The organism is Robertkochia marina (genome assembly GCF_004799345.1).
GTDB lineage: Bacteria > Bacteroidota > Bacteroidia > Flavobacteriales > Flavobacteriaceae > Robertkochia > Robertkochia marina.
Genome location: NZ_SSMC01000002.1, coordinates 173,015 through 230,685 on the forward strand (window position 1 = coordinate 173,015; position 57,671 = coordinate 230,685).

Below are 57,671 nucleotides of genomic sequence, written 5' to 3' on the forward strand. Positions count from 1 at the left end.
TCCACCGGGCCGATCTATATCGGTAAAGATGCTCTGGTGATGGAAGGGAGTATGATTCGTGGCGGTTTTGCCCTGGGAGAGAACGGAGTAGTTAAAATGGGAGCCAAGATCTACGGAGCTACGACCATAGGGCCCTACGCCAAGGTTGGAGGAGAGATCAGTAATGTGGTCATCTTTGGTTATTCGAACAAAGGTCACGACGGCTATCTGGGGAATTCGGTGATCGGTGAGTGGTGTAATATAGGAGCAGACAGTAATAATTCTAACCTCAAAAATAATTACGCACCTGTGCGTCTTTGGGATTATGAATCTGAAAGATTTGCGCATACCGGGTTACAGTTCTGCGGACTCATGATGGGCGATCACAGTAAATGTGGTATTAATACCATGTTTAATACAGGTACTGTGATAGGAGTTAGTGCAAATATTTTTGGAAGTGGGTTTCCGAGGAATTTTGTGCCGAGCTTTTCATGGGGAGGTTCAGCCGGATTTACTACATTTAAAACTGAAAAAGCATTTGAAATGGCCGAGGCCATGATGCAGAGAAAACAAAAAAGCCTGACCGAGAACGAAAAGGAAGTGCTTCAACATGTATTTGAGCAGTCTGCAAGATGGCGTAAATCTTAAATAGTTAAATGACGCTTAGCGATTTTTGCCATCTGTATTTTCTTACAATTTTATCCCTTGTTTTAAGCGTAATGTCGAAAACTGAGTAGGGGAGCAGTACCAAGTCAGGCGACTTTGTATCTTTAAAAGATATGTATCATTTATTAACCTGATGCCTGCCTTATTTCGTTCGTTTAACGGGTTTGCCGCATTCTTTATGTTGGTGCTCTTCTTCGATATTCTTTTGAGTAATATGGAGGGCATGATGTATTACAGTTTGATCACTAAGGTGCTCTTACTGGTAGGTTTACTGGCGTTTTTTTCTGTGAACAGTACCTCCATGCGCCGCCTTGAACGAAACTTTGTATTCCTGGCCATTATCAGCTTTAGCCTCGGAGAGGTTTTTATGATGCTTACCAACGATCTGAATGTTATTGTAGCAGGATTCTTATTACTGCTTGCGGCAAAATTGTTCTACAGTTGTGCTTTTGTGTATAAGGTAACCCTTGATGTTGATCGTTTACTGCCCTACCTGGTCTTTGTGACCTTGTACTCGCTTACCATTATCTATTTTCTCTACGAGGTTCCGGAGCACATTCCTGCCTATATTTTCCTGGTGATCACGCTGATCATGGTGAAACTGGCATATTTACGCTATGAAAAGGCCGGGTTTACCAGTTTTATGATGGTGCTTACCGGAGCGGCATTAGTGCTGGCTTCAGAGACGATCCTTGTATTTGACAGGTCTTTCAGTAGTTCCCGACTGAACGGGTTTATGGTGATCTTTCTCTATGGCTTGTCTCAGTACTTTATGGTAAATGGCATGGTCCTGAAATCGGAAGCAGCCAAAGGCGTAAAACGGCTAAGGCGCGAAGGAGTGAAGAAGGACCGAACGATCGTGAAAGGTCCGGTGGACCTTTCATAGTGAGCCTGCCTGCCCCTGGCCAGGAAGGCAGGGGGCCAGTTGGTGTGCTGGCATAAGGGCATTTTTAGCGAATTTACCTGGCGGCAGGCAGGGGTACCAGGAGCCCTCCTAACCCGCACTTAAGAAACCTTGCCATATATCCTTCGGCAAGTCCTTGTTTCGTAGCTGATTAGCAACGCATTCTACGAGAAATCAATTTCATCAGGAAATAATAAGTTGGTATATTTGTACGCTTTTTTAAAAAGCCCGGATTACTGTTCAAAGCAGGCCTTGAGCCTGCAAGACCATATCGCGGTTAGCCCCCTTATCAATTGAGGTTACATTTTATGGAACAAAGAAAAAAAGTAGCATTTTATACCCTGGGTTGTAAACTGAATTTTTCAGAGACTTCAACCATTGCCCGTTCTTTTGAGTCGGAAGGTTTTGATCGTGTTGATTTTACAGAATCGGCAGACATCTATGTGATCAATACCTGTTCGGTAACCGAAAATGCGGATAAACGATTCAAGTCTATCGTAAAACAGGCCCGAAAGGTCAATGAAGATGCCTTTATAGCAGCTGTTGGTTGTTATGCCCAGCTTAAGCCTGAAGAGCTGGCTGCTGTGGAAGGGGTAGACCTGGTATTGGGGGCTACTGAGAAATTTAAGATCACCGACTACCTGAACGATCTTTCCAAAAACGATTTTGGAGAAGTGCACAGTTGCGAGATCCAGGAAGCCGATTTTTACGTGGGCAGTTATTCTATCGGCGACCGAACCCGTGCCTTTTTAAAAGTGCAGGACGGTTGCGATTATAAATGTACGTATTGCACCATTCCGTTAGCGAGAGGAATATCAAGAAGTGATACCCTTGAGAATGTTTTAAAGAATGCAGCCGAGATCGCTGCCCAGGATATTAAGGAGATCGTGTTGACCGGGGTAAATATCGGAGATTACGGGAAAGGTGAATTCGGCAATAAAAAACATGAGCATACTTTTTATGAACTGGTAGAGGCGCTGGATACTGTTGAAGGTATAGAACGTTTAAGAATTTCCTCTATTGAACCTAATTTATTAAAGAACGAAACTATTGACTTCGTAGCTCAAAGTAAAGCTTTTGTGCCTCACTTTCATATACCCTTGCAAAGTGGCAGCAACGAGATCCTTGGTTTGATGAGAAGGCGATACCGAAGAGAATTGTATACCGATAGAGTAACCAGGATCAAAGAGGTGATGCCGCATGCCTGTATTGGGGTGGATGTGATCGTGGGCTTTCCGGGTGAGACGGATGAGCATTTTCTGGAAACCTATCATTTTCTGAATGAACTTGATATTTCATACCTCCATGTTTTTACGTATTCTGAGCGCGATAATACCCTGGCCGCTGATATGGAAGGGGTCGTGTCTAAAAAGGTGAGGGCAAAACGCAGTAAAATGCTGAGAGGCTTATCGGCTAAAAAGCGACGGGCTTTTTATGAAAGCCAGTTAAATACCGAAAGGGTCGTACTTTTTGAAGGGGAGAATAAGGAAGGCTATATTCACGGATTTACAGAAAATTATGTAAAGGTGAAAGCTCCCTGGGATCCTTCCCTGGTGAATACCCTGCATCGTGTAAAACTCACTTCGATAGATGAAGACGGAATGGTTCGTTTTGAGTTTATGGATGAAAAAATGATGACAGCATAAAAATAAAACCTCGCCATTGGCGAGGTTTTATTTTTAGATCCTGATACCTACCGGTAGCAGATCTTTAAACTCTTTGTGTTTTCGAAGGAATCTCGCGATGTGCGGACTTGTTGGAACAACACTGAGATTTTTTCCTTCAATGTGTTTTAATACAGCCGTAATGAAACGGTCTTTGAAGGAGGGGTCTTCAACCTCCTCAGGAATAAACAGTTTGGTTAAAAAGATCTTTCTTTCCTGAGAAGAGTATTCAATTTTTGCCAACTTCCCGTCTACCTTGGTTTCGAATTGACGTAAAAAATCATTGTCATTAATAACTACTTCATCCATTACATTTTGGTTTAACGCACTTTTATTTTGTTTTGTACTCTCGATAGTGGAAGGCATAAAAAGATGGTAATTTATAGTTGAGAGGAATATCCCTTATTTCTCAGGTTAAAACTTTATGATGAAGTTTTATCTTCTGTGAAATTTTTGTAATATCAAAGTTACGAAAAAATAAGCTAAATACTTTTAATTCAATGGCTGAAACCGCTTCAGGATCAACTTTGATCCCGGTGTATATGATGCCGGGAATGGCAGCGAGTCCCTCTATATTTGAAAATATCCGTCTGCCGGAGGATCGTTTTGAGGTGATATGGCTTCATTGGAAAATACCGGAGCAGGATGAGACCCTGGAGCATTATGCAAAGCGAATGTGCACCCTCATTGCCCATGATAACCCGGTTCTGATAGGGGTTTCCTTTGGAGGGATCCTGGTTCAGGAAATGTCTAAGATCATTCCGGTGAGAAAACTTGTGGTGATCTCCAGCGTAAAATGCAGGGATGAGTTACCCTACCGCATGCGTGTGGCCAGTAAGACCTCTCTGCATAAGCTCTTGCCTACGCAATTGGTAAATAACGTGGAGGTGTTGGCTAAGTATGCCTTTGGAGAGCCGGTGGTAAAGAGATTGGAGTTGTATGAGCGCTATTTGTCTGTACGAGACAAATACTACCTGGATTGGTCTATCAATCAGGTCGTGAACTGGGATCAGCAGGCCCCTATTCCGGGAACTATTCATATTCATGGAAATAAGGATGTAGTGTTTCCTGCGTATCGCATCAAAGACTGCATCTGGATCAAAAATGGCACCCACGTTATGATCATAAACAGGTACCGCTGGTTTAACGAACATTTACCTGCTTTGCTCACCGAAGAGTGAAGCGATTTTGTATATTTAGCCAAACTTATGTAATGATGCCGAACATGAAGAACTATCTATTAGCTGGGGGAGTGGCTGTTTTGGCAGCCGTATTTATCAATGCTGTACAGGCCGATGGCGCCACTGCAACAACCCGCCCTGAAACGAAAGCTCATACCGATCCGTATGAGGTGAAAGCCATTGAAATTCCGAAACAGATCAATTTTGCCGGAGAAGAAGTGCCGTTAGAGGATCCTGATGTGCTGGAACGACTTGATCGTGAGCTGCTGGTAAATACCTACTGGCAATCCAACGCCTTGCTGCTCATTAAACGCGCCAATAAATATTTCCCGATCATTGAACCGATCCTTAAAGAACAGGGGGTGCCTGATGATTTCAAATACCTTGCAGTTATTGAAAGTGGATTGACCAATGCCGTGTCGCCAGCCGGTGCAAGAGGTTTTTGGCAGATCCTCAAGGGCACAGCCAAAGAATACGGTTTGGAGGTGAATGATAATGTAGATGAACGATATCACCTTGAAAAAGCTACCCTAGCAGCCTGTGAATACCTTAAAAAATCAAAAGAGCGCTTCGGTTCCTGGACGATGGCCGCGGCGGCTTACAACGCCGGACAATATGGAATGCACAAACAATTAGAGAGACAGCAGGTAGATAATTATTACGATGTGCTTTTAGGAGAGGAGACCGGACGTTATGTGTTCCGTATCCTGGCTCTTAAGGAGATCCTGTCTGAGCCGCTGAAGTATGGTTTTAAATACGATAAGGACGATCTGTATCAGCCTATTCCAACCAGAAAAGTAGCGGTTGATACTGCCGTGACGAACTTTGCAGATTTTGCCGAAACTTTTGAGATCAATTATAAGATCCTGAAGATCCATAATCCATGGTTAAGAGAGGCGCATCTGAATAATAGTTCCAGAAAGCAATACTATATTGAGATACCCGAGGAGGGGTTCTATCCTCCTGCTAAATAAATGTGGGACTTAATCACCGAACATCTTGGAAAGCTGCTCATAGGGATCAATTATCTGTTGGCCCTGGGAGCAGCTTTTACTATTGTATTGCGTAATGTAAACCCGAACCGAACCCTTTCGTATGTGCTTGCCTTACTGCTGGTGCCCTTCCTGGGCTTGCTCTTTTATGTGTTTTTCGGGCAGGAATACCGGCGTACACGTATCTTCAAAAAGAAGAATGTGCTTAACCAGGAGAATATTAAGAATTGGCAGCAATCTTTGGTGCTCGACCAAAAGCAGATCGATGAGCTTAAGGATAAAGATCTTAGAGATAAAGCGAAGCTCATTCGTCTTCTGCATGATACCGAGCACTCACCGCTAACGCTCAAGAATGAGGTGGAGATCCTCATCAACGGGGAGGAAAAATTTAAGCGTCTTTTTGAGGATGTAGGCAAGGCAAAACTAAGTGTACACCTGGAATATTATATTATTCGTGATGACGAGATCGGAACAGAACTGATCGACCTCTTATGTGAAAAGGCCGGGGAAGGGGTGGAGGTTAAGATCAATTATGACTATGTAGCGAGTAATTTTTCAAGTGTCACCCGAAAAAGGCTTCAGGAAGCCGGTATTATATTCTATCCGTTTATGCCGGTGTACTTTCCTAAGTTTGCCAGTAAGTTCAATCACCGAAACCACAGAAAGATCGCTGTTATTGACGGAGAGATCGGCTATGTGGGAGGTATCAATATAGGCGATGAATATCTGAATGCCCATGGAAAGCGATACTGGCGGGATACCCACCTGAGAGTCAGAGGGGAGTCTGTAGGAGTGTTGCAGTTTCACTTTTTGTTGAATTGGGACTTTGTCAGCGAAGAAGACCTGGTCATAAAAGATGAATGGTTTGTCGAGCCGGAGATCACCGGGAAGATCCCTGTCCAGATCGCCGTTTCCGGTCCGGATACCGATTGGGCTCATATCATGGAAGCCATGTTCGTGGCCATCACCTCTGCCGATGATTATCTTTACCTGACCACGCCTTACTTTATTCCTAATGACGAGATCTTAATGGCGCTCATCGCTGCAGCAAGAAGTGGTGTTGAGGTTAAGGTGCTCATTCCTGGTCATAGCGATTCCTGGGCAGCTAAATACGCCAGTTTTTCTTATATCGAAGAGATGCTGAGAGCAGGAATTGAAGTCTACCTTTATGACAAGGGTATCATTCACGCCAAAACCATGGTGGTAGATGGTATCTTCTCTACCGTTGGAACATCTAATGTTGACTATCGCAGCTTTAATATTAATTTCGAGATCAACGCCCTGATCTACGATGAGCATATTGCAGCGAAAATGGTAAACAGCTTCAATAACGACCTTCAGGAAAGTATTAAGCTCGATCCAGAGGAATGGTATCAGCGGCCCTTTAAGCAGAAGCTGAAAGAATCCTTCTGTCGTCTTTGGGCACCGTTGTTGTAGGTACAAGGGGAGGCTGGTAAGCAGGTAGTCTGGTAGACGGCTAAAATATTATCTATTAAACTGATTGCCAACCATTGATTATTGATCACCCATTACCTGTTAGCTCCCTGCAACGAGTCACTCGTACCTCGTAACAAAAAAAAAAGCCGGAGAATATCCGGCTCTTTGTTATACTGTGTTGGTTAAATATTCGAGATCAATAATGATATGGGATGCTAATCTTCAGGTAATTTATAGTGTAATACATGCTCCGTACCTCCGTACCTTTTTTAGATCCTCTTCATTTGCTGCTGCATCATCTTGATCTGGTCTTTAAGCATGTTTTGCTTATCCAGTTTTTTAGCTTCGTTCAGAAGGGTGGTTGCCTCACGTTTTCTTCTTTTTTGCATGGCAATACCGGCCAGGCTTAATTTAGCCATTGCCAGGTCGTGGTCCATACTTAAACCAAGCTTCAGGGCCTTTCTGAAGTATTTTTCGGCCTGGGTCAGGTTGGTCTGTGAAGACATGATGCCGTATAGATAGTTGTAGTACCCCTGTTGTTTCGTGGTTAAAGCAGTTTCAGGATTCTTGATCTTGCTCAGCCATTTTTCAGTTCCTGCAAAATCCTGTTTTCTCATACGCAAAAATGCCAGCAGGATCATCTCATTTCTGAAATACAGAAATACAAAAATAAGTGATAAAAGGACCAGGAAGATACCATTTCCGATCTCACCTTCTATAAATTGATAAACTGCAAAGGCAAATACCATAGCAGCCAGAATAATTTTTATATTTTTGTTGAACATTACAGGTGTTTTTAATTAGGGGGCAAAGGTAATAAAAACAATGAGAAATATTTTTCTAAGCTTGTTTGCCAATGTGAAAACTCTTTGTATATTTGCCCCGCGATTTTGTGAAGCGAAATCAGGCACCAAAAGTAAAGATTTACCAAGTAGATAAAGATATTTTAAAATGAAAAGAACGTTTCAACCCTCAAAGAGAAAAAGGAAGAATAAGCACGGTTTCAGAGAGCGAATGGCCACTGCTAACGGTAGAAAGGTGCTAGCTAGCAGAAGAGCTAAAGGAAGAAAGAAATTGTCAGTTTCCTCAGAATTAAGACATAAGAAATAATGTTTTTCATTATATAGAAATAGCAGGTGTTACTTTTTTTGGGTAACACCTTTTTTTTGCCCTTTTGTATCACTATTTTCCCTTCAACTTAAATAAGTAAAATGCCAAAAAGAAACGATTTAAAATGCATCTTAATTATTGGATCAGGTCCTATCGTGATCGGACAGGCCTGTGAATTTGATTATTCGGGGTCTCAGGCCTTACGTTCGTTAAGAGAAGATGGTATTGAAACCGTCTTGATCAACAGTAACCCGGCTACCATCATGACCGATCCATCCATGGCCGATCATGTATACCTAAAGCCGCTTAACACCAAATCGATCATTGAGATCCTTAAAAATCATCCCAATATCGATGCAGTTCTTCCAACCATGGGAGGGCAAACCGCACTGAACCTGGCCATCGAAGCTGATGAAAAGGGAATCTGGGAAGAATACGGAGTTGAGCTGATCGGGGTGGATATTGATGCGATCAACATTACGGAAGACCGCGAACAGTTCAGGGAATTGATGACCAAAATAGGGGTGCCAATGGCACCTCAGGCTACGGCAACTTCTTTCCTTAAAGGAAAAGAGATCGCCCAGGAATTTGGTTTCCCGCTGGTGATACGTGCTTCTTATACACTTGGAGGAGCAGGGGCTTCTATCGTTTACAAAAAAGAAGATTTTGATATGCACCTAAGTCGCGGTCTTGAGATCTCACCTATTCACGAGGTGATGATCGATAAGGCTATGATGGGGTGGAAAGAATATGAGCTGGAGCTTCTTAGGGATAAGAACGACAACGTTGTTATTATTTGTACCATAGAAAATATGGATCCGATGGGAATCCATACGGGTGACTCTATTACCGTGGCTCCTGCTATGACCTTGTCTGATCGTACCTTCCAGCGCATGCGGGATATGGCTATAAAGATGATGCGCAGCATCGGGGATTTTGCCGGAGGATGTAACGTGCAGTTTGCTGTAAGCCCCGATGACAAAGAAGATATTATTGCCATTGAGATCAATCCAAGGGTATCGCGTTCATCGGCTCTGGCCTCTAAGGCTACCGGGTATCCGATCGCAAAGATCGCCGCTAAACTGGCCATGGGATATACCCTTGACGAACTTGATAACCAGATCACCAAATCTACTTCGGCGCTTTTTGAACCGACCCTGGATTATGTGATTGTAAAAATACCGCGTTGGAACTTTGATAAATTCGAAGGGGCCGACAGAGAACTAGGTCTTGCCATGAAGAGTGTTGGTGAGGTGATGGGAATCGGTAGATCATTCCAGGAGGCCTTGCATAAAGCAACCCAGTCTCTTGAGATCAAAAGAAATGGTCTCGGTGCCGATGGAAAAGGTTATAAAGATTACGATGTAATTATTGATAAGCTCACCCATGCCAGCTGGGATCGTGTTTTTGTGATCTATGATGCGATTCAGATGGGTATTCCGCTGAGCAGAATTCATGAGATCACCAAGATCGATATGTGGTTCCTTAAGCAATACGAGGAGCTTTACTACCTGGAAAAGGAGATCTCAACCTTCAACATTGATACCATTCAGAAGGAACTGTTGCTGGAAGCCAAGCAAAAGGGATATGGCGACCGTCAGATCGCGCATATGCTCGGGTGCTGGGAGAGCGAGGTCTACAAAAAACGTGAGGCCATGGGTATTAACAGGGTGTATAAACTGGTAGATACCTGTGCGGCAGAATTCGAAGCAGTAACACCTTACTACTATTCTACGTTTGAAGATGTGGTAGAGACAGCCGACGGCACCAAATATGCTGATAACGAGAGTAAGGTTTCAGACAAGAAAAAGATCGTTGTTCTTGGTTCCGGACCGAACCGAATCGGACAGGGTATCGAATTTGATTACAGTTGTGTTCACGGAGTTCTTGCTGCAGCAGAGTGCGGGTATGAAACCATTATGATCAACTGTAACCCGGAGACGGTTTCTACTGATTTTGATACGGCTGATAAACTATATTTTGAACCTGTTTTCTGGGAGCACATCTACGATATTATTCGTCATGAAAATCCGGAAGGAGTAATTGTACAGCTGGGTGGTCAGACCGCGCTGAAGCTGGCAGAAAAGCTCGATAAATATGGGATCAATATTATCGGAACAAGTTTTGAATCACTCGACCTTGCAGAAGACAGAGGTAGCTTCTCAAAACTGCTGAAAGATAATAATATTCCTTATCCTGAATTCGGGGTAGCTGAAACGGCTGAAGAGGCTCTTAAGCTTTCTGACGAGCTCGACTTCCCGATCCTTGTGAGACCTTCGTACGTACTGGGAGGTCAGGGTATGAAGATCGTGATCAATAAGGAAGAGCTGGAAGAACATGTAGTAGATCTGCTTAGAAAGATACCTAACAACAAATTACTGCTGGATCATTACCTCGATGGAGCCATTGAGGCAGAGGCTGATGCCATCTGTGATGGAGAAGATGTTTACATTATCGGTATCATGGAGCATATTGAGCCTTGTGGAATTCACTCAGGAGACTCTAACGCAACCCTGCCCCCATTTAACCTGGGAGACCTGATCATCGAACAGATCAAAGATCACACTAAGAAGATCGCCCTGGAGCTTAATACGGTGGGTCTGATCAACATTCAGTTTGCCATCAAAGACGATATGGTTTATATCATTGAGGCAAATCCAAGGGCATCACGTACGGTTCCTTTTATTGCCAAGGCGTATAAAGAACCATATGTGAACTATGCGACCAAGGTCATGTTAGGTCATAATAAGATCAAAGACTTTACTTTTAATCCGCAGCTGGAAGGGTATGCCATTAAGCAACCGGTGTTCTCCTTCAATAAGTTCCCACAGGTAAATAAGAACCTGGGGCCGGAGATGAAGAGTACGGGAGAGAGTATTCTCTTTATAGACAGTCTTAAAGACGATGAGTTCTATGAACTGTATCACCGAAGAAAGATGTACCTGAGTAAATAATCTTACTTCTCAGGTAATATTATAATCAGGCGGGAGGGCAATTAGCTTTCCCGCCTTTTTTTATGGTATTACATCCAATTTAAATCACTGTATTACAGAATGTTGTGTCTTAATTGTTAACTTCAAAAGAAAAGTATGGTTCTAAAATTACTTCTATTTGTATGTCTCTTCTCATCAGGGTTCTTATATGCCCAACAGCCACCAAAAGGGGTTGACCACAAGGGTGATGAACCTGTGGCCATGTGGAAAACGGTCAAGCCTGAAAAGTTAGAGTCGAGTGAATTGATGTTGTTGCCTTCAAACAGGTATCTCAGGTTAAATCTTAAAGAAGATCTCGGGTTTACTAAGGTGATCATTCAGGACCTCAATGGGATCACCCTGATGGAGTTTCCCTTTGATCCCGGTCGCGATATGGATATTTCAGAGCTCAAACCCGGAAATTATTTTATAAAGGTCATTTCTGCCAATAAGGTTTTGCAGGGCAAATTCGGCAAACGCAGGCTGTAACGGCTTTTTCAATTTCAAGATTTCTGTAATCCAGATTTTTATGTACTGGTATGAGGATGAACTACTCCAAAGAAAAAGCTTTTCATGCATTGGCTTAAGTTCATTTTGCCTTGATGCAACGGCTAAGCCCTAATGAGCACCTCTAGAACAATAATAAATAGGAGAATAAAACGAACCGTAATACTTAACTTTATTTCCCGGCACGCCTTCTGGCTCCCCTGGCTGCCGTCAGGCAGGTTCGCTAAAAACAGCCACAGGCTGTTTTCTTAACGCTCGGCCCTGCTGCAAATATTCGTCCTTTCCAAAACCAGCATCCCAAATTGGATTAACTGAGTTATGTTCTAACTAAGAATTAAAAGCTGTCCTCAGGTTCTGGCAGGCCAGGATCCGCTCGATGAAGTTGCCGTAAAAAGCCAGGTGCTGTTTGAGGCACGCTGGAGGCGTGGTGAGCCTGCCTGCGGTAGGCAGGTTCAGCTGGCTTAGACAGGACTGAGCGTAAAGAAAAGGTCTTGCAGACCTTTTTAGCGAACCTGCCTGACGGCAGCCAGGGGAGCCAGCCGGCGCTTGGGCATTGTACCAATGATTCTGGTTTCACTGTAATGTTACTTTTTTACTCACACCCTTTCTATTGTTTTAGAGGTGTTCGTGAGCCCTGGAGGGGTTGGGCAATGCAAAAAAAAAGTAAAGGCTAATCATTCATGAGTGGTCAAATATAAAATCTGTCAGTGGAACTTATGAAAAGATAAGTCTATGAATTGCTTTCAGGTTCTTCCAATAGCTCTTCGTTGGCCCGTTTCAGCCATTTCTCATCGATCTGTTTACTGGCCTTGGCTCCTAGCGTCTTGAGTTTTTCTACCCGTGTAAGCAGGTTTCCTTTACCTGTTAACTTGGTCATGGAAGAAGAGTAGGTGTTTTGCACCGTTTGCAATTGCTTTCCAACCTTTTCCAGGTCATCCAGCAAATTTTTAAACTGATCGTAAAGTCGCCCTGCATGGGTGGCAATGGCGATGGCATTTTTATGCTGCTTGTCATTTTGCCACATACTGTCTATAGTACGTAAGGTGGCTAACAGGGTAGAAGGAGTTACAATAACAATGTTCTTTTCAAAGGCCGTATTGTACAACTGGTGGTCATGAGAACTTGCCAGGGCGAACGCGGGTTCTAAAGGAATGAATAACAGCACAAAATCCGGGCTTTCCATCTCGTAGATCTGATGGTAATTTTTGGCAGACAACTGGTCAACATGACGATTGATCGCATTGACGTGTTCTTTAAGTAAGACCTTTTGCTCGTTTTCGTCTTCAGAGTTTACATAACGCTCATAGGCTATAAGTGAGACTTTGGAGTCTATGATCATCTTTTTGTTATCCGGCAGATGTATGATCACATCAGGCATTACTCTCTTGCCTTCTTCTGTGGTAAAACTGTTTTGAACAAAGTACTCACTGTCTTTCTGAAGTCCCGATTTTTCAAGAACACGCTCCAGTACCAACTCTCCCCAATTTCCCTGCATCTTGGTATCTCCTTTAAGGGCACGGGTCAGGTTAGAGGCTTCCCGGGTAATACGTTCGTTCAGTTCCCGCAGGTTCTTAAGTTGTTCGGTTAAAGAGGTATGTCGCATCACGCTTTTCTCGTTGGTTTCTTCTACCTTTTTTTCAAAAAGCCTGATCTTTTCCTGCAGCGGATCTAACAGATTCTTTAGATTTTCCTGGTTCTGCGAGGTGAATTTTTTCGATTTTTCATCCAGGATCTTATTGGCGAGCACCTGGAACTCCTTATTTAATTTTTCCTGAAGGTTATTCAATTCTTCCTTTTGCTCGTCGTGCCTTCTTGCCAAATTATTCATGTCGGCTTCACTTCGACTGAGCTGTACGGCCAGGGCTTCTTTTTCCTGCCTAACCCTCTCTGTGATCTCCAGATGGGAACGAAGATCGGCTTTCACGCTTTCCAGCTGTCGTTGGTACTCATCGGCTTTGGCATCTGAAGCACTGAGTACGCTTTGCGTTTTTAATCGCTGCATATAATTACCCAGAAATACGCCAATGGCAAGAAATAAAATGCTGATAAGAATAAAAAGCAGGGTTTCGTTCATAACGGTAAAATTTGAAGCTTTAGATAAAAAGATAAATTGCCGGAGAGGCAACCTTGTTGCAGGGGTAAATATACTATATATTGTTTACATGATAGATTTAAGGTTCGCAGCCTGAGGGTGTGAATTCTTCTTTTTGTATCTTGAAAACTTAACCAAATCACCTCAAATGAAGATCACCCTGTTTTCTCTTTTTCTGTTCGTGCAATTCAGCCTATTCTCTCAAAGTATCTATACCGATCAAAAGTATGATCAGATCAACAGGCTTACGATGACCTATGCTGACACCCTAAAGACGGATATTTATTATGTACCTCATCGTAAGGAAAAACAAAAGGCACCTGTTATCCTGCTGGTTCATGGGGGAGGCTTTTATACGGGCAAGCGGGATGGCGACCTGGAAACCCGATTTGCTATGGAAATGGCAGGCAGGGGTTATGTGGTAGCTTCTATGGAATACCACCTTACACGAAAGGGTAAGAAAGAAGGATTTGGCTGTGATTGTCCTGCTCCCGATAAGATAGAAACCTTTAAAGAAGCTGTAACCAATATCGGGCAGGCTATGGAATACCTTACCAAATTTTCAAGAGAGTTTAATTTTGATCCGGATAAAATGGTGCTTGCAGGTAGTTCTGCAGGAGCAGAGGCGGTGTTACATGCAGCCTATGCAAAAGATCATCCATCTTTTAATGGAATTTTGGATAAAACCCAAAAAATAGCAGCAGTGATCTCTTTTTCGGGAGCCTTACTGGATGAGGTGTCATTAAATAACCCGGAAATACCTGCTTTTTTGGTACATGGAACCGATGACCAATTAGTGCCTTATGGTACTGCTCCCCATCATTTCTGTGCTGAAGACAGACCCGGTTATATTCGCCTGAAGGGATCAGGCCCTATAGCTGATGCACTTTCAGCCTCAGGAGAATCGATGGCTTTATACACGGTTGAAGGAGGTGGTCATGAATGGGCCAATAAGGGGTACGACTTGACCCCGGAGATCAGTGCGTTTTTGTATAAATTATTTCAACGTGGCGTGGCGGGTCAGTTAAGAGAGGTTATAGAGGCCAAGCCTTAGAGTTATTTCTTTATTCTGAAACTGCCTGAACGGCTGTCAAATTTGATCAGGTCTGACGGGAAGAGGGATTGGAAACTGCCTTGTTCGATGAGGGAGCAGGGATCTCCAAAACCGGCCTCACGAGGTTGTAACACTAATATCTTGTCGCATAGCTGAATGGCCAGGTCGATCTCATGCGAAGAAAAAAGGATGGTCTTTTTGGTATCGTGCGCAATTGTTCTTAACAGCTTAAAAATATATGCTTTGTGGTAGATGTCAAGGTGGCTTGTGGGTTCGTCCAAAAGAATCAAAGGAGTGTCCTGGGCCAGGGCTCTGCCTATCATTACCCTCTGTAACTGACCGTCACTCATAGCCCCGCAAGCCTTATTATGAAGCTCCTTAAGATCTAATTTTTCGAGTACACTCCGAACAACGCTTTTATCTGTTTCTGACAGCGAGCCTAACCAATTGGTATAGGGTTGACGCCCCAGTGCGATCAGTTCAGCGGCGGTCAGGTTTCCCGCAGGTATCTTTTCTGTTAATACGATACTGAGATTGGTAGCCAGGTCTTTGGCTGAATATGACTTTAACGAACGGTTGTTCAGGGTGATATCTCCACCCAGGGGTGGGTGAACCCCGGCCAAAGTTCTCAGCAATGTCGATTTACCTACTCCGTTGGGGCCTACAACAGCCGCAAGTTCTCCCGGAAAAAGATCGAAGTTTACTGAACCGGATACCTGTATATTCTCCCCGGAGGTATGATACCCCATCAGAAGATCTTTTACAGAAAGTACCGGGTAACCCTCAGTCATGGCTGTGTCTTGTTTGGTGTTTTGCAAATATATTAAAATAGCATGCTTTTCTTACGTACCAAGAGCCAAATGACAACCGGGGCACCTACCAGGGAGGTGATCGCATTTACGGGTAAAGAGAACTCATATCCCGGAAGTTGAGAGAGTGTATCGCATATTAACATGAGAATGGCTCCAAACAAGAGCACTGCCGGTAACAAAACGCGATGATCAGGGGTGCGGAATATTTGCCGGGTTAAATGGGGTACGGCCAGGCCAATAAAGGCAATGGGGCCGGCAAAGGCAGTAACGCTTCCGGCTAATATGCTGGTGATAAGTATCAGTACAAATCGCACCCGCTGTACATTCATACCAAGACTTTTGGCGTAATTTTCACCCAACAGCAAGGAATTAAGGGGTTTCATAAAAGCGATACTCAGAATAATTCCGAGAATGCTTAGCACGGCAAAGATCCTGATCTGCGACCAGCTGAGGTCTCCGAGACTTCCGAAAGACCAGAAAATATACTGCTGTAAACTTTCCATTCTGGCGAAATACGACATCACACTTACCGCAGCGGTAGTGATACTGCCAAACATAAGCCCGATGATCAATAACGCCATGGTATCCCGAACCCTGCTTGCTACCACCAAAATGCAGAGTAATACGATAAAACTGCCCAGGCTGGCAGCAATAGCCAGGCTAATTCCCGAGGTGAGCACAGAAACTGTGGCAAAGGCACTTCCTCCTAAAAGCAGTAAGGCAACTCCGAGGCTGGCTCCTGAGCTGATACCCAAAACGAAGGGACCCGCCAGGGGATTCCTGAAAAAGGTTTGCATGATCAGTCCGCTTAGAGAAAGGGCTGCCCCGGTTAAAATAGCAGTGATGGCTTTGGGCATGCGATAACTGCTAATGATGTATTGTTGTGTTTCGGTAGCCTGGTCAGAACCCAGCAGGGCAGATAACACAGTGTCAAAGGGAATATGGACGGAACCCAGACTAATGTTCATCAAAAGCGCTATGATGAACAGGAAACCTAAAAGTATAAATTGCCGTGTATATCGTTGCTTGCTATTCAAGGTCAAGGGGTTTGTAAAAAACGGGGTTGTGATCAGGCAGTAATTCGGGATGTAAGATATGGATCATATCTTTTAATACCAGGTCAGGCCTGTTGGGGCCTAATTCATAAAATAAAACACCGCCCTGGGGTCCGGTGGTTTTACTGATGGTGTAGACCTTCTTTTCCCGGAAAGGTTTGAATTGATTGTAATGTTCATTAGATGCTGTGAGCTGGGGGTAGGAGGTAAAAGCTGCAGTTCCCATCCATATATCAGCATTGGCAGCCTTTGAAAGTACAGACTCGAAGCTTAAGCTAAGGCTTCCAGTGCCTTCTGATTCTTTCCAAAGGTAATCGGCATTGGCATCTTCTATAAACTTTGCTCCCCAGCTGTCACCGGCGGGAAGGTACCAGACATCTCTGTACATGGCTCCACTCAATACCTTTGGGCGTTTTTGGGCCTTGGCAGCCAAAGCTTTGGCTTGATTATATTGTGCGGCAATTTCCTGAAATATACTATCAGCAATTTGTTCCTTTTGAAACATCACCCCGAAAAATCGTATCCACTCTGCCTTGCCAAGGGGATGCTGTTCAACCCAATCGCCATTGTAGAGTATCGGGATTCCCTTTCTCTTAAGCACATCATAACTTTCATTTTCGCCTGCAATACTAAACCCCACGATCACCTCAGGATCCAGGTCAAGTACAAGCTCTGTGTTGAGCGATTCGTTGACCCCCAGGTCTTGTATGCTGCCATCTGTCACCAGTTTTACAGCCTTCTTTGAGGAGATATAACGCGTATCCGGAAAGCCCCGAAGGCTTTTTAATGCTCCCAGCGCTTCGAGGGCAGGAATATGGGTGGTTGAGGTAGCGATTATCGAAGTAACCGGGGTTAGCACAATGGCATCATAGGCATCCCGGTTTAGGGAGGCAGAGGCTGCGGCTTCTCTGTCCAGAAAAGCATACTTATAGGGCTTTTGTGCCTCCGGCCAAGGCTGGGTAACGATCACTTCGGTAAGATCTTTAGAAACCCTGTTTACCTGAAACCCGGTGGCATACCCGTCGGAATTGGTGGAAGACACGGGTGCAGTATTGTCATTACAACCGGATAGTACCAAAAGGCTGCTGAAGATTAACAGGCAAAAGAAGGAAATTCCCGAAGGATACGATTTCATAGATAACGGATCAGTGTCCAGCAAAATTAAGATTATTTATTTTTTGAGTTGGCAGGGTGAACAGTTTGTTTATTTTTGCTTCAGATTTTGGTTTCAACGCTGTTTTCGCAGCCGAGAATTAAAAGGGAATCCGGTAGAGTCTGCCAGGACGAGTCCGGAGCTGTTCCCGCAACTGTATGCTAAACCCATCATAGGGTTCCGAAATTACTGCATTGCCACTGTTCACGAAACGGGAAGGCCAATTTCGGAAAAGCGAGCCAGGAGACCTGCCTTGATCTGTAATTAAATGTCAAACTTTCGGGATAAAAGTTTGCGTATGGGTAAACTCATACTTTTTTCCCTTTAAACCAATTTAATGAAAAAGCAAATCAAGCTATTGAGCCTGAGTCTTTTTGCAGTTACAGCTGTATGGAGCCAGGAGAACGAAAACCAAAACCGAAACAAGAAAGAGGTGGTTGACCTCGAAGAGGTAGTGGTAAGCGACAGCCGTTTCGAACTGAAACGTGAAAATTCAGGAAAAACAGTGATCAGTATCACCAAAGAAGACCTGGAAAAACAACAGGGAAATTCACTGGCCACCATCATTAACAATTACAGTGGTATCGAGATCAACGGGAGCCGCAGTAATGCAGGGCAAAATCTCAGTTATTTTATCAGGGGAGGTAACAACAGGCAGGTGTTGATCATGGTTGACGGCATTCAAATGAACGACCCTTCCCAGATCGCCGGAGATTACGATCTTCGTTTGATCGATGTCTCACAGGTAGAATCTGTTGAGATCATCAAGGGCGCAGCCAGTACTTTATACGGGAATGCTGCTGCAACCGCGGTCATCAGAATTTCAACGAAACAGGGGGCAAAAGAAAAGATCGGTGCTACCCTTGCCTCTACAGCAGGTACCAATCAATCTTCAACCGACCAAAATTATGGAGTTCGTGATTTTACCAATTCTGTTTTTGTAAATGGAACCCTGAGTGCCCTTGATTATGCGGTTTCATTCGGGCATACCTATACTGACGGACTCTCGGCCGTAGAGGGTAATGAGCGTGATCCTTTCAGAAGGTTCAATACAGGGGTGCGATTGGGATATAACATCTCAGATGCCTTCAAGGTGAAGGCCGGGGTTTCTTATGACGACCTGAGATCAGAATTTGATAATTCATTTCCGCTGGAAGATGCTGAATATGTTTCGGAAAGTGAACAGAAAAGGATCACCCTATCTCCTGAATATACGTATCAAAATGGAGGCGTGTATTTAAATGCTGCCTGGTACAGTATAGACCGGGCGGTTGAGAGTGCCTTTCCGGCAGTATATGAGGCCGAAAACTTCGTGATGGATATATATAATAAATATGTATTCAATGACAAGTTTTATACCATCGTTGGGTTGAATCATATTAGCAGCAAGGCTGATGTGGGTGCCGGTGGCTTGGAGAGTTTCAGTATTAATGATCCTTATGCCAATATGGTCTATATATCGGAATACGGATTTCAGCTTAATACAGGAGTACGATGGAATAATCACAGCAATTATGGTTCTAATCTTACTTATAGCATGAATCCCAGTTACGTGATCAAGTTCAAGGATGACTACCTTAAATTCATGGGATCTTACAGCAGCTCTTTTATTGCGCCAACCATTTCTCAGCTTTACGGACCCTTTGGTGCCAATCCTGAACTGGAGCCGGAAGAGAATGTAACTGTTGAAGGCGGGGCTGAGTACCGTACCCAAAATCTTAGGGTAAGTGGCTTGTACTTTAATCGTCTTGAAGAAAATTTCATTGATTATCGTACTGTTAATTTTGAGACCTTTGAAGGGGAGTACTATAACGTAACGGAAACATTCAGGGTAGAAGGGGTAGAGTTGGAGTTCAATGCCACCTTGAGTGAATCTTTGAGCCTTAATGGTAATTATACCTTTACCCAGAACAGAGACCGTGCTGCTCTAAGGATCCCAAAACATAAGGTGAATACGGCGATCAACTATGCTTTGGGAGGGTCAACAAATTTGGATTTGGCCTACCAGTATACCGGAAGCCGAGCCGATATTAATTTTTCCACCTTTGAAAATGAAACGCTGGATGCTTTCAATATCTTCAACCTGGGGTTGTCTCATGAGTTTTCAAAGACTTTCAGAGGTAGCCTTCGTTTTAATAACCTGTTGAACGAGTCGTATACCGAGATCATCGGCTACCCGACCCGAGGCAGGAATATAGCGGCATCTGTCAGGATCACCTTGTAATACCTTTTGAAGCAAATAAAAATAGGGCCGCACTTTGCGGCCCTATTTATTTTATAGTGGATCTTCCAGGTACATGTCATTCTTGAGCAACTCATGCCAATCGCTACCCAGCAGCTCTTTTCCTGCCAGAGTTGGCAAGGGCAGGAATTTAGGAGCAAGACTCGGGTCGATCTGTGATAAGGCCCTTGCCAAAAGCGGCTCGCTCACCTCTCCCAGAACGCCCAGGTTTCTCAGGTCTTCCCTCAATGGCACTTCAGGTACGAATCCGTCAATATAATCAGAGAACCCGATGGAATTTTCATTTCTCGCAATGATGGGCTGCATGGCCCAGGTATGATTCGGATTCAAAGCTTCATCATCGAAGCGAAAGGAAGGAGAGTCATAAAGGGTTACCGAGGCTTCATTCTTTCCTGTGGTCACATCTCCAACCTGGATAACATCAATGTATGGGTCAAGTCCGTTAATGATCAGCTCGCTGGCCGATGCCGTTCTCGCAGTGGTAATAACGTACACGCGGGTGAGCTCCAGGCTGTTGATGCCCTCTCCAGACAAGGTACTTCTGAACTTATAATCGGTATTAAAGCGCTGTTGTTTTTGATTGTATTTTAAACTTACAAAAAGGTCGTTATTGAATTGCCCGGTGATCATACTGGCCAGGTTGACCGATGAGTTTACAGAGCCTCCGGGATTATACCGCATATCGAGCACTAATTCGTCAATGCCCGCAGCCTTTAACTCTCCAAAGGCCTGGTTAAGCTTCTGGTCAAAAGTGGCTGTAAAGCGATTGTACATCAGGTAGCCTGCCTTGACCCCATTGCTTAGGTCAAAGGTCTTTACCAGAAATACGGGGTTCAGGGTTGCCGGCGATTTCGCCAGGTCAACACTCTGACCGTTCGGAACGATCATATCCTGGGTGTCGAATGCTGCCATATCAAGAGTGTATTGTCCCGATGACTCCCCAAACAGTAATTCGAAATAGTTAGCACGATTCAATCTTTGACCGTTTACCCCGGTAAAAAGGTCACCTCTTTTAATTCCCTTCAGGTCGGCATCCGATCCTTCGTATACATACCTCACATAACCATCTACCCGGTCACTGTCGGTATAACCGATCAGCCCAAATTCCATTCCATTGGAGTCAAAATTCCCGGCCCGGGCATTTTGCAGTTCTACATAGTCATCAGTAATATAGCTAAACCTGTCTTCGGGAGATAGCAAGGCATCGAATAGATCTGAGGGGTCGGAGTATTGAGACAGGAAGGTCTGGTAATCTTCCTGTGAGCCAAAACGATCATCCCGAAGATCGGCAACGTCTGCCTGCCAGAAATAATAAGTGTTGAGCCCCTTCCAGATAAAATCCTGGATCTCGGTTTCAGCATCCGGAACAAAAATATTATCATCCTGATCGGTACAGGCGGAAATAAAAACCAGCAGAAGGATCAAATAAAAGGGGAGTGCTTTTTTCATAAGGGGATGTTTACCTAATAAATATAACAAACGCTCCGTTAAGGAGCGTTTGTTGGTTTTTAGTTTTTCAATTTTAAGCTTTCGACATCGAGGTACATATTATCCCTGGTTGGGTATTGCATGGAAGAACTGGAAATAATATCGATCTCCATGCCTTCCACAGGAATTGCTCTCGCAGAAATCCCGGTGATCTCCTGTATGGCTCTGGCCAACAGGGGTTCACTTGGGTCTCCGAGAATACCAAGGTTGTCTACAACTTCAGGCTGCGGGATTTCAGGATCAAAACCTGCCGTATAATCTGAAAAGCCCACAGAGTTTTCGTTTCTTCCTGTCAGTGGCTGTATCGCCCAGGAAACCCTTGGATTGATATCATTTCGGGTGCTTTCAGAATAAATATAACTGTTGTCCGGATTGTCAACCAGGGTAATAGAAAATTCATTTTTACCTCTTGTTGTGCCTCCGATCTGAATAACGTCGATGTAAGGGTCCAGTCCGTTTATGATCAGTTCACTTGCAGAAGCAGAGCTTCGGGTAGTTAGAACATATACTCTTGAAAGATTCAAGGTATTTAATGGCACACTTCCGGCTTCTGTACTTACCATATCAGCAAAGTAATCTTCCAAAAAGGAGGCAGATAATTGACTTTGTATTTTGCTGTTCCAGCGTTGCTTTAAAAACAGTTCATTCGTATTGGTTCCATAGATCATACTGGAAAGGTACCTGGCAGAGTTTACGGATCCACCTGAATTATATCTCAGATCAAGAACCAGGTCGGTTACCCCCTGAGATTTAAACTCTCCGAATACGTCATTCAATTCAGTATCATAATTTCTGGTAAATCCGTTGTACATGAGGTACCCGATCTTGGAGCTTCCTTGCTCTATAACGGTATGAATAAAAATAGGATTTTCATTCAGTCCGGCTTCTTCGGTTAACGCTACCTCTTTTCCATTTAACGCCACATCAGTACTGCGCACTTCAACAGCCTGAACGCCTGAGGCATTCAGATCGGCCATCCCTAAAGTATAGTTGGCATTAGAACCGAATAATAATTCCTGGTAGTTATCCAGGTTGAGTTGCACTCCATCTACATGGGTGAAGATCTCACCTCTCGCAATATCGGCCCCAGCCGCATTGGAATTCGGGATGATATACCTAACATAACCGTAAACATCATTATTGTCTGCAAATCGGGCAAGTCCGTATTCCAATCCATTACTGGTAAAAACACCTTGCTGTGCATCTACCAGGGTGCTGTATTCAGGATTGTAAAAGGTAAAACGGTCTTCAGAGAAGCGAAGCGAATTTTCAATGAGGTCTTCAGGGTCGGCATAGCTGTTAAGGTAGGTGTAAAAATCACTCCGGATGTCATTAACACTATCGTCGAGTTGGGTAACATCGGCCTGCCAGAAATACCACAGATTCATGGCGTTCCAGGTAAAAAGATTAGCCTCACTATCCAGGGTTACGGTATCTTTGTCAAGCGGGTTTTCAGTGCTTACCCCATCATCGTTACTGCATCCGGTCATAACAAGAGCGAACATGAGAACCCCGAAATTTTTTAAGTATTTTTTCATAGTCTTTTTTTGGTATTTCTTGATTTAGTGCATAATTCGCAATAATACTTACATTTCACCAAATATAAAATTTATTGGATAATAAACGGAGGCGTCAGGCCTGCTTTGCTTTTGCAGGTCAGGAAAGTAGGTGGTTCAGCAGTGCATTATTGATGATTTAATAAGTTTGGAAGTGCTACAAACAGGAGTTCAAATGAATTATTTGAATCAGACTAATAAATAAAACGAATACCTGCGAATAAATGCATGAGCCTTAATCACAGCACAACCAAAAACACCGCGCATATTCTTGTTATTTCGTGGTCCCGGGTTTCAACTGTTGTTATACTGGTCATTTCCAGTGTTCTAGACCTTCTGCTCTACAAGGGAATTGACTGAAATATATCGACCAGCTGCTTAAATTCACGCTAAACATAAAGTTTATGCAGTTTGGCTATAAAATTCTGATATTCAGTTTTATGGCTCGTATTTTCGAGCTAACAACCTAAAAACGAATGATTTATGAAGATGATCACTACCCTTGCAATCCTATTCACGCTGATTGGATGCAGTAGCAATGACGACACGTTTAACGAACCGGAAATTATCTCAGGCCCGATTTGTGACACCATTTGGACAAGTCCCGATTGGAGTGTTAGACAACACTACCTTTACATCGATATCACCTTGGTTCCAGATAGTATTGATATCCGAGAAAAATTTCTAACGGAAGAATACAAGTACCACTCGACAAGACAGTTACTTCAAGTGGCCTATGGGGTGGAATGTGACGAGTTAACGCACGATAAATGGGAATATATGTTAAGCACTATTCCTAAAGGTTTATCAGGTTGCTTCAGAGTGGAAATAGGGACTTTAAATGATAAACTTTATTACGTTGATGCTCAACGTTTTTTAGCCATGTTCACCCCGTTTTCTTTATATCCGATCGCTGAAGAACTACCGCTATACCTTTTGCCGTGGTTTACCGAATATTTTGGCTGTGAGAGTGAAGACCATAACCACAATAAAACCCCCGTACTATGAAAAAGCTGCTCTTTATTCTGGCGCTGATCCTTTTAGGATGTAGCAAAGAAAAGGAAGACACTATGGAAGGAAGGTAGCGAAACCTAATTTAACCTTAGTTTTTCCCCATCTATATACATACGGTCTTTTAAAGGGTGCCCCATTTTAGAATTCGAGATGACCTCCATGTAGATCTGTTGTCCCTTTTCTAAGGCTGCTTTGGCAGAAACACCGGTGATCTCCTGCAGGGCCCTGGCCAGTAAGGGTTCGTCTAATTCTCCCAAAACTCCTAGATTGGTCACATCTTCAAACTGCTCTATTTCCGGTTCCAATCCCGTAGCATAATCAGAAAAACCGGCCGAATTCTCGCTGATGCCCGTAGTGGGTTGTAAGCCCCAGGAAACATCAGGGTTAATACCGTTCTCAGTATCGGGACTATATAAATAGGAGTTATCTGGATTATCCACCAGAACGATGGAAAACTCATTCTTTCCGGTGGTGGTAGCTCCTATCTGAATGACATCCATATACGGATCAAGGCCGTTAATGATAAGTTCGCTGGCAGAAGCGGTACTCAGGGTGGTTAACACAAAAACACGGTTGAGCTCCAGGCTGTTCAAAGGAAAATCGCCATCTGCGGTGGAAACGGTTTCCGCAAAATAATCCTCAAAAAACGAATCAGAGTATAGAGAATTTACTTTGTCGTTCCATCGCTGCCTGATAAAAAGTTGTTCCGTATTGGTGCCGTAGATCATGCTGGCCAGGTAACGGGCCGTATTCACAGAACCACCCGGGTTATACCTCAGGTCAAGGATTAGTTCGGTAACACCCTGTGCCCTGAAGTCGGCAAACACATTATTCAATTCATCATCAAAGGCCCTGGTAAAACTGTTGTACATAAGGTAACCAATGGTAATTCCGCCCGACTCTATGACCCGGGTTATAAAGATCGGGTCTTCCCTCAGGCCGTCGTCTTTAGTCAAGGTGACCTCCTTCCCGTTCAGGGCTACGTTTTCGCGAAGAATATCAGGTGCCGCTCCCCCCGGCCCGGTAATATCGGCCATGCCGAGAATGTAGGTGTTGTCGTTTTCAAAAAGTAGGCTTTCGAAATTATTAATGTTCATCTGAACCCCGTTTACATGGGTAAAGAGTTCTCCCCTGGAGATATCATTTTGAGCTGCACTTGAATTGGGGATGATGTAACGTACATACCCAAAAACATCATTACTGTTGGCAAACCTTGCCAGGCCAAATTCTAAACCGTGGTTGGTGGAAATTCCCTGCTGCCCGTCGGTAAGGTCTCTGTAATCTTCATTATATGCAGAGAATCGGTCTCCTGAGAATCTCAGGGAATTCTCAAAAAGATCGGCCGGATCGGCGAACCTGTTAAGATAGGTATGAAACTCGTCACGGTTATCGTCAAAGTTGTCGTTGAGCTCGGCAACATCTCCTTGCCAATAATACCAAAGATTTAAGGCGTTCCAGGTAAAAAGGTTGGCTTCACTTTCCAGTTCCACCCCGTTATCTGTTGGCGGCTCTTTCGTATTCACCCCATCATCACTACTGCAACCGGAAATCAAAATGATCAATCCTAAAAGCGTAAAATTTCTCAGCCAATGTTCCATAATATCCTAACTAAAGGTTACATTCCTCTCCAATTGTTTAAAGGTAGTACAATAGCAAGCATTATAAAAAAATAAAATTTCTTGTAACAAAACTAAAAGTACCTCGTCTCCCTTGTATAAAGCCGATGTAAAAGAGGTTTTCAACCAACCATCAAAAATGAAACAAAGTGAATTTTTAAATACTGTAATGCCATTTAAGGATAAGTTGTTCCGACTGGCAAAACGATTACTTGTTTCAACGGAAGAGGCGGAAGATGCCACCCAGGAGATCATCCTGAAGTTGTGGACGAATAACGAAAAAATAGCGTCTTATAAAAGTGTTGAAGCATTTGCGATGACCATGACCAAGAACTATTGTCTGGACAGGCTGAAGTCAAAGCAAGCCAACAACCTGAAACTGGTGCACAGTAATTATACAGACGAGAATACCTCCCTGCAGAGGCAGGTGGAAGTGAATGACAGTTTAAACTGGATGACTAAAATACTGAATACCCTGCCTGAACAACAACGCATGGTACTGCAGTTAAGAGATATAGAACAATACGAATACGATGAGATCGCTGAGATGCTTGACATGAAGCCCACCGCAATAAGGGTGGCACTATCAAGAGCACGTAAGGCAGTCAGAGAAGAATTAATAAAAAAACACAACTATGGAATCGGTTAAGAACATTGAAAAATTACTGGAAAGGTACCTGGAAGCAGAGACCACCATTGCCGAAGAAACCAGATTGCAGGAGTATTTTGCTCAAGAGCAGATCCCGGCGCACCTGGAAGAATACCGGCCAATGTTCCAGTATTTCCAAATTGCCAAACAAGAACGATATACCAAAGAAGTCCCATTAAAACCTGGAAGAAATAGATCTTATTTGCGATGGGTATCTGTAGCTGCGGTAGCGGTATTATTGGTTGGCGTTTATTTTAATCAGCAACCTCAGATCACTTCCGGCAACCAGTTTGCTGCTCTTGAAGAAGAGTATACCCAGGAAGAGATCCAGGAAGCGCAAATGGCCCTGGCCATGTTTTCAAAGAATTTCAGTAAGGGTACCCAAGGAATGACCTACCTGAAAGAATTTGAAAGAACAACCAATAAATTTTTAGTTAACGAGTAAAAATTAAGAACGATCATGAAAAAGTTAATTTTAGTTTTAGCCCTGGCAATCGCACCACTTACAGGTTTTGGGCAGACTGTTTTCGAAAAGTATGAGAACAGTAATGATGTGTCGTATGTGACCATGCAACCCAAAATGTTCCAACTCCTGGCAAAGATGAGCGTGAATGCCGAAGACCCCGATGCCAAAGAATTCTTTGAGCTTGTAAACAGTATCACCAGTTTTAGGGTGCTTACTACCGATAAGGAAAATATCTCTAACGATATCAGCAGTTGGGTAAACAGCCATCTTAAATCGTCATCTATGGAAGAGTTGATGAGAGTAAAAGACGGAGAAACCAATGTGAAGTTTTATGTTAAAGAAGGAAAAGATTCTGACCACGTAGAAGAATTGCTGATGTATGTAAGCGGTGTAGACAAGGCCGATATTGAAGTGAACGGGAAAAAGCTGGAAACAGTATTACTCTCACTTACAGGAGACATTGACCTGACCCAAATTTCTAAGCTTACCAATAAGATGGACCTTCCCGGAGGAGACCAGCTTGGTAAGGCAGAACAGAAGAAAAACAATAAATAAACCTTCTTGATCCGACACCACTTGGTGCCGGATCTTTTAAGTAAAAAACACTATGAAAACCATCAGAAATATCATGGGATTGTTGGCTGCCGGAGCGCTATTGATCGCCTGCAACAGCACCCCGTCATTGCAACAATACTATGTAGATAATGCAGGAGACCCTAACTTTATCAGTGTGGATATTCCTGCCAGTATTCTCAATGTATCAGAAATAGACCTTACCCCGGAACAAAAATCAGCCTACCACTCACTGCGCAAGTTCAATGTGCTGGCCTTTAAACTTACGGAGGAGAATAAAAATGAATTTGAAGGAGAAAAAGAGGCGGTAAATGCCATCCTGAAGAATGATGCATATGAAGAACTGATGCGCATCAATACAGGCAGCGCTAAAGGTGTTGTTAAGATCCTGGGAGATGAAGACAGTATAGACGAAGTGATCCTTTTTGGTAATGACGATAGCCAGGGATTTGCTCTAATCAGGGTGTTAGGAGATGATATGCGTCCTGAGAATGTAATGCAGCTGGTAGAGGTGATCCAAAAGGGAAACCTTGATGATAGTGCCCTTGGCCCCCTCAAAGGTTTTTTAGACCAGAAATAATACAACCACATTCATCGATCAATAAAAAAGGCTCTGATTTTTCAGAGCCTTTTTTTATGGTACTTAAATACCTGTATAGTTAGAAGGAGTGATCTGTTTTAACTCCTTTTTGATCTCATCACTGACCTCAAGAGTATCTATAAATGCAGCAATACTGTTGCGATCTATTTTTGAATTCGTCCTTGTGAGACCTTTCAGGGCTTCATAAGGGTTAGGGTAGGCTTCTCTTCTCAAAATGGTTTGAATAGCCTCGGCAACTACTGCCCAGTTGTTCTCCAAATCCTGTTCGAATTTATCCTTGTTCAACAGTAGTTTATTCAATCCTTTCAGGGTAGCTTTTAACCCGATAATAGTATGCCCAAAAGGAACCCCAACGTTTCTTAATACGGTACTGTCTGTCAGGTCACGCTGCATACGTGAAACAGGAAGTTTTGAAGACAGGTGCTCAAAGATCGCATTGGCAATACCCAGGTTACCTTCAGAATTTTCAAAATCGATCGGATTCACCTTATGTGGCATGGCCGAAGAACCTACCTCTCCTTTTTTGATCTTCTGCTTGAAATAGTCCATAGAGATATAGGTCCATATATCACGATCAAGATCAATAAGAATGGTGTTGATCCTCTTCATGGCATCAAACAATGCGGCCATATGGTCGTAGTGTTCGATCTGGGTGGTCGGGAAAGAGTGGGTGAGTCCTAGTCGGGTCTCAACAAAGTGAGAACCGAAATTCTTCCAGTCAATATCGGGATAGGCAACTTTATGTGCATTGTAGTTTCCTGTGGCTCCTCCGAATTTGGCAGCATGAGGTACTACCTCTAACACCTTTAACTGTTCTTCGATCCTTTTAATGAAAACTTCGATCTCTTTGCCAAGGCGGGTAGGAGAAGCAGGTTGCCCATGTGTTCTTGCCAGCATGGCCACCCCTTTCCACTCTGCTGAAAGTTCTTTAAGTCTTTGGATCACCTCTATTAGCGAGGGCAAATACACGGCGTTAACAGCCTCTTTGATTGATAGGGGGATAGAGGTGTTGTTAATGTCCTGAGAAGTGAGTCCGAAATGAATGAATTCTTTGGATTTCTGAAGTCCCAGGGCGTCAAACTTTTCCTTGATAAAGTATTCTACAGCCTTAACATCATGGTTGGTAACTGATTCGATCTTTTTAACCGCTTCAGCATCCTCGCTGTTAAAGTTTTGATAGATGGCGCGAAGGGCTGGAAATTTTGAAGTGTCAAAATTTTCCAGTTGCGGCAACGGGGTTTCGCAAAGAGCAATGAAATATTCGATCTCTACCAATACCCGGTAGCGTATCAGAGCTTCCTCTGAAAAATATTCTGCCAGGGCTTCTACTTTATTTCGATACCTGCCATCAATTGGTGAAATGGCGTTTAAAGGTGATAATTGCATGCTGTTATTGAGTTTGAAGCAACAAATTTAACCCTGTTTGATGAAAAAACTAAGAAGGAACTCATTTTTAATTTCAGGGATTCATATCAAGCCCGGGTTTAAAGCCTATTGTTTTAGCTTTTGCATCAAATGCCGGGCACGGGCCTTGAAAGCCGGTTGGGCATTCTCATAGTTTTTTTGAATATAAGCCAAGAGTTCTTCATGTACCCAGGCTTCCTTTTTCCCCAGGTGAAATAAGGCTTCCATACTGAACACCTTGACAGCCACCGGCAGCTCATTGAGCATCCAATTAAATGTGATAGCAGTTAATTTTTTAATCTCTTCCCGGTTGAGAGTGGGAAACCCGGGGGTCTCATTAGAAATAGTCTCCTCGCTCCAATGCGCAATGATCTTAGCCAGGGGGCGTCGGGCTGATCCGTCTTTAATATGCTTTATTAAGTTGAAAAACAACCTGCGATGCGAATCCAGCAGCTGAGGTTCAGAAAGAATAACGATCTCCAGGACCCAACAGGCTTTTTTTGAGATAGTTGGGTCATTACTCATGGCACAATGCAGTAGTGACGGGTAGTACTTCGGATTTTGCAATACGAAGTCTGCGGCTGCCTCCCTGTCATTTCTGAGGGCGGAAGTTTTTTCCAGGAGTTTGATCAAATCAGTGTGCACACCTGCATTTTTTTATATATTTGGAATCAATCTAAATAATACCTGATGAAGATAGTTAAAATTTCCCTTGTAATCTTATTGATCGTTTTTCTAGGGATGCAATTTGTACGCCCTGAGAAAAATTTGAATGCTGAGGTGCCGGCAACCGACCTGATCGCTGTAGAGGCCCCTGACCAAGAGGTGGCCGTAGTACTCAAAAGTGCCTGTTATGATTGTCACTCCAATAACACCAAGTACCCGTGGTACGCAGAAGTAGCGCCTGTTTCTTTTTGGATAGCCGATCATGTTGAAGAGGGCAAGGAGCACTTGGATTTTTCTCAATGGGATGCTTACTCACCTAAAAAGAAGGCACATAAAATGGAAGAGCTTATTGAAGAAGTAAAAGAACATGAGATGCCTTTAGAGTCGTATACCTTAATGCATGGCGAGGCCAAACTGACTGCGGAGCAGATCGAAGCTCTTACTTCCTGGGCTGCCATGTTGCAGACTAAATACGAGCTAGGTGCTCAAGTGCAATAGGAACTCCTGTTGTTGCATTTTCACTAATAATATGAAGACCTGACCTTAGGCCCGGCCCAAGGTTGGGTCTTGGATCAACAAAGAAAACCGGGCAACCCTGCGGTGCATACTGCATAAGACTTGCTGCCGGGTATACCGTCATGCTGGTGCCTACAATAAGTAAATGGTCGGCCAGCATCACTTCCTCAATGGCCGGTTCCATCATAGGAACAGCCTCGCCAAACCAAACAATATGAGGTCGCAGCTGTCGCTGCTTTTCGCAAAGGTCACCCATAAAAAGATCCTTTTCCCAGGGATATATCAAATGATCATATTCACTGGAGCGAACCTTTAACAACTCCCCATGAAGGTGAATCACTTGTTTGCTCCCCGCTCGCTCATGCAGGTCGTCTATGTTCTGGGTGATAATGGTAACATCAAAGTGTTCTTGTGCGGCAGCAATAGCCTTATGTGCTGTATTAGGGGTGGTTTCCAGGAGTTGTCTTCTTCGCTGGTTATAAAAGTCCAGAACAAGTTCAGGATCATTTTGCCAACCCCGGGGCGAAGCTACCTCCATTACATCATGTCCCTCCCAGAGTCCACCGGCATCTCTAAAGGTTTTAAGTCCGCTCTCTGCACTGATCCCGGCGCCGGTAAGCACTACAAGTTTTTTCATCGTGAATGTCATTTTATGGATACAGGCAATACCAGCCCGTACATAGTGGGGTGCTCAATTTATTTAAAAATATTTAGTTTAGCATGTAAAGCATTCAATATGTCAATGGAATTACTGAAATATCTGGAAGCATTTATAACTCCTGAACGCAAACAGCGGTTTGAGGAAATATTACAGTACCGCACCCGCCATATAACAGTAGCCATTCAAGATGTTTTTCAGGTGCATAATACCAGTGCGGTGATCAGGAGTTGTGATATTTTCGGGGTCCAGGATGCACATATTATTGAAGAGCGTTTTGGTAAACGACTCGATAAGAATATCGCCATGGGGGCACAGAAATGGGTGAGCGTACATCGCTATCAATCCACCCGATCCTGTATTGTTAAATTAAAAGATCAAGGGTATCGTATTGTTGCTACCACCCCTCACCAGGCTACCTGTAACCTTTTTGATCTGGATATTGAACAACCAACCGTATTCTTTTTCGGAACAGAGAAAGAAGGGCTCAGTGAGGAAGTATTGGAAGCGGCAGATGAACGACTCTGCATCCCTATGTTCGGTTTTACCGAAAGCCTCAATATTTCAGTATCTGCGGCTATCATTCTCCAGCATATTACTACCCGTTTAAGAGCTTCGGATATGGATTGGAAACTCAAGGAAGAAGAATTGATGGAGCTTCGTTTGGATTGGACTAAAAAGTCGGTAAGAAGTATTGACGATGTGCTTTCACGTTTCGAAAAGCAGGTAGTGGATAAACAGTAAAGTCGTAGGATATTTTTACTAAATTTACTGGTAACCAACCATTAACATTCACTTCATGGAGATCTTGCTCTATCTCGTTGCGGGCCTTGCTTTAGTTGTTCTAATCCTAAATTTTGCGGCCCCTAAAAGTTACCATGTAAGCCGTAGTATCGATATCAGAAAACCCTCTGCAGAGGTGTTTAATTATGTGAAATACCTGAAAAACCAGGATGAATGGTCGCCTTGGGCAGCAAAAGATCCTGATATGGAAAAGGAGTTTACAGGCACTGATGGCGAAGTAGGAGCCATAAGCAGCTGGAAGGGTAATAAGGAAGTAGGAGAGGGTGAACAGGAGATCATGAAGGTGGTTGAGGGTAAGCAGCTTGAAACCCATTTAAGGTTCTTTAAACCCTTCAGATCAGAATCTGACGCCTATATTAGAGTGGTTGAAGTTAATGAACATCGCAGCAGGGTAACCTGGGGGTTTTCGGGTGAGAATAAGTTCCCGGTGAATATCATGATGCTGTTTATGAATATGGATAAGGCCATAGGGAAGGACTTTGACCATGGTTTGCAAAATTTAAAGAATCATTTAGAAACAAAATAATATGGTGACATGGTTTGAAATACCCACGGCTGATATTGAGCGTGCCAAGGCATTTTATGAAGAGGTATTGCAGATTACCATAGGGCTGCATGATATAAACGGCTTAAAGATGGCCTGGTTTCCGGAGGCTTCAGAAAAGGGAGTAGCCTCGGGCAGCCTGATTCAGCAGGAATCTTACATACCGAGTAAAGAAGGGGTGCTGGTCTATCTTTCCTGTAGCGATATTAATGCTGTTCTGGACAGGGTGGAAAAAGCAGGCGGATCTGTTTACCAGCCCAGAACCATGATCTCTGAAGAATATGGCTTTATGGGTGTGTTTATAGACTCAGAAGGTAATAGAATAGCCTTGCATTCCAACCACTAAGGTTGGTATAATAATACGATTTTAAACGGACTGTCAATCGTTACCCTTCCATTTTGGATCTTGGCGGTTTTTCCGGAATAGTGGTCTTTGAGAAGGCTGCCTTCCTCAAAACTGTTGCCTATAAGCAGGGTTTTGCTTCCGGGTTTCATATCGAGTCCTACAACCACTCTTTCTTTAAAATTTCCTGCCTTCAGAGTTCTTGAAAAAATATAAGGTGCCTTAGAGATCATTAGGTGTTTCCCGGCACCTACAGCAGGATGGTCTCTTCTGAATGTTCCCAGCTTCTGCCAGTGAGCGTGCAACTGTTGTATGTTCTTATTGTTCTTCAGATCTTCCCAGTTCATAAATGACCTAAGATTGGCATCTCCCTGAGCGCCTTTTATTTCAAGCGGGCGGGCCGATTCATCTCCGTAATACACCTGAGAGGCCCCGGGAGCGAGTAATAACTTTGTCGCTGCTTCCAAGGATCTTTCTCTTTTTTTATCGAAAGGAGCCCCGTCATCATGAGAAGTAAGGTAATTCAGAACACTCTTGTTTTTTAACCTTCCGTTCAATATGGAATCATACTTAGAGAAGATCTCTTCGTACGAATTCTGAGCGTCACTTTTGAATTCAAAGTTGATCAGACTCTTAAAACCGTTATCAAAAAAGTCAACCTTTTTATCGCCATAGTCAAACCACCTTCCGGAAGAAATATTGTAATTGTACACTTCTCCCACCATATAGAACTCATTATCGTCAAGTACTTCGTCAGGATGCTCTGTTTTCCATTCCTTAAAGGCAGTAACAGCAAGTTCGCAAAGTTCACTCCATACATAGGCTTCTGTGTGCTTTACGGTGTCTACACGAAAACCATCAACCCCGTATTTTTTCACGAAATCAACCAGCCATTTCATAATGTAAAACCTCGGAGCCTTTGGGTGACCAGTTTTTTCAAAGAATGCGTTAAGTTCTGCAACTTCCTGTTCGTAGCGGCCTTCTTGCTGCCATTTGTCTTTTAAAGCCTCAGGAAGTTCAACCGATTCGTTACTGTCGGTTCTGATGTCAGGCAGGTTTTCTACCAGGGTACAACTGGTGGTGCCCTCGTAGTTGCTGAAGTTACATGCTGGATCGGTTCGCACCCATTCATCTCCCCATACCGGATCTTTTTCGGTTACCGGGCCGGTGTGATTGATAACCACATCAAGCAGTACGCGAATGCCTTTACTGTGTGCCAGGGCAATAAGTTTTTCCAGGTCTTCTTCGGTTCCGAAATTAGGGTCAAGTGTTGTCCAGTCTTTGGCCCAATACCCGTGATAGGCATACGTAGGGCCGGTACCTTCATCTGTAATTCCGTGAATCTGCTCTACCACAGGGGTAAACCAGATGGCGTTGATGCCGAGGTCTTCAAAATATCCTTCCTCCAGCTTCTGAATGATCCCTTTCAGATCACCCCCTTCAAACCCCCTGAGAGGTCCTGCCTTTTCATTCCTCTCAAAATTGACATCATTGGCAGGGTCACCATTGTTAAAACGGTCGGTAAGCATGAAATAGATGTTTGCACTCTCCCACAAGAAAGGGGTGGCTGCAGACTTTTTTTCAAGGGATTGCTTTTTAATTTCTGATTTACAACTCAAAGTAATAATACTGATCAGGATTAGAAGGACACTTTTATATTTCATGAGAGGTTGATTTGGTATCCGGATTATGGGTGTAAAGGGTGTTAGTTGTTTCTGTTCAATACTTTGTATTCTTCGTAGCATTGGCTGATGGCATCGAGAATTTGAAGGTCATTGGCAGTTTGGATAAAACTGTCTGAATAACTGCAATTTCTCAGGATCTCATCGATCTCATTTTTCTCCACCTGTAAAAGCGCCGCCAGGGTCTGTCGATCAAATTTCGAGGAAAGCAGATTACGTATTTCGTCATCTTCTTTCATTTTTCGCAACTTTTTCATTTGCTTTGGTTTGCTGCCAAAGAGGTTGTACAGCAGATCGGCCGGATTGAATATAGAGCCCATGGCACGTGCAAAGGCTCCGGGGTTTCTGTCGCCTGCTTCATAACCCAGGTCGAGCCCCGAAATACTGTAACGCCTGGAGGTGTTCACCGGGATATTCTTGGAGTCGATCTCCAGGTATCCGGTTAGTTGAAAAGGTCTTATGGTTACTTGCTCCAGGGCATACGCCAATTCGGTAAGCTGCACCTCGGTATTCTGGAACTTCAACATATCGTTGGTTACCCTGATCTGGATGGTTTTAAAGCCTATAAAAGAAAAATACAAGGTGTCATTGGGCTGGGCAGATATTTCAAAATTTCCGCCTTCGTTGGTAATGGTACCTACCACCTGGTTCAGGTTAACCACATGCACGTTGTTGAGTGGCACCCCATTCTCTGCGTTGACCACTTTTCCTCTTAAAGTTTCCGGGTCCTGTGCATGAGCTGATGCGAAAAAAAATAGTGTTGCTATTAAAAGAAATCTTTTCATTAAAAGCTTGTTTACCTCTGCGGCTGTATTGCAAGACATTAAAATGCTGTACGCAATTTTGGCTGCCTGCTGTGATTACGAAAATATAAAAAGAAAGCCATACCCAATGGAAATGCCATATGACAATTTGTACTTTCCATTGTGCAGGCTTTCTTAAGTGCCTAAAAGTAATAAACTCCCTTATATTGAAAAGGGCTTTAAGAGCATTTTAAGTAAAACTGTGAGAATTGAAGCTTACCAGTGTTTCTTCTGGCTGTGCTTTTTGCCTTTCTTCTTACCGTTTTTGCTCTTGTCCCACTTTTTGTTTTCCTGGCTTCTTCTTTTACCGGAAAAATTACCCTTGTTCTTGCGATCACGACTGCTTCCGCTACCTCCGGGACTGCTGGAAACTTCTACATTGATGAACCTGCCATCCATTTTGAATTCAGAGAATAATTGCAGGATCTCCTCTGTATGCGTGGTGTCGGTATTGAAAAATGAGAAGCTGTCTTTTACGTCAACCTTGTAAAGGTCGTCCCGATCAAGACCGGTTTGGGCCCTCAGGAAATCTTTCAGGGTCTTCCAGTCGTATCCGTCTTTTGCCCCTACATTGATAAAATATCTGGTACTGCCGGTATCATCGCTATACGCTCTTTGATGCGCCGCAGGCTGGTTTAGATCCTGGCTTTTCTGGTAGTAGTTTGCGAAACGACTAAACTCTACAGAAACCATTTTTTTGATTAGTTCTTCCCGATCCAGGCCTTCCAGTACGTCCATTACAGCCGGTAAATATCCTTCAACCTCATCGTGAACGTCAGTGTTTTTGATCTTACTGGCCAGGTGATAGAGCTGAATTTCGCATATCTCTTCAGCATTCGGGATCTTTTTCTCATCAAACTCCTGTTTGATAATGCGCTCAAGGGCTTTGATCTTCTTGAGTTCGCTTTTGGTGATGATCACCATGGAGATCCCTGATTTACCGGCTCTTCCCGTACGTCCACTTCGGTGGGTATAGGTTTCGGTTTCATCGGGAAGCTGATAGTTGATCACGTGGGTCACATCGTCTACATCGATCCCTCGGGCGGCAACATCGGTAGCCACCAACATTTGGATCTGATTGGTACGAAAGGCCTTCATGACCATGTCTCTTTGATTCTGACTCAGGTCGCCGTGAAGCGCCCCTGCATTATAACCATCCTCAATAAGTTTTTCAGCGATCTTTTGAGTGTCTCTCTTGGTGCGACAAAAGACCACAGAAAATATATCCGGATTTGCATCGGCCAATCTTTTCAGGGCCGGATAACGGTCGCGGGCCGACACCAGGTAATATTCATGCTGAACATTGGTTGAGCCTGAATTCTTGGTACCTACGGTGATCTCTACGGGAGAGGTCATGAATTTTTTAGCGATGCGGGATACTTCTTTCGGCATGGTGGCTGAAAACAACCAGGTAGCCTTCTCTTTTGGAGTGTGAGAAAGAATATCAGTGATGTCTTCATAGAAGCCCATATTGAGCATCTCATCGGCTTCATCGAGCACACAGTATTCGATATTGGTAATATCTACCATGCCTCGACTGATCATATCCTTCATTCTCCCGGGGGTTGCCACGATGATCTGTGCGCCTCTTTTAATTTCTGAGGCCTGCCCGGTAATACTTGCTCCCCCATAAATGGCGGCGACATTAAGTTTCTTTATGTACTTGGAATAAAGTTTTAGTTCCTGGGTAATTTGCAGACAGAGCTCTCTGGTAGGAGAGAGGATGAGTCCCTGTGTTGTCTTACTTTGAACATTGATCTTTTGGATCATAGGAAATCCGAAAGCTGCTGTTTTTCCTGTACCTGTTTGTGCCAAGGCAACCATGTCGGTGTCTTGATCTAATAGGACCGGAATCGCCTTTTCCTGTACTTCCGACGGGGTTTCAAACCCCATATCGCCAATGGCGTTGAGCAGCGCTTCATTAAGTCCTAATTGTTCGAATGTATTCATACGGTTATTTAAAATTGGCCGCAAAGGTAGTTTTTAATAACGGATAATTGCCTGTAAATCAGTTTTTTTTATCCGTGTGCCAATGCGGTGTTGTGATTTCGCTAAGATGTTCAGGCTGAAGCCGCTGTTGATCACCTAGGAGTGTTTCAGGATCTGAAATAATCAATGAGCTGTTTCATGGCCTTCGCCCTATGGCTTATTTTATTCTTTTCCGACAGGGGTAATTCGGCAAATGTCTTTTCAAAACCTTCAGGTTTAAAGACGGGGTCATACCCAAACCCTTTGTCGCCTTTAGGTGCGGTGGTGATCTCACCTTTGGCGATTCCCTGAAACAGTATTTTTTCGTTTTCCAGGTTAAGGGCAATCACGGTTTTAAACCTGGCAGTTCTGTCGTCTTTGTCTTCCAGGTCCTTTAAGAGCTTCTTCACGTTGCTTTGGTCATTCTTCTCAGGCCCCGCATAACGGGCGCTGTATACCCCGGGAGCCCCTTTAAGAGCTTTAACCTCCAGGCCTGTGTCATCGGCAAAACAATTGTACCCATATTGATCTCTGATGTAATTGGCCTTGCCAATGGCGTTTTCCTCTATGGTATCGGCCTCTTCAGGGATCTCTTCATGGCAGCCTATATCGTCCAGGCTTAAGATCTCAATATGTTTGGGTAATAAAGCCTTTACTTCTTTTAGTTTATTCTTATTGTGGGTAGCAAATACAAGTTTCATGAAGGATGATGTTTTTACGTTGTTAACGGTGGTGATAGGGTTCATTTTTTAAAATAGTAAAGCCCCGATATAATTGTTCTATAAAGAATATGCGGATCATTTGATGCGAAAAGGTCATCTTACTCAGGCTGATCTTACCCTGGGCTTTGCGGTATACTTCTTCTGAAAAGCCATAGGGACCGCCAATAACGAATACCAATTGCTTTAGTCCGGAGTTCATTTCTTTTTGAAGATAGTCGGAAAATCCTACAGAAGTAAACATTTTGCCATTTTCATCAAGTAAAACCAGTTTGTCGCCCGGTTGTAATTCTTTTAAAATAAGAGTCCCCTCTTTATCTTTTTGCTGGGCTTCGGTAAGTTTCCGGGTGTTTTTAAGGTCGGGAATATTCAGTTCGACAAAATTCACATAGCGTTCCAGTCGTTGGGTGTAGAGGTCTTGCAATGCTTTGATCTCTTGTCGGTCTGTTTTACCTATGGTGATCAATTTGATTTTCATCTTACAAAGGTATTAACTAAAAAGTGAGAAGTTTACACACCATGGTGAGAAAGATGTGGGAAGAGATGGGAGTTGTCGGTGCAAATTTTAATAAATTAGCGTAAAACTTCCCGTATGATATCAAAAGAACAGTTTGATAAAGAAATACAACTTATTATAGCTAATGCCCTGAGAGAGGATGTTGGCGATGGCGACCATAGCTCTCTGGCCTGTATTCCTGCTGAAGCAACAGGTGCTGCCAAGCTCCTGGTAAAAGACAAGGGGATCATTGCAGGTGTTGAGTTTGCCAAAGAGGTATTCCGGGCGGTAGATCCTGATCTGCATATCAAGGAATTAATAGGAGATGGAGAACCCGTAAAATACGGAGATGTTGTTTTTTATGTGGAGGGGAGGTCTCAGTCTATTTTGAAGGCAGAGCGCCTGGTGCTGAACGCCATGCAGCGCATGAGTGCCGTGGCTACAAAGACCCGAAAATATGTAAATATACTGCAGGGAACAGATACCAAGGTGCTGGATACCAGGAAAACCACCCCCGGAATTCGTGCCCTGGAAAAATGGGCCGTTAAAATTGGGGGCGGAGAGAACCACCGGTTTGCCCTTTATGATATGATCATGTTGAAAGACAATCACATCGATTTTGCCGGAGGCATCACCCGGGCCATCGAAAAAACCAGGAATTATCTTGAAGAGCATCAAAAGCATCTTAAAATAATCGTGGAGGCGAGAGACCTGGAAGAGGTTAAGGAAATTATCAGGTCAGAGGGTGTTTACAGGGTCTTGCTTGATAATTTCAGTTATGAAGACACCAGGGCTGCGGTGGCTCTGATAGGAGGTAAATGCCAGACCGAATCTTCGGGAGGTATTAATGAAAATACCCTTAAAAAATATGCAGAATGTGGTGTAGATTATATCTCATCGGGTGCACTAACGCATTCGGTTCATAATTTGGACCTGAGTTTAAAAGCAATATAAGATGGCAGGCACCCTGGAAGAGAAAATATTGAATCTGCCGGTGGTGAGCTCGGTGGTAAGTTTTATGCGGAGCATGAAGCTTCCCGGCTTTGAAGGGCTGGCTCTGTATGATCTGATGGAGTTATATGTGAGAGGTATAGTTCAGGGAGCCCTGACCTACCGGGCCAGTGCTATTTCGTTCAGTTTTTTTATGGCCTTGTTTCCATTTTTACTGTTTATTCTCAACCTCCTGCCCTATGTTCCTATTCCTGATTTTCAAGTGGAATTTCTGGATCTTATCGAAAGTCTGTTGCCTCCAAAAACGGTTGCTTATTTTGATAATATTATAAAAGACATTATTCATAATCAACGGGGAGGCTTGCTTTCATCGACCTTTTTTTTATCGGTGTTTCTGATGGGGAATGGGGTGAGTGCCATTTTTGATGGCTTTGAATCGTCTTACCATACTCAAATTAACAGAAAACTGATACGACAGTATATGGTTTCTGTGGGGGTGGCATTGCTGTTATCGTTTATTTTGCTGTTTGCAGTGATCGGGTTTGTTTATCTTCAATACCTGCGTATTGTTGAACCCCTGGAGGGTGGAAGCGGAGTGATCGGTATACAGGTGGCCAAGGCCTTGTTTTTTATATTTATATCCTATATTCTTACGGCCACCCTATATTATTATGGTACCACAGAAGGGAAAGAGTCGCCTTTTTTCTCGGCAGGTGCGCTGATGACAACTATATTATCGGTGATTACTACTTTTCTTTTTGGAATTTACATAGAGTACTTTGCCATGTATAATGAGTTATATGGATCTATAGGTGCCTTACTCATATTAATGCTATATATTTGGCTAAATGCTAACCTGCTTCTTCTGGGATATGAGTTGAATGCAGTACTTAGAACCCTAAAAAGTAAAATTGATTAAAACGTTATGAAAAAAAGAGTATTCAGCAGTTTGTTGTGTTTAGGATTGTTTATCGGAGGATTGGCCTCTGCTAACGCACAAAGTGTTTTTGGAAAATGGAAAACCATAGATGACGAAACCGGAGATCCGAAGTCTATCGTTGAGATCTATGAAGAAGGAGGCCAGGTATATGGCAAGATCGTTGAGATCCTGAATAAAGACAGACAGGATGCAAAATGTACTGAATGTGATGGTGAGAATAAAGACAAACCTATTCTTGGTATGGTGATCATTGAAGGGCTGGAGAAGGAAGATGATGCCTATGAGGGTGGAACAATTCTCGACCCTAATAAAGGAAAAGAATACAAATGTAAGATCTGGGTTGACGAAGATAACAACAATAAGCTCAATGTTAGAGGTTATATAGCTTTCTTGTTTCGCACCCAGGAATGGTTTAGGGTGAAGTAATTCCTGAGCTGAATAAGAAAAATACCTGAATCACCTTTTCATGATGTCGTGGTTTACCGATGTAATTCTACCCATCCCCTTAGCTAATACGTTCACTTATGAGATCACTGAGGAGCAGGCTTCTTTGCTGAAGCCAGGCTTTCGGGTGGCTGTTCCCTTTGGGAAAAACAAGGTCTATACCGGTTTGGTGTACAAGGTACACCAAATACAGCCTGAACGCTATGAAGCTAAGCCGGTGGATCAGATCCTCGACGATACACCCCTGGTGACCGGACAACAGTTGCGGCACTGGGAGTGGATCTCAGAATACTATATGTGTACCCTGGGAGAGGTCTTCAGGGCTGCAATTCCGCCTGCCTTATTACTTGAGAGTGAAACTCTGGTGGTTCGCAGGGATGATTACTCCGGAAACGAATCTGCATTAAAGGATGATGAGTGGCTGGTTTACGAGGCCTTGCAGCATCAGTCTGTTCTTAAGGTTCAGGAGGTATCGTCTATTATAGACCGTAAGCATGTGCTTCCGGTATTGAAGCGCCTGATAGATAAGGGGGTTATTCATGTTCAGGAAGAGGTTTACGAGCAGTATAAGCCTAAACTCGTCAGGTACATCCGGTTGAAAAAAGAGTATGAGGCAGATGAGGTACTTGCTGGCTTGCTGGATGAACTGGGAAGGGCTCCAAAACAAAAAGAGGCCTTACTTCACCTGTTTCAGTTATCTGCCGGGGGAGCGCTTGTTACGGTTAAGAAATTAAAGGAGGCTTCGGGGATCAACTCCTCGGTGATCAAGACCTTAATAGATAAAGAGATCCTGGAAGACTACCATCTGAAGCAGGACCGTATTCAGCACGAAGGTCAGGAAGAGAAAGATTCGAAGCAATTAAATCCATATCAGGAAAAAGCCCTTGTATCCATCAGGGAGCAGTTTGAGGAGAAGGATGTGGTGCTGTTGCATGGAGTTACGGCTTCGGGAAAAACAGAAGTGTATGTAAAGCTTATTGAGGAGGCGCTTGAGCGGGGAGAGCAGGTGTTATACCTCTTGCCTGAGATCGCATTAACCACCCAGCTTATTTCCCGCCTGAAAGATTACTTCGGAGAGAAGGTGGGGGTGTATCATTCCCGTTACAGTGTTAATGAGAGGGTTGAGATCTGGGGTCATATTCTGGATGCAGGAGAAAAAGCCAGGGTCGTTTTAGGGGCAAGGTCGGCCATGTTGCTTCCTTTTTCGAACCTGGGTCTTGTCATTGTAGATGAGGAACATGAGGTGTCGTTCAAACAGTTTGATCCGGCACCGAGATATCATGCCAGGGATGCTGCCATTGTATTGGGTATGCAGCATGGCGCTAAAGTCTTGCTGGGTTCTGCCACCCCATCTCTGGAGACCTATTATAATGCCGGTACGGGCAAATACGGGCTGGCGGAAATTACAAGACGACATGGTGATGTACTTATGCCTGATATCGAATTGGTAGATATTAAGGACAAGTATCGAAAAAAACGCATGCAAGGTCATTTTTCAGACCGGCTCCTGGAAGAAATGCAGGAGTGTCTGGAAGAAAAAGGGCAGATCATACTGTTTCAGAACCGAAGAGGATTTGCACCGATTTTGGAATGTAATACCTGTGGTCACGCTCCTCAGTGTCCTAATTGTGACGTTAGTCTCACCTATCATAAGTATAAAAATCAACTGCGTTGCCACTATTGCGGCTATCATATGGCCATGCAGCTCAGCTGTCTTGCCTGTGGTAGTTCGGAAACAGATACCAAAGGCTTCGGAACAGAGCAGGTCGAGGTAGAATTAAAAGAACTATTTCCTGATCATCAAATCGGCAGGATGGATTCTGATACCACCCGGGGCAAACACGGTCATGAAAAGATCATCACCAAATTCGAGCAGCGGGAATTTGATATTCTCATCGGAACCCAGATGGTGACCAAAGGGCTTGATTTTGCAAATGTTAAATTGGTGGGGGTATTGCAGGCAGACAGCTTGTTGAATTATCCTGATTTCAGGGCGCATGAAAGAACTTATCAATTATTGCAGCAGGTAGCCGGCCGTGCAGGAAGAAGTAAAGAAAGGGGGAAGGTGATCATTCAAACCTACGACCCCCTGCATCAGATCCTGCAACAAACCTCTATGAACCAATATCACGATATGGTCGGGGATCAGTTGAATGAGAGGCGTCTGTTTCATTATCCTCCCTTCTACAGGTTGATAAAGATCGTTTTCAGGGGAAGGGATTACAACCGTGTAAATGAAGGTAGCGAGTGGTATGCTAAAGGCCTTCGAAACAGTTTTAAAGGAACGGGAGTAGAGGTATTGGGGCCTGAATTTCCTCCGGTATCAAGGATCCGCAACCAGTATCATAAGCATATTATTGTGAAAATACCGCAGAAGGCAGGCTTGAAACAGGTAAAAGCAAGGCTAAAAAAAATTGGCAACAGCTACGAAGCTATTGCCAATTTCCGTAATGTAAGGATAATTTTTAACGTAGATAATTATTAATCAATACGCATTTCAATTTTTAGTTACTTAAGGCGTCCGCAAGCTCTTGTTTTTTGTTGCGACTCAAGGGGATCTTCTTTCCGTTAACTTCCACGCTCTTAGAGTTGAATTTTTCAACCTTATCAAGATTCACAATATAAGATTTGTGAATCCTTAAAAAACGTTCTGCCGGAAGTTCCTTCTCGAAAGACTTCATGGTGGACAGGATCACGATATTGGCCTCATCGGTAACTAACTTAATGTAGTCACCCAGGGCTTCTACCCAATTGATCTCATTTAAAAACACCTTACGCTTTTTAAGATTGCTCTTCACAAAGATATGTTCGTCGTCTTCTTTGGAGGCTACTTTGAGTTTGTGCTTTTCCTGGGCACGTTTCACTGCAGCATCAAACCTGTCTTGAGTGATAGGTTTGTGAAGATAATCGGTCACATCGTAGTCAAAAGCTTTTAAAGCGTAATCTTTACTACCGGTAATTAAAACTACCTGTGGTGGGTCACTTAAAGACTCCAGGAGATCGAACCCGGTTACAACGGGCATCTCAATATCCAGGAATATCAATTCTACCTTCTGATTTTTCAGGCCATTTTTTGCTTCAATGGCGTTGCTGTACTCAGCAACTAGGTTTAGCATAGGGTGGTTTCTAATCAACCGTGCCACAGACATTCTTTGGATACTTGAGTCATCGACAATAATACAATTCATTCTCATGTTTCTCAGGTAAGTGGTTGGGTTTATGAACACTACAATGTTAATGAAAAATAAAAAGCACTGCAAAAAAAATGTGGGGAAAAGATGAAATTAAGCGGAATACCGATGTATAACCCTCCAGGATAAATTAGAAGGGGGAAAGTGTTTGTAATTAAAATAATAAGTGGTAATTTTGCAGCCTTAAAATAAATTTTAATACGTAAAACAATGAATCATTACGAAACTGTTTTCATTCTAAATCCCGTTTTATCTGAGACTCAGGTAAAGGAAACAGTTAAGAAGTTTGAAGATTTCTTAATCTCTAAGGGGGCAGAATTTGTAGCTAAAGAAGATTGGGGGCTAAAGAAACTGGCTTACCCTATCCAAAACAAAAAAAGTGGTTTTTACCATCTTTTTGAATTCACTGTAGCCGGAGAGGCTATCGAGCCGTTCGAGCTTGAATTCAGACGTGACGAGCGCATCATGCGTTACCTGACCGTAAAACTGGACAAGCACGCTATTGAGTGGGCAGAGAAAAGAAGAAAAAAACTAAAAGAAAAAGCTTAACATTATGTCATCTATAGAGCAACAAGCTAAAGGAAAAAAAGACGGAGAGATCAGATATCTGACTCCGCTTAATATAGAAACCAGCAAGCAGAAGAAATATTGCCGTTTCAAAAAGGCAGGGATCAAATATATCGACTATAAAGATCCTGATTACCTGATGAAGTTCGTAAACGAACAAGGTAAGATTCTTCCAAGAAGACTTACAGGTACTTCTTTGAAGTATCAGAGAAAGGTGTCTACCGCTATCAAAAGAGCTCGTCACCTTGCCTTAATGCCTTATGTAGGAGATTTATTAAAGTAAAAAACAGCAGACCATGGAGCTAATATTAAAGAAAGACGTAGAGAACTTAGGGTTCAAAGACGATGTGGTAACTGTTAAGAACGGTTACGGACGAAACTATCTTATTCCACAAGGTTTTGCTGAATTGGCTACGCCATCTGCAAAAAAAGTACTTGCAGAAAACCTGAAGCAAAGAGCCTTTAAAGAGAAGAAGGTAATTGAAGATGCTCAGAAGCTTGCAGGGCAGCTTAAAGAGCTTGACGTTAAGATCACTGCCAAGGCAGGATCAGGAAATAAACTGTTCGGTTCTGTAAGTAATGCAGACCTTTCTGAAGCTATCCAGAAAGAAGGAAATATAGATATCGATAAGAAGTTTATCAGCATTTTCGGAGGTAATGTTAAGGTTGCCGGGAAGTATGACGCTGTTATTCGTCTTCACCGAGAAGTTAAGGTTGATTTCCCTTTTGAAGTAATTGCTGAAGGAAATTAATTAATAAATTTATCTTAAAAAAAAATCAGGTCACTCTTTGGAGTGGCCTTTTTTATTGTAATTTTGCCCGCAACAATTCATTAGTTAACTAATTCAAATTCAAAATGAAGAGATTATTACTTCTGGCGCTATTACTGGTTTTTAGTGCCACTGGTTTCTCACAGGTAACGACCTCTAATATTAAGGGTCTTGTTACCGATCCACAGAACGAACCCCTTCCTGGTGCCAGTGTAGTCGCTGTACACACCCCAACAGGAACTAACTATGGTGGTGCCACCAATTTTGATGGACGATTTAACCTCCTCAATCTCCGTGTAGGTGGGCCCTATACCATTACTGTAAGTTACATTGGTTTTATTTCTCAGGAAATCACCGATGTTTATCTGGATTTGGGTAAGTCTGCTTCCTTTGATGTAGTGCTTACGGAAGACAGTCAAAAGCTTGATGAGGTGGTAATTGTCGCTGACCGTTCAGGACAATTCGGATCAGACCGTACAGGGGCTGAAACCAGTGTGGGTAGAAGAGAGCTTACCAGACTTCCCACCATTTCGAGGTCTGCACAAGACTTTACCAGGCTGGAACCTACCGCCAGCGGTAACTCTTTTGGAGGACGTAATGACCAGTATAACAACTTCTCTTTGGATGGAGCTGTATTTAATAACCCATTCGGACTGGATGCGGCTACTCCCGGAGGTCAGACCGATGCTCAGCCGATCTCACTGGATGCGATCGAGCAGATCCAGGTATCTGTAGCGCCTTACGATGTTACCCTTTCCGGTTTTACCGGGGCCTCTGTAAATGCCGTAACAAAAAGTGGTACCAATGAATTTTATGGAACCGTTTACGGATTCTTCAGAAATGAAGACCTAACCGGAGGCAAAATTAAAGGAGAAAGTGTGGTGAAACCTCAATTGGAACAGAATCAGTACGGATTGAGCCTTGGAGGACCTATTGTAAAAAATAAACTTTTCTTCTTCGCCAACTTCGAGCGTGATGAAAGAACCGATATCGGTACTGCCGGTTTTGTACCTTTCACAGGCAGCGGAGCTATTAACGAATCTCGTGTAACCGAATCTGATCTGATCGCTGTTCAGGATGCTTTGGGAACCATCGTGATCGGACAGGACGAGAACGGAAATGATATTTTTTATAACCCGGGTCGTTATGAAGGATTTACCTTTGGAGCCGAGTCTACTAAAGGTATCTTCAAATTAGACTGGAACATTAATGATAACAACCGACTTGCTGTTATCTATAACTTCCTGAATGCTTCTAAAGAGAAGCCTGCTCACCCTTCTGCACTTGGATTCCGTGGGCCGAATACCAATACCCTGCAGTTTGAAAATGCAGGATACCAGATCAACAACAACATTCAATCTATCCAGATCGAATTAAACTCCACTCTTTCTGATCAAGCAGTGAATAAACTGCAGGTTGGATATACGCATTTTGACGATTTCCGAAACCCACTGTCTACCCCTGCTCCGAGTATCTCTATACAGGAAGGTGGTAGTAATTATATCATTGCCGGTCATGAACCTTTCTCGATCAATAACCGACTTGATCAGAAGGTATTCCAGATCACTGATAACCTGAACTTCTTTATTGGCGATCATACGATCACTACCGGATTTGCTTTCGAAAAGTTCGAATTTGACAATTCGTTCAACCTGGGTACTTACGGAGCTGCGGGGGTATTCTTCCCAACAGCGGGTTCTGTAGCCGATTTCCTTGCCCAGGTAGCTGACGGAAGTATGCAAACTCAGTTTGACAACGCTATCAGCACGGCTGCGAGCTCTGAGGCTGCCGGAACCGGAAATCCCGGAGGATGGGCACTAGCAGAGACCAACGTGGGGCAGCTGGCCTTTTACCTGCAGGATGAGTGGAACGTAACAGACGATTTCAAAGTAACCGCAGGGGTTCGCTTTGACAAGCCGCTTTACTTTGATACCAAAGATAAGATCCAGGAAAATATCGACCGTAAAGGAGGTCCCGGTACCGGAACCTATCAGCCTGATGTCGTTTATTTTGATCCGGAAACCGGAGAAGCAACCAACTTGAACTCTCTGGAATTGCCAAGCAGCGATATCCTGATTTCACCACGACTTGGTTTTAACTGGGATGTTAAAGGAGATAACTCCTTTAAAGTTCGCGGAGGTTCGGGTGTGTTTACCGGTAGATTCCCATTCGTGTGGTTAGGAAACCAGGTTCAGGGAGTCGATTTCTTCTTCTACCAGGTAGTAGATCCTGACTTTAAGTGGCCACAGGTTTGGAGAAACAGCCTTGGCGCAGACTACCGATTTGATAACGGATTGATCCTGACCACCGACCTGTCTTATACCAAAGACCTGAATGCAGCTCACGTACAGAACTGGGGACTTAACACACCAAGCGGAACACTGCAAGGTGTAGATAACAGACCGGTGTACCTGGACAGTGATAAGGCTCAACTTTTTGGAGGACCAACGAGTGCCTATGTATTTACGAACTCTGATAAAGGTCGTATCTGGAACGCCACCTTTAAGGCTCAGAAGAATTTCAACAACGGACTTTACACAAGTCTTGCTTATTCTTACCTGAATGCTAAAGACGTAAACTCAATTGAGGCTGAGATCACCGGAGATGCATTTGTTGGAAACCCGGTATCAGGTAATGCCAATAACGATATTTTAGGATTCTCTAAATATGGAGATACCCACCGTTTCATTGGGGTTTTCTCCAAGCAGTTCAAATACGGAGGTGACCGTTGGGGAACTACCATCTCCTTATTCGGAGAATATGCCCAGGGAGGTCGTTTTAACTATACCTACGGGGGAGACATTAACAATGATGGTTCTAACTTTAATGACCTGTTGTATATCCCTACTCAGGGTGAGCTCGGGCAGATGAACTTCAGCAGCGATGCAGATCGTCAGGCCTTTGAAGCTTATATCCAACAGGATGATTACCTGAGCGAGAACCGAGGACAGTATGCAGAGCGTTATGCTGCGATTGCGCCATGGAGAAGCCGTTGGGATATTAAGATCCTTCAGGATTACAACTTCAAAGTGGGTGGAGATAAAACCAATACGATTCAGTTAAGTATGGATATCCTGAACTTCGGAAACCTGCTCAATTCTGACTGGGGTGTTGTTCAGATACCGAACAATGTTCAACCTGTATCAGTTAATTTCAACGATCAGAATGAACCGGTATATTCTTTTAACCCATCGCTTACAAATACATTTAGTCCGCTTTCTGACGTTATTTCAAGATGGCAGGCACAGATTGGTTTGAGATACATCTTTAACTAATCAGATATGATTTCATTGAGGAAGGCTATGCATTATGCATGGCCTTTCTTATTTTTGCACACCTATGAAATACAGAAGGCTAACAAAAGAACAGTTTGAAGAGTTGCACAAGGAATTCATTAATTTTCTGGCAACACAATCTATTACTGCTGAAGAGTGGAAGGATATCAAAGAGAATAAACCTGAGGTGGCTGAGGAAGAACTCGACCTGTTCAGTGACCTGATCTGGGAAGGGGTACTTGATAAGGTGAGGTTTATAGAAAATATCGGGCCTACCCAAATGCATTTGTTCGCTGCTGAAGAAAAGGAGATGAAACTGATCGCTATTCGGGTAAACAGCCCTTCAGTAGATCTCACTACCGCGGAAGGTTTTGCCTGGTTTAAGCAAAACTTCATGGGAGATCAGGTTGAGGTCATGACCGCTGCTAAGAAATACGGGGACGAACCCAACCGTGATAAGTTTGAACTGATCGAAAAAGGCGGGGTGATTACCAAAGGCGAATTGTATACATGGTTTGAAGAAATATTACCCTAAACAGATTGTAAAGCGCATCATTAATCTAAATCAACCGAGATAACATGGCAAAAAAACCGGGCATTCCTAAAGGTACCAGAGATTTTACCCCTCAGGAGGTGAATAAAAGAAATTACATCATGGAGACCATTAAGCAGCAGTTTCAGCTTTATGGATTTCAACCAATTGAGACTCCGAGTTTCGAAAACTCTGAAACCCTGATGGGGAAATATGGTGATGAGGGAGACCGGTTGATCTTTAAGATCCTCAATTCAGGTGATTACTTACGAAAGGCCTCAGAAGAGCATTTGCGATCAAAAGACAGCAATGCACTGGTTTCTCAAATCTCTGAAAAAGCGCTGAGATATGATCTTACCGTTCCTTTTGCCCGTTACGTGGTCATGCATCAAAATGAGATCGATCTGCCCTTTAAGCGCTACCAGATCCAACCTGTTTGGCGTGCCGACAGACCCCAGAAAGGTCGATTCAGAGAGTTCTACCAATGTGATGCCGATGTAGTGGGTTCAGATTCTCTTTGGCAGGAGGTAGAGTTTGTTCAGCTGTATGACGCTGTTTTCAATGATCTCCAATTAAATGGGGTAACCATTAAGATCAATAACCGAAAAGTGCTGGCAGGACTTGCCGAGATCATCGGGGCAGCCGATAAGCTCATAGACTTTACCGTGGCATTAGACAAGTTGGATAAGATAGGTGAAGAAGGGGTAAAGAATGAAATGCTGCAAAACGGCATTTCTGAAGCCGCCATAGAAAAGATACAGCCATTGTTCTCTTTTGAAGGGTCTAACCAGGAGCGTCTGGAGCGGTTAGCCGTTATGCTGAAGGACTCTGAAACCGGATTACAGGGTGTAGAAGAATTAAAGTTTATCGTTGAAAAGGTTGAAAAGCTGGGTACCAAAGCGGCAAGAATTGCCATCGATGTTACCCTGGCCAGGGGACTGAACTATTACACCGGTGCTATCTTTGAGGTGGCAGCTCCTAAAGGAGTAGCCATGGGTTCGATAGGCGGAGGGGGTCGTTATGACGACCTTACCGGCATCTTTGGACTCAAAGGTGTAAGTGGAGTAGGTATTTCTTTTGGTTTAGACCGCATTTACCTGGTACTGGAAGAGCTGGGATTGTTTCCGGAGTCTGTTGTAGAACAGACAAAGGTTTTGATCTTGAATTTTGGAGAATCAGAAGCCTTTTACGGTATGCAGCTCCTTCAAGATTTAAGGTCTGCAGGTGTAAAGGCCGAATTATATCCTGATGCAGCCAAAATGAAAAAGCAGATGAATTATGCCAATAAGCGTGATGTACCGTTTGTGGTATTGGCCGGAACCCAGGAAATGAATGATGGCACCTACACGCTTAAAAATATGCGAAACGGTGAGCAGGAAACCCTTTCCTTAGAGGGCATCTTAGAAAAGATGTAAATTCTTAAAACTCTTATATATCAACCTCCCTTTTGGGAGGTTTTTTTTTACAGCTGAATCGTAATGTGTACAATACCTGTATGATTTGTCAGAAAAACTACTTACGCATTTAACTAATTGAATTACAGTACTTTGAGGAATATCTTCAGCTTTGGTTATTAAACGATAATACACTGAATTTATCGATAAGAAAGGCAGATGATTATCGATATTGAGGACCTTTAGGCATGTAACTCCCTCTACCTATTGCCCATGATCGTGCCATGATATCATTCAAATTTGTATTGTTATTATGGCTAAACTATTACCTCGATTTTCGTGGAGAAAATCATTTTCCAGTTACTCCTTACACGCAATTCTTTTCAGCGTATTTTTATTAATTTCCACAACGGCATTAAGGTCTCAATCGGTCAGTTTTGGTCAGACCGGGTTACAGGGTGAAAATGTAACCAATCCTACTTCCCTCCAATTCGGTCCGAATGGTAAACTATATGTGGCCCAGCAAGATGGAACTATTTGGGAAATGGTTATTGAAAGAGACGAGGCGGCACCTGGTTCGGGAAGCTATACAGTGACTAATCAAAATGCTATAACCATCATCAAGAATGAAACACCTAATCATAATGATGATGGAACCATAAATTCTGATAATGTAAGACAGATCACGGGAATTATGGTTACCGGTACTGCCGAAAATCCTATCCTTTACGTTACTTCCTCAGATTACAGAATTGGAGGAGGGCCTGATCTTGGGGATGATCGCAACCTCGATACGAATTCAGGAGTTCTTTCCAGGCTTACATGGGATGGTAGTAATTGGGATAAGGTAGACCTGGTTCGTGGTTTACCCAGGTGTGAAGAAAATCATTCTACCAATGGGATAAGTGAATTCGAGAGAAATGGCCGAAACTACCTATTGATTCAGCAAGGGGGTAATACAAATATGGGAGCACCATCTAATAATTTTGCAGGTGCTCCGGAAACCTTTCTGTCAGGGGCCCTTCTTATCATTGATCTGACGCAATTAGAGGAAATGGAAACAGCTGCAGGAGGCCCTTACCTGGACCCTAGAACAGGAAATACTCCATTTGTGTACGACTTACCAACCTTAAACGACCCGGAGCGGATGGATATTACAAATTCCCATCCTTCCTTTCCTTATTCTGCAACGCACCCTTTATACAATGCTACGATCGATCTTGGAGATCCTTTTGGAGGTAATAATGGCCTTAACCAGGCATTTACAGAGGTTGGTGGTCCTGTGCAAATATTCTCACCCGGGTATCGCAATGCCTATGATGTGGTAATTACACAGGGAGGGTTAATCTACACCAGTGATAATGGACCCAATGCCACCTGGGGTGGTCCGCCGGTCATCTACGATAATTCGAACACGGTTAAAGGTGATAACAGTAACACCACCTATGAGCCCGCTCTGGGCGACTATGTGACCAATCAGTTTAATCTGACCTCCGGAATTACCCATGGAGATCAATTACATTATATCGGTACGATTAACGATCCTAATGGTACATATTACGGTGGCCATCCCGCTCCTGTCAGAGCTTTTCCGTCCAGGGCAGGGATCATAAAGTATGTCTACCAGGGTGGTAATTGGATAAATGATGGGGCATATAGCCTTTCCGACTTGCTTGACGGGACTTCCGGTTACTTTAAGTCTTCTTTTTCATTGGCTGATTTTCCTGATGATCCAAGACAAGGTGATTATACTACAAATGAGATATCTAACCCTGATCTGAATATTCTTGATATTGTAGGATCTTCAACCAACGGAATATGTGAATTCACAGCTTCTAATTTTAACGGAGCAATGCAGGGCGATCTGCTCACTGCTTCCTGGAGTGGAAAGATCAATCGTTATAAGCTTGGGGCAGGGGGCACCACCCTGGTTTCGAAGAATAATTCTTTTCTAAGTGGTTTTGGGAGTCAGCCTCTCGATCTGATAGCTCAGGGCGATAATGCTATATTTCCGGGAACGATATGGGCGGTAACCTTCGGGGCTAACAACATAACGATTTTTGAACCTGCTGATTTCGTAAGCTGTTTGCTGCCGGGTGATCCTGATTATGATGCAAGTCTTGATTACGATAATGATGGGTATACCAATGAAGACGAGGTGCTAAATGGAACAGATCTGTGCTCAGGTGGAAGTCGGCCTAATGATTTTGACGAAGATGGAGTTTCCGATCTGTTAGATGATGATGATGACAATGATGGTATTCCTGACATTCAGGATGCCTTTGCCATAGATGCAGCAAACGGTTTGACAACAAACCTTCCTGTGCAATTTCCATTCTGGAATAATGATCCCGGAACAGGATTTTTTGGTCTTGGGTTCACAGGTTTGATGCTTGACCCTGATTTCTCTACAGATTACCTTAATCAATATGTAGAAGAAAACCTTTCTTTTGGCGGAGCTGCCGGAAAGGCTACCGTTGACGTAGTGAGCCCGGGGAGTGCCCTTACCAGTCAGAATGATCAGGATTACGGCTTTCAGTTTGGTGTTAATGTCGATGAGAATTCAAATCCTTTTACCATTCAGGTGGGTATAGATACTCCTTTTAATGGTACATTACCTGAATCCGGTCAGGAATACGGGGTCTTTATAGGGAATGGTGACCAGGATAATTATCTGAAGTTGGTAATATCTGAAGGTCAAAATGCGAACGATGGTCTTGCCGGATTTAATCTGCTTTTAGAAGACAACGGAACCATTATTAACACTCAAAAGTTTGACGTGGCGGGTATCCTGGAGGCATCAGATATGATTCTTTACCTCGGGGTAAATCCATCACTGGGGGAAGTACAGGCCTACTATTCGATAGACGGAGGTTTATCAATTGAAAGCCTCGGAACAGCGGTTACCTTACCCGGAACATTCCTGAATACTGCCGATGCCAAAGGACTGGCCGTTGGATTGATCAGTACCTCAGGACAAGCACCATCCTTTACTGCAACCTGGGATTTTATTAATATAACGGAAGATCAACCTGGAGTCCTTCAGGCTAATACTACTTCATTAGATTTTGGAACGTTGCAAATTAATAGTGCACAGAATAATCTATCTCTGGACCTGACAAATTTGGGTGGAGCTACTGCTCCAAAGATAGCTGTAACCGAACTTAATTTCAGCGGTACTGATGCCTTATTGTTCGATACTAATGCGAGTTTACCCTTGGAAATTGGCCCAGGTGAAACCAAGATAATTCCGGTTAATATTTTGCCGGATAGCGAGCCAAGAACGGTGTCTGCTTCTCTTGAGGTGGTCCATTCCGGAACAAACAGTCCCTTAGATTTTCCTTTGACAGCAGAGTTTGTAGAGGTTCTCAATACAACTGTGATCAGGGTTAATACAGGTGGAGGGCAGGAAAATTATGAGAGCAAGGTCTTTGAGGCGGACCAATTTTTTACAGGAGGTAAGGTCTACACAAATAACCAGGCGGATGTACCGACCTTATTTAAATCTGAGCGAAGTGCGTCACCTCCACAATTTGCATATAATTTTCCCGTTCCTGACGGAGATTATCAGGTCAATCTCTATTTTGCCGAGATCTATTGGGGAGCTACCGGAGGTGGCACCGGCGGAATCGGCAGCCGTATTTTTGATGTGACCATAGAAGATAACCTGGTACTTGATGATCTGGATATTTTTGCAGAGGTAGGAGCTGAATCGGTACTGGTTAAACCATTTAATGTGGTGGTTGCAGATGGTCAGCTTAATATTGCTTTTAACGCCGCTTCCGCAGTAGGAGGAAATGATCAGCCAAAGATTTCAGCCATAGAGATTCTAAGCACTCAGAATAAAATTCCGAATCCCCAAATCAGTTCATCTGTGACTTCAGGGCCAGCCCCTTTGTTTGTTGATTTTAATGGTTCGGGTTCTTCAGATGATGATGGTATTATAGCTTACAGCTGGGATTTTGGAGATGGATCTGTATCCGAACAAATAAATCCGTCTAATATTTTTACTACACCTGGCCTGTATACTGTTAGCCTAACGGTAACCGATACCCGGGGAGCAGTGAATACCACCTCAGTGGAGATTGAGGTTACCGATGGCAATAATAATGATTTTTCATTACGTGTTAACGCCGGGGGCAGCAGTGTTAATTATGCCGGAAAAACCTATTTGAATGACCAATATTTCACGAATGGAACCTCTTTTCAAAATACCAATGCTACTGTTCCCGATTTGTTTATAACAGAACGTACATCACCTCTTGACTTTCAATATAATTTTCCCGTAGCTAACGGTGATTATTTGGTTAGTCTTTACTTTGCTGAGATATATTGGGGAGCCCCGGGTGGAAAAGAAGGTGGTGTTGGCAGCAGGGTCTTTGATGTAGAAATGGAAGGCGCTACTATACTGGACGATTTTGATATCTATGCAGAGGCCGGGGCAGAGGTGCCTATTAATAGGTCATTTGTGGCTACGGTCAATGATGGAATCCTGGACCTGGTTTTCACTTCCGATCCTTCTAAAGGCGGAGTAGATCAGCCGAAGGTATCTGCAATAGAAATCATAGGAGTCGATGGCGGGAATTTCCCGGTATTGACCTTGCTTGATATTCCTGACAGGACCAGTGTAGTTGATGAGGTTATCGATTTCGGGGTGTCGGCATCAGGGGGAGATCCTTCCGAGAATATTACCTATGCCATTTCAGGTCAGCCCAACGGGGTTGATATTGAGCCAACCAACGGACAGATCTTTGGAGTGATCGAATCATCAGCATTACAAGGTGGCCCCCAGGGCAATGGGGTGCACAACGTTACTGTAACGGTAAGTCAACCAAGTTCGAATACCGTAGAAAAGCAATTTGAATGGATCGTTACCCCTGCCAATAGTTCCTGGACCCTAAAACCCCAGGTAGAGAATTATACAGCCAGGCACGAGTGCGGCTTTGTGCAGGCGGGGACCAAGTTTTATTTGTTGGGAGGAAGAGAGTCTGCAACAACGATGGAGGTCTATGATTATCAAACTAATATTTGGTCCGCCCTGCAGACCGTCGCTCCTAAAGATTTTAATCATATCCAACCAGTACTTTATGATGGTCTGATATGGATCGTTGGAGGGTTCCAAACCAATAATTATCCTAACGAGGTATCTCTGGATCACGTCTGGATATTTAATCCGGCTACTGAAAGCTGGTACCAGGGCCCGGCAATTCCTGAAGGTAGAAAGCGCGGTAGTGCCGGAACAGTAGTGTACAATAATAAGATCTACCTAATTGGGGGGAACACCCAAGGTCATGATGGTGGATATGTTCCGTATTTTGATGTTTTCGATCCGGCTACAGGTAAATGGACCTCTTTACCCGACGCTCCAAGGGCCCGGGATCACTTTCAGGCTGTTGTGATTAACGGGAAGCTGTACGCAGCTGCAGGGAGGTTAACCGGTGGAGAAGGAGGTGTGTTCGGTCCCGCTATCCCTGAAGTAGACGTGTATGATTTTGGTTCCGGAACATGGACCACTCTGTCTCAGGAAAAAAATATTCCCACCCCAAGGGCTTCTGCAGCTTCAGTGGCATATAACGGAAAAGTATATGTAATGGGAGGTGAGGCTGAATCGTCTGCCATTACGCAAGCCTTTAAGATTACAGAGATCTATGATCCTATCATCGGATCATGGTCAACGGGCCCCGAAATGAATTTTGGCCGCCATGGAACCCAAGCAATTGTTTCAGGGCAGGGAATTCATATTACCGGTGGTTCTCCGAAAAGAGGCGGCGGCAATCAAAAAAACATGGAGTACCTCAATATAGATGCTCCCCAGGGAAATCCCAGCAATGCGAGTGAATTGCAGGTTACCGAGATCGTGAGCTTTAACCCCGGAGAGACAAAGATTGTTGCATTCAATATTACCGGTGGAAATGTGGGGGTCTGGCTTAATAGTATTCAAACCATAGGTGCCAATGCCGGTGAATTTAATGTGGTTAGCTCAGATGTGAGTAATCGGTTGCTTTCTTCAGGTAACACCTACACAATTACGGTAAAGCATACAGGTAGCCTGGATGAGGTGGTAGTTCCTTTGGAGATTTCCTTTAATGATGGAGAGTCTGCAATAATTAACCTGGTCATAGGCAATCCGCCTATTGGAGATGCGGTCACCTCCTTTTCCCTGGTTAATGCAGATACAAATAATGACCTGTTTACCATTAATGATGGTGACCTCATTGATGTTAATCAAATAGTCGGGGTGGGTCTTAATATTCGAGCAAATACGAATCCTTCTCAAGTAGGAAGCGTAGTGTTCAGTTTACAAGGTCCTATATCAGTTAATAAGAAGGAATCGGTGGCACCCTATGCCATATTTGGTGATGTCAGTGGAAATTATAATCCTGGAGCTCTGCCGGAAGGAAATTATGTGCTTAGTGCCACTCCTTATTCTGAGTCTAAAGGTAACGGAACCCCAGGCGCTACCTTACTTATTAACTTTAGTATTGGGCAACCCTCTGATGATATTCCCCCTACAGCTTTGGCTACTGCTGATATTGTTGCCGGGGGCGTACCCTTATCTGTAACTTTTACGGGAAGTGGGTCATCTCCCGGTGCCAATGCCATTGCTGCCTATGAATGGGATTTTGGTGATGGAAATAGTTCTTCCGAAATCGATCCTACCCATATATTTGAACAGTCCGGTGTGTTTACGGTTACCCTTCTTGTTACTGATACCGAGGGATTGAGTGATACAGCAACTCTCGAAATTACAGTTAATGACCCTGTAAACAATGGCCCTATCGCTATTGCGACTTCCGATATTACATCGGGAGAAGTTCCTCTGACCGTCAATTTTGACGGAAGCGGATCTACACAGGGAGATAATCCAATTGTGAGCTACGCATGGGATTTTGGAGATGGAAATACCTCCGGCATCGCCGAACCGGTTCATGAATATACTGCCCCGGGAGTTTATACGGCTGTATTGACAGTTGTAGATGAGTTGGGACTTGAAAGCACGGATGAGATTGAGATCACGGTGAATGACATTGTTCCCGAAGGTGATGCGGTGATAAGTTTTACGCTTATAAATGCCGATACCGATGCTGATCTGCTCATTCTTTCTGAGGGTATTATCGTCGATGCTACTGCGGTAAATGGAACAGGTTTAAATATTCGGGCTAATACCAATCCGCTACAGGTGGGTAGTGTTGTCTTGCAGTTGACCGGACCGGTAGGAAA

49 protein-coding genes and 1 riboswitch (2 of these 50 running past the window's edge) are annotated in these 57,671 nt (G+C 43.6%); of the genes, 31 read left to right on the plus strand and 18 right to left on the minus strand.

The features are described 5' to 3' along the window. The 3 genes from E7Z59_RS07265 to mtaB form a co-directional block, all read left to right on the plus strand. On the plus strand, nucleotides 1-627 hold the 3' portion of the coding sequence (locus E7Z59_RS07265; protein ID WP_136335658.1) for a GlmU family protein. Its footprint begins 549 nt before the window's first position; 627 of the gene's 1,176 nt are visible here — the last part of the coding sequence; its start codon lies beyond the left edge, outside the window; the stop codon is at nucleotides 625-627. 151 nt (nucleotides 628-778) lie between these two features. Beyond that, on the plus strand, nucleotides 779-1,531 hold the full coding sequence (locus E7Z59_RS07270) for a lysoplasmalogenase family protein (RefSeq protein WP_136335659.1): 753 nt from the start codon (nucleotides 779-781) through the stop codon (nucleotides 1,529-1,531). Nucleotides 1,532-1,857: 326 nt separating this feature from the next. Next, nucleotides 1,858-3,195, plus strand: a complete 1,338-nt coding sequence (gene mtaB / locus E7Z59_RS07275; RefSeq protein WP_136335660.1) for a tRNA (N(6)-L-threonylcarbamoyladenosine(37)-C(2))-methylthiotransferase MtaB — start codon at nucleotides 1,858-1,860, stop codon at nucleotides 3,193-3,195. Nucleotides 3,196-3,228: 33 nt separating this feature from the next. Here mtaB and E7Z59_RS07280 read toward each other — a convergent pair whose 3' ends face one another. Further along, a complete protein-coding gene (locus E7Z59_RS07280) occupies nucleotides 3,229-3,522 on the minus strand; it encodes a GNAT family N-acetyltransferase (RefSeq protein ID WP_136335661.1) in 294 nt (97 codons plus the stop codon). Between the two features lie 191 nt (nucleotides 3,523-3,713). Between E7Z59_RS07280 and E7Z59_RS07285 the strand changes: the two genes are divergently transcribed. From E7Z59_RS07285 to cls, 3 genes are read left to right on the plus strand one after another with little or no spacing between them, the layout of a single operon-like run. Then, nucleotides 3,714-4,394 (plus strand): alpha/beta fold hydrolase, encoded by a 681-nt coding sequence (locus E7Z59_RS07285; RefSeq protein WP_136335662.1) that lies wholly within the window; start codon nucleotides 3,714-3,716, stop codon nucleotides 4,392-4,394. Between the two features lie 35 nt (nucleotides 4,395-4,429). Continuing rightward, a complete protein-coding gene (locus E7Z59_RS07290) occupies nucleotides 4,430-5,368 on the plus strand; it encodes a lytic transglycosylase domain-containing protein (RefSeq protein ID WP_136336303.1) in 939 nt (312 codons plus the stop codon). After that, on the plus strand, nucleotides 5,369-6,823 hold the full coding sequence (gene cls / locus E7Z59_RS07295; RefSeq protein ID WP_136335663.1) for a cardiolipin synthase: 1,455 nt from the start codon (nucleotides 5,369-5,371) through the stop codon (nucleotides 6,821-6,823). Between the two features lie 269 nt (nucleotides 6,824-7,092). Here cls and E7Z59_RS07300 read toward each other — a convergent pair whose 3' ends face one another. Continuing rightward, complete coding sequence (locus tag E7Z59_RS07300; protein ID WP_136335664.1) at nucleotides 7,093-7,608, minus strand: DUF2892 domain-containing protein; 516 nt, start codon at nucleotides 7,606-7,608, stop codon at nucleotides 7,093-7,095. 166 nt (nucleotides 7,609-7,774) lie between these two features. Here E7Z59_RS07300 and rpmH point away from each other — a divergent pair, with 166 nt between their 5' ends. From rpmH to E7Z59_RS07315, 3 genes are all read left to right on the plus strand, one after another. After that, nucleotides 7,775-7,933 (plus strand): 50S ribosomal protein L34, encoded by a 159-nt coding sequence (rpmH, locus tag E7Z59_RS07305; RefSeq protein ID WP_136335665.1) that lies wholly within the window; start codon nucleotides 7,775-7,777, stop codon nucleotides 7,931-7,933. A gap of 101 nt (nucleotides 7,934-8,034) precedes the next feature. Beyond that, nucleotides 8,035-10,887 carry a carbamoyl-phosphate synthase large subunit gene (carB, locus tag E7Z59_RS07310; protein ID WP_136335666.1) on the plus strand — a complete coding sequence of 951 codons (2,853 nt, stop codon included), beginning with the start codon at nucleotides 8,035-8,037 and terminating at the stop codon, nucleotides 10,885-10,887. Between the two features lie 135 nt (nucleotides 10,888-11,022). Then, complete coding sequence (locus E7Z59_RS07315; protein ID WP_136335667.1) at nucleotides 11,023-11,394, plus strand: T9SS type A sorting domain-containing protein; 372 nt, start codon at nucleotides 11,023-11,025, stop codon at nucleotides 11,392-11,394. A gap of 748 nt (nucleotides 11,395-12,142) precedes the next feature. On the opposite strand, the gene rmuC is transcribed toward E7Z59_RS07315, so the two are convergent. Further along, the gene (gene rmuC / locus E7Z59_RS07320) at nucleotides 12,143-13,486 is read right to left on the minus strand and encodes a DNA recombination protein RmuC (RefSeq protein WP_136335668.1); all 1,344 of its coding nucleotides are present in this window, start codon (nucleotides 13,484-13,486) and stop codon (nucleotides 12,143-12,145) included. A gap of 166 nt (nucleotides 13,487-13,652) precedes the next feature. Between rmuC and E7Z59_RS07325 the strand changes: the two genes are divergently transcribed. Continuing rightward, nucleotides 13,653-14,558: an alpha/beta hydrolase gene (locus tag E7Z59_RS07325; RefSeq protein ID WP_136335669.1), complete on the plus strand. Its 906-nt coding sequence runs from the start codon at nucleotides 13,653-13,655 to the stop codon at nucleotides 14,556-14,558. A 2-nt stretch (nucleotides 14,559-14,560) separates the two neighbouring features. On the opposite strand, the gene E7Z59_RS07330 is transcribed toward E7Z59_RS07325, so the two are convergent. Genes E7Z59_RS07330 through E7Z59_RS07340 form a run of 3 tightly spaced genes read right to left on the minus strand, consistent with a single transcriptional unit; the run spans nucleotide 14,561 to nucleotide 17,560 of the window. Continuing rightward, the gene (locus E7Z59_RS07330; RefSeq protein ID WP_136335670.1) at nucleotides 14,561-15,349 is read right to left on the minus strand and encodes an ABC transporter ATP-binding protein; all 789 of its coding nucleotides are present in this window, start codon (nucleotides 15,347-15,349) and stop codon (nucleotides 14,561-14,563) included. Between the two features lie 32 nt (nucleotides 15,350-15,381). Beyond that, the gene (locus E7Z59_RS07335; RefSeq protein ID WP_136335671.1) at nucleotides 15,382-16,407 is read right to left on the minus strand and encodes a FecCD family ABC transporter permease; all 1,026 of its coding nucleotides are present in this window, start codon (nucleotides 16,405-16,407) and stop codon (nucleotides 15,382-15,384) included. Next, nucleotides 16,400-17,560: an ABC transporter substrate-binding protein gene (locus tag E7Z59_RS07340; RefSeq protein ID WP_136335672.1), complete on the minus strand. Its 1,161-nt coding sequence runs from the start codon at nucleotides 17,558-17,560 to the stop codon at nucleotides 16,400-16,402. Before E7Z59_RS07340 ends, E7Z59_RS07335 begins: the two co-directional genes overlap by 8 nt. Before the next feature lie 71 nt (nucleotides 17,561-17,631). After that, nucleotides 17,632-17,848, plus strand: a riboswitch (cobalamin riboswitch). 67 nt (nucleotides 17,849-17,915) lie between these two features. Between E7Z59_RS07340 and E7Z59_RS07345 the strand changes: the two genes are divergently transcribed. Then, nucleotides 17,916-19,802 (plus strand): TonB-dependent receptor plug domain-containing protein, encoded by a 1,887-nt coding sequence (locus tag E7Z59_RS07345; RefSeq protein ID WP_136335673.1) that lies wholly within the window; start codon nucleotides 17,916-17,918, stop codon nucleotides 19,800-19,802. Between the two features lie 51 nt (nucleotides 19,803-19,853). Here the strand turns inward: E7Z59_RS07345 and E7Z59_RS07350 are convergent, their stop codons facing one another. After that, nucleotides 19,854-21,269, minus strand: coding sequence for a S41 family peptidase (locus E7Z59_RS07350; protein ID WP_136335674.1), 1,416 nt, complete (start codon nucleotides 21,267-21,269; stop codon nucleotides 19,854-19,856). 59 nt (nucleotides 21,270-21,328) lie between these two features. Continuing rightward, nucleotides 21,329-22,846 (minus strand): S41 family peptidase, encoded by a 1,518-nt coding sequence (locus E7Z59_RS07355; RefSeq protein WP_136335675.1) that lies wholly within the window; start codon nucleotides 22,844-22,846, stop codon nucleotides 21,329-21,331. A 501-nt stretch (nucleotides 22,847-23,347) separates the two neighbouring features. On the opposite strand from E7Z59_RS07355, the gene E7Z59_RS07360 reads away from it, so the two are divergent. Beyond that, the gene (locus E7Z59_RS07360; RefSeq protein WP_136335676.1) at nucleotides 23,348-23,872 is read left to right on the plus strand and encodes a hypothetical protein; all 525 of its coding nucleotides are present in this window, start codon (nucleotides 23,348-23,350) and stop codon (nucleotides 23,870-23,872) included. An 83-nt stretch (nucleotides 23,873-23,955) separates the two neighbouring features. Here the strand turns inward: E7Z59_RS07360 and E7Z59_RS07365 are convergent, their stop codons facing one another. After that, nucleotides 23,956-25,476, minus strand: a complete 1,521-nt coding sequence (locus E7Z59_RS07365; protein ID WP_136335677.1) for a S41 family peptidase — start codon at nucleotides 25,474-25,476, stop codon at nucleotides 23,956-23,958. Nucleotides 25,477-25,633: 157 nt separating this feature from the next. Here E7Z59_RS07365 and E7Z59_RS07370 point away from each other — a divergent pair, with 157 nt between their 5' ends. From E7Z59_RS07370 to E7Z59_RS07385, 4 genes are read left to right on the plus strand one after another with little or no spacing between them, the layout of a single operon-like run. Further along, entirely contained in the window at nucleotides 25,634-26,143 is a 510-nt protein-coding gene (locus E7Z59_RS07370; RefSeq protein ID WP_136335678.1) for an RNA polymerase sigma factor, read from the plus strand. After that, on the plus strand, nucleotides 26,130-26,588 hold the full coding sequence (locus E7Z59_RS07375; protein WP_136335679.1) for a hypothetical protein: 459 nt from the start codon (nucleotides 26,130-26,132) through the stop codon (nucleotides 26,586-26,588). The genes E7Z59_RS07370 and E7Z59_RS07375 overlap by 14 nt, the downstream gene beginning before the upstream one ends. Before the next feature lie 15 nt (nucleotides 26,589-26,603). After that, nucleotides 26,604-27,164, plus strand: coding sequence for a DUF4252 domain-containing protein (locus tag E7Z59_RS07380; protein WP_136335680.1), 561 nt, complete (start codon nucleotides 26,604-26,606; stop codon nucleotides 27,162-27,164). Nucleotides 27,165-27,216: 52 nt separating this feature from the next. Continuing rightward, a complete protein-coding gene (locus E7Z59_RS07385; RefSeq protein WP_136335681.1) occupies nucleotides 27,217-27,762 on the plus strand; it encodes a DUF4252 domain-containing protein in 546 nt (181 codons plus the stop codon). 63 nt (nucleotides 27,763-27,825) lie between these two features. Here E7Z59_RS07385 and purB read toward each other — a convergent pair whose 3' ends face one another. Continuing rightward, nucleotides 27,826-29,169 carry an adenylosuccinate lyase gene (gene purB / locus E7Z59_RS07390; protein WP_136335682.1) on the minus strand — a complete coding sequence of 448 codons (1,344 nt, stop codon included), beginning with the start codon at nucleotides 29,167-29,169 and terminating at the stop codon, nucleotides 27,826-27,828. Between the two features lie 105 nt (nucleotides 29,170-29,274). After that, a complete protein-coding gene (locus E7Z59_RS07395) occupies nucleotides 29,275-29,832 on the minus strand; it encodes a hypothetical protein (RefSeq protein ID WP_136335683.1) in 558 nt (185 codons plus the stop codon). A 45-nt stretch (nucleotides 29,833-29,877) separates the two neighbouring features. On the opposite strand from E7Z59_RS07395, the gene E7Z59_RS07400 reads away from it, so the two are divergent. Beyond that, a complete protein-coding gene (locus tag E7Z59_RS07400) occupies nucleotides 29,878-30,351 on the plus strand; it encodes a heme-binding domain-containing protein (RefSeq protein WP_136335684.1) in 474 nt (157 codons plus the stop codon). Here E7Z59_RS07400 and E7Z59_RS07405 read toward each other — a convergent pair. Further along, nucleotides 30,320-31,006, minus strand: a complete 687-nt coding sequence (locus E7Z59_RS07405; RefSeq protein WP_136335685.1) for an SIR2 family NAD-dependent protein deacylase — start codon at nucleotides 31,004-31,006, stop codon at nucleotides 30,320-30,322. The genes E7Z59_RS07400 and E7Z59_RS07405 overlap by 32 nt on opposite strands. A 99-nt stretch (nucleotides 31,007-31,105) precedes the next feature. Here E7Z59_RS07405 and E7Z59_RS07410 point away from each other — a divergent pair, with 99 nt between their 5' ends. The 3 genes from E7Z59_RS07410 to E7Z59_RS07420 are packed head-to-tail and all read left to right on the plus strand — an operon-like array spanning nucleotide 31,106 to nucleotide 32,721. Beyond that, entirely contained in the window at nucleotides 31,106-31,771 is a 666-nt protein-coding gene (locus tag E7Z59_RS07410) for a TrmH family RNA methyltransferase (RefSeq protein WP_136335686.1), read from the plus strand. Nucleotides 31,772-31,826: 55 nt separating this feature from the next. Further along, nucleotides 31,827-32,357, plus strand: coding sequence for an SRPBCC family protein (locus E7Z59_RS07415; RefSeq protein WP_136335687.1), 531 nt, complete (start codon nucleotides 31,827-31,829; stop codon nucleotides 32,355-32,357). A 1-nt stretch (nucleotide 32,358) separates the two neighbouring features. Next, the gene (locus E7Z59_RS07420) at nucleotides 32,359-32,721 is read left to right on the plus strand and encodes a VOC family protein (protein WP_136335688.1); all 363 of its coding nucleotides are present in this window, start codon (nucleotides 32,359-32,361) and stop codon (nucleotides 32,719-32,721) included. On the opposite strand, the gene E7Z59_RS07425 is transcribed toward E7Z59_RS07420, so the two are convergent. From E7Z59_RS07425 to rlmH, 5 genes are all read right to left on the minus strand, one after another. Continuing rightward, a complete protein-coding gene (locus tag E7Z59_RS07425) occupies nucleotides 32,718-34,382 on the minus strand; it encodes an alpha-amylase family glycosyl hydrolase (RefSeq protein ID WP_136335689.1) in 1,665 nt (554 codons plus the stop codon). The genes E7Z59_RS07420 and E7Z59_RS07425 overlap by 4 nt on opposite strands. Nucleotides 34,383-34,423: 41 nt before the next feature. Next, the gene (locus E7Z59_RS07430) at nucleotides 34,424-35,185 is read right to left on the minus strand and encodes a carboxypeptidase-like regulatory domain-containing protein (protein ID WP_136335690.1); all 762 of its coding nucleotides are present in this window, start codon (nucleotides 35,183-35,185) and stop codon (nucleotides 34,424-34,426) included. Nucleotides 35,186-35,419: 234 nt separating this feature from the next. Further along, the gene (locus E7Z59_RS07435; protein ID WP_136335691.1) at nucleotides 35,420-37,153 is read right to left on the minus strand and encodes a DEAD/DEAH box helicase; all 1,734 of its coding nucleotides are present in this window, start codon (nucleotides 37,151-37,153) and stop codon (nucleotides 35,420-35,422) included. A 146-nt stretch (nucleotides 37,154-37,299) separates the two neighbouring features. After that, nucleotides 37,300-37,872: a non-canonical purine NTP diphosphatase gene (locus tag E7Z59_RS07440; protein ID WP_136335692.1), complete on the minus strand. Its 573-nt coding sequence runs from the start codon at nucleotides 37,870-37,872 to the stop codon at nucleotides 37,300-37,302. Nucleotides 37,873-37,894: 22 nt separating this feature from the next. After that, a complete protein-coding gene (gene rlmH, locus E7Z59_RS07445; protein WP_136335693.1) occupies nucleotides 37,895-38,368 on the minus strand; it encodes a 23S rRNA (pseudouridine(1915)-N(3))-methyltransferase RlmH in 474 nt (157 codons plus the stop codon). A 114-nt stretch (nucleotides 38,369-38,482) separates the two neighbouring features. Here rlmH and nadC point away from each other — a divergent pair, with 114 nt between their 5' ends. Genes nadC through priA form a run of 4 tightly spaced genes read left to right on the plus strand, consistent with a single transcriptional unit; the run spans nucleotide 38,483 to nucleotide 43,206 of the window. Next, complete coding sequence (nadC, locus tag E7Z59_RS07450) at nucleotides 38,483-39,340, plus strand: carboxylating nicotinate-nucleotide diphosphorylase (RefSeq protein WP_136335694.1); 858 nt, start codon at nucleotides 38,483-38,485, stop codon at nucleotides 39,338-39,340. Between the two features lies 1 nt (nucleotide 39,341). Beyond that, a complete protein-coding gene (locus E7Z59_RS07455) occupies nucleotides 39,342-40,256 on the plus strand; it encodes a YihY/virulence factor BrkB family protein (RefSeq protein ID WP_136335695.1) in 915 nt (304 codons plus the stop codon). A gap of 6 nt (nucleotides 40,257-40,262) precedes the next feature. Beyond that, nucleotides 40,263-40,703, plus strand: coding sequence for a DUF2147 domain-containing protein (locus E7Z59_RS07460; protein WP_136335696.1), 441 nt, complete (start codon nucleotides 40,263-40,265; stop codon nucleotides 40,701-40,703). A 43-nt stretch (nucleotides 40,704-40,746) separates the two neighbouring features. After that, nucleotides 40,747-43,206 carry a replication restart helicase PriA gene (priA, locus tag E7Z59_RS07465; protein WP_136336304.1) on the plus strand — a complete coding sequence of 820 codons (2,460 nt, stop codon included), beginning with the start codon at nucleotides 40,747-40,749 and terminating at the stop codon, nucleotides 43,204-43,206. Nucleotides 43,207-43,225: 19 nt separating this feature from the next. On the opposite strand, the gene E7Z59_RS07470 is transcribed toward priA, so the two are convergent. Continuing rightward, nucleotides 43,226-43,915, minus strand: coding sequence for a LytR/AlgR family response regulator transcription factor (locus E7Z59_RS07470; protein ID WP_136335697.1), 690 nt, complete (start codon nucleotides 43,913-43,915; stop codon nucleotides 43,226-43,228). 207 nt (nucleotides 43,916-44,122) lie between these two features. Between E7Z59_RS07470 and rpsF the strand changes: the two genes are divergently transcribed. The 7 genes from rpsF to E7Z59_RS07505 form a co-directional block, all read left to right on the plus strand. After that, complete coding sequence (rpsF, locus tag E7Z59_RS07475; protein WP_136335698.1) at nucleotides 44,123-44,461, plus strand: 30S ribosomal protein S6; 339 nt, start codon at nucleotides 44,123-44,125, stop codon at nucleotides 44,459-44,461. Between the two features lies 1 nt (nucleotide 44,462). Continuing rightward, entirely contained in the window at nucleotides 44,463-44,762 is a 300-nt protein-coding gene (gene rpsR, locus E7Z59_RS07480) for a 30S ribosomal protein S18 (protein WP_199287181.1), read from the plus strand. Nucleotides 44,763-44,775: 13 nt separating this feature from the next. Then, complete coding sequence (rplI, locus tag E7Z59_RS07485; protein ID WP_136335700.1) at nucleotides 44,776-45,231, plus strand: 50S ribosomal protein L9; 456 nt, start codon at nucleotides 44,776-44,778, stop codon at nucleotides 45,229-45,231. A gap of 104 nt (nucleotides 45,232-45,335) precedes the next feature. Continuing rightward, nucleotides 45,336-48,524: a TonB-dependent receptor gene (locus tag E7Z59_RS07490; RefSeq protein ID WP_136335701.1), complete on the plus strand. Its 3,189-nt coding sequence runs from the start codon at nucleotides 45,336-45,338 to the stop codon at nucleotides 48,522-48,524. Nucleotides 48,525-48,588: 64 nt separating this feature from the next. Continuing rightward, on the plus strand, nucleotides 48,589-49,059 hold the full coding sequence (locus E7Z59_RS07495) for a DUF6495 family protein (RefSeq protein ID WP_136335702.1): 471 nt from the start codon (nucleotides 48,589-48,591) through the stop codon (nucleotides 49,057-49,059). A 44-nt stretch (nucleotides 49,060-49,103) separates the two neighbouring features. Then, nucleotides 49,104-50,471, plus strand: coding sequence for a histidine--tRNA ligase (hisS, locus tag E7Z59_RS07500; RefSeq protein WP_136335703.1), 1,368 nt, complete (start codon nucleotides 49,104-49,106; stop codon nucleotides 50,469-50,471). A 292-nt stretch (nucleotides 50,472-50,763) separates the two neighbouring features. Continuing rightward, nucleotides 50,764-57,671: the 5' portion of a PKD domain-containing protein gene (locus tag E7Z59_RS07505; protein ID WP_136335704.1), read on the plus strand. 1,402 nt of this gene lie beyond the right edge of the window; only the first 6,908 of its 8,310 coding nucleotides appear in the window; it begins with the start codon at nucleotides 50,764-50,766; the stop codon falls past the right edge of the window.

Excerpts from the sequence above, each read along its gene's own strand:
- E7Z59_RS07430 (WP_136335690.1), bottom strand. The coding sequence starts at position 35,185 with ATGAAAAGATTTCTTTTAATAGCAACACTATTTTTTTTCGCATCAGCT.
- E7Z59_RS07425 (WP_136335689.1), bottom strand. The coding sequence starts at position 34,382 with ATGAAATATAAAAGTGTCCTTCTAATCCTGATCAGTATTATTACTTTG.
- hisS (WP_136335703.1), top strand. The coding sequence starts at position 49,104 with ATGGCAAAAAAACCGGGCATTCCTAAAGGTACCAGAGATTTTACCCCT.
- E7Z59_RS07470 (WP_136335697.1), bottom strand. The coding sequence starts at position 43,915 with ATGAGAATGAATTGTATTATTGTCGATGACTCAAGTATCCAAAGAATG.
- purB (WP_136335682.1), bottom strand. The coding sequence starts at position 29,169 with ATGCAATTATCACCTTTAAACGCCATTTCACCAATTGATGGCAGGTAT.
- E7Z59_RS07420 (WP_136335688.1), top strand. The coding sequence starts at position 32,359 with ATGGTGACATGGTTTGAAATACCCACGGCTGATATTGAGCGTGCCAAG.
- E7Z59_RS07300 (WP_136335664.1), bottom strand. The coding sequence starts at position 7,608 with ATGTTCAACAAAAATATAAAAATTATTCTGGCTGCTATGGTATTTGCC.
- E7Z59_RS07495 (WP_136335702.1), top strand. The coding sequence starts at position 48,589 with ATGAAATACAGAAGGCTAACAAAAGAACAGTTTGAAGAGTTGCACAAG.
- E7Z59_RS07315 (WP_136335667.1), top strand. The coding sequence starts at position 11,023 with ATGGTTCTAAAATTACTTCTATTTGTATGTCTCTTCTCATCAGGGTTC.
- rplI (WP_136335700.1), top strand. The coding sequence starts at position 44,776 with ATGGAGCTAATATTAAAGAAAGACGTAGAGAACTTAGGGTTCAAAGAC.
- E7Z59_RS07385 (WP_136335681.1), top strand. The coding sequence starts at position 27,217 with ATGAAAACCATCAGAAATATCATGGGATTGTTGGCTGCCGGAGCGCTA.
- E7Z59_RS07410 (WP_136335686.1), top strand. The coding sequence starts at position 31,106 with ATGTCAATGGAATTACTGAAATATCTGGAAGCATTTATAACTCCTGAA.
- E7Z59_RS07400 (WP_136335684.1), top strand. The coding sequence starts at position 29,878 with ATGAAGATAGTTAAAATTTCCCTTGTAATCTTATTGATCGTTTTTCTA.
- E7Z59_RS07330 (WP_136335670.1), bottom strand. The coding sequence starts at position 15,349 with ATGACTGAGGGTTACCCGGTACTTTCTGTAAAAGATCTTCTGATGGGG.
- nadC (WP_136335694.1), top strand. The coding sequence starts at position 38,483 with ATGATATCAAAAGAACAGTTTGATAAAGAAATACAACTTATTATAGCT.
- rpmH (WP_136335665.1), top strand. The coding sequence starts at position 7,775 with ATGAAAAGAACGTTTCAACCCTCAAAGAGAAAAAGGAAGAATAAGCAC.
- E7Z59_RS07355 (WP_136335675.1), bottom strand. The coding sequence starts at position 22,846 with ATGAAAAAATACTTAAAAAATTTCGGGGTTCTCATGTTCGCTCTTGTT.
- E7Z59_RS07460 (WP_136335696.1), top strand. The coding sequence starts at position 40,263 with ATGAAAAAAAGAGTATTCAGCAGTTTGTTGTGTTTAGGATTGTTTATC.
- rlmH (WP_136335693.1), bottom strand. The coding sequence starts at position 38,368 with ATGAAAATCAAATTGATCACCATAGGTAAAACAGACCGACAAGAGATC.
- E7Z59_RS07325 (WP_136335669.1), top strand. The coding sequence starts at position 13,653 with ATGAAGATCACCCTGTTTTCTCTTTTTCTGTTCGTGCAATTCAGCCTA.
- E7Z59_RS07290 (WP_136336303.1), top strand. The coding sequence starts at position 4,430 with ATGCCGAACATGAAGAACTATCTATTAGCTGGGGGAGTGGCTGTTTTG.
- carB (WP_136335666.1), top strand. The coding sequence starts at position 8,035 with ATGCCAAAAAGAAACGATTTAAAATGCATCTTAATTATTGGATCAGGT.
- priA (WP_136336304.1), top strand. The coding sequence starts at position 40,747 with ATGTCGTGGTTTACCGATGTAATTCTACCCATCCCCTTAGCTAATACG.
- E7Z59_RS07270 (WP_136335659.1), top strand. The coding sequence starts at position 779 with ATGCCTGCCTTATTTCGTTCGTTTAACGGGTTTGCCGCATTCTTTATG.
- E7Z59_RS07435 (WP_136335691.1), bottom strand. The coding sequence starts at position 37,153 with ATGAATACATTCGAACAATTAGGACTTAATGAAGCGCTGCTCAACGCC.
- E7Z59_RS07345 (WP_136335673.1), top strand. The coding sequence starts at position 17,916 with ATGAAAAAGCAAATCAAGCTATTGAGCCTGAGTCTTTTTGCAGTTACA.
- E7Z59_RS07370 (WP_136335678.1), top strand. The coding sequence starts at position 25,634 with ATGAAACAAAGTGAATTTTTAAATACTGTAATGCCATTTAAGGATAAG.
- E7Z59_RS07405 (WP_136335685.1), bottom strand. The coding sequence starts at position 31,006 with ATGAAAAAACTTGTAGTGCTTACCGGCGCCGGGATCAGTGCAGAGAGC.
- cls (WP_136335663.1), top strand. The coding sequence starts at position 5,369 with ATGTGGGACTTAATCACCGAACATCTTGGAAAGCTGCTCATAGGGATC.
- mtaB (WP_136335660.1), top strand. The coding sequence starts at position 1,858 with ATGGAACAAAGAAAAAAAGTAGCATTTTATACCCTGGGTTGTAAACTG.
- E7Z59_RS07490 (WP_136335701.1), top strand. The coding sequence starts at position 45,336 with ATGAAGAGATTATTACTTCTGGCGCTATTACTGGTTTTTAGTGCCACT.
- E7Z59_RS07415 (WP_136335687.1), top strand. The coding sequence starts at position 31,827 with ATGGAGATCTTGCTCTATCTCGTTGCGGGCCTTGCTTTAGTTGTTCTA.
- E7Z59_RS07365 (WP_136335677.1), bottom strand. The coding sequence starts at position 25,476 with ATGGAACATTGGCTGAGAAATTTTACGCTTTTAGGATTGATCATTTTG.
- E7Z59_RS07380 (WP_136335680.1), top strand. The coding sequence starts at position 26,604 with ATGAAAAAGTTAATTTTAGTTTTAGCCCTGGCAATCGCACCACTTACA.
- rpsF (WP_136335698.1), top strand. The coding sequence starts at position 44,123 with ATGAATCATTACGAAACTGTTTTCATTCTAAATCCCGTTTTATCTGAG.
- E7Z59_RS07440 (WP_136335692.1), bottom strand. The coding sequence starts at position 37,872 with ATGAAACTTGTATTTGCTACCCACAATAAGAATAAACTAAAAGAAGTA.
- E7Z59_RS07360 (WP_136335676.1), top strand. The coding sequence starts at position 23,348 with ATGAAGATGATCACTACCCTTGCAATCCTATTCACGCTGATTGGATGC.
- E7Z59_RS07340 (WP_136335672.1), bottom strand. The coding sequence starts at position 17,560 with ATGAAATCGTATCCTTCGGGAATTTCCTTCTTTTGCCTGTTAATCTTC.
- E7Z59_RS07285 (WP_136335662.1), top strand. The coding sequence starts at position 3,714 with ATGGCTGAAACCGCTTCAGGATCAACTTTGATCCCGGTGTATATGATG.
- E7Z59_RS07455 (WP_136335695.1), top strand. The coding sequence starts at position 39,342 with ATGGCAGGCACCCTGGAAGAGAAAATATTGAATCTGCCGGTGGTGAGC.
- rmuC (WP_136335668.1), bottom strand. The coding sequence starts at position 13,486 with ATGAACGAAACCCTGCTTTTTATTCTTATCAGCATTTTATTTCTTGCC.
- E7Z59_RS07350 (WP_136335674.1), bottom strand. The coding sequence starts at position 21,269 with ATGAAAAAAGCACTCCCCTTTTATTTGATCCTTCTGCTGGTTTTTATT.
- E7Z59_RS07375 (WP_136335679.1), top strand. The coding sequence starts at position 26,130 with ATGGAATCGGTTAAGAACATTGAAAAATTACTGGAAAGGTACCTGGAA.
- E7Z59_RS07280 (WP_136335661.1), bottom strand. The coding sequence starts at position 3,522 with ATGGATGAAGTAGTTATTAATGACAATGATTTTTTACGTCAATTCGAA.